The sequence below is a fragment of the Acinetobacter sp. YH01025 genome (genome assembly GCF_013420185.1).
Taxonomy (GTDB): Bacteria; Pseudomonadota; Gammaproteobacteria; order Pseudomonadales; family Moraxellaceae; genus Acinetobacter; species Acinetobacter indicus.
This window is the reverse complement of record NZ_VOYR01000014.1, coordinates 1-51,251: the sequence shown is the minus strand read 5'-3', so window position 1 is coordinate 51,251 and position 51,251 is coordinate 1. Positions and strand designations below refer to the sequence as shown.

The following is a 51,251-nucleotide window of genomic DNA, read 5'->3' as shown; positions in this document are numbered from 1 at the left end:
ATTACTCACCCGTCCGCCGCTAAGCTAAGGTGCAAGCACCCTCGCTCCGCTCGACTTGCATGTGTTAAGCCTGCCGCCAGCGTTCAATCTGAGCCATGATCAAACTCTTCAGTTAAAATCATTTCGAGTTTTATAAGTAAAACTCTTAAACTTGGCTCATCAATTTTCTGACTTAAATTTCGCTCAAATAAACTTCGAGTAATTTAAACCAATCAATTAATGAAAATAATTTCGATTAATCAACCAGTAAAAATCCACACAAGTTGTTCTTCATAATCTCTTAATGATCTTTCCAACACCTCGTCAGTGCCAGAAGCTGGACTCAAAACACTTGACAACTCAGCGATCCGCTTCGTTCATCACCGTGTATCTCGTCGGTATGGGGTGCATTCTAGAGGATTTCAGAATCATTGCAAGCCCCAATTCACTTTATTTTTCACGTATGTATCTTTTTTCTACGAAACGGCTAAAAAAACCGGTTTTTCACTTATTTTTTGCACAATTCAATACGTTCATCTGGCAATTACCCTGAGACTCAGTGTTTTAATTGGAATTGTCTGATTGAGTCTGTGGCCTGAACATGTAAGGCAGATGAAAAAACGATCAAGATTTCATGACAATAGTTAAACCCGTTCGCGAATATGCTGCATGACCTCTAAGACCAGTGCCTGTTTACCACGATAATCTTCGGCCGCAAACAGTAGTCTGGCTTTGCGCGGCAGTTGCTCGTGAATCAGGGCAAATAGCTGATACATGGCCGACAGTTCCAATTGCTCAAACAGCGTCTTGACCGGTTGATAGGCAAACTGCTTTTCACTTTGCGGCTGATAATGAACTACTCGGAGCTAAAGCAACCGAGTTTCCGTAGTGCAACCTAAGTTGCACACATCTCTTTTGACGCTTCATTGGTACTGCGAAAAAGGGCTTTAACACCCTTAGTCGTCTTACGAATACCTCTGCGCCCACTAGATGACAAATGATTGTCATCCAACAGCGTTCCACTGTCTAAAATTAAATTAATCGCCCTGTTCTTAATAACAACTGATGCATTGTGATCTGCATTGTCAATGTGTCCACAACTCACGCATTTAAACTTGTCTTGGCTTTTGCGATTGTCGGGGTGAGTGTGACCGCATAAAGCGCACTCTTGACTTGTATAAGAAGCATTGATGGTAAATACCGCTTTACCTAGCTTAACTGCTTTGTAAGCTAGGAATGATGCAATTCTATGCCAACCCACGTTCAGGATAGATTTGTTTAAGCCTGCTTTGGCTTTAGCCTTATTAGGAATAAATCGACCTGATTCATCGATCTTTGGTAAAGGCTTTTTAGTCATGCTCTTGGTATTTAATTTTTCAAAGATAAATACCTTAGCTAAACCATTAACTAGGCTATGACTTGTCTTATGAGCAAAGTCCTTGCGAATATTGGCTTTCTTAGAGTGATGCACCGCAATTCGATGTTTAGTCTTAGCTCTTCGGTTTGAGCCTTTTACTTGTCGAGCGAGTTTTCTTTGCAGTCGCTTAATGTAGCGATCTGCTTTTGTTAAATGATTCTTTTGTTCTTTAGAGAAATCAAATTCTTCATAGCCTGCATGAACAGGAATGGTGACACCACGATCTATACCAACCACTATTTTTTGTAGTTGTTCTTCGTCCATGCCCTGCAAATGATCTAACTGTCTTTTGGCGTATTTTTTAGCATCGAATTTCTTACCGTCAAACTCTTGAATCTCAACACCATCTTCATAGCAGAAAGAAACGAAATATTGACCACGCTCTTTGCGAATATAAAGGGATTTCGGTTCTTTAAAGTTAGCATGAGCCTTAAAACTTAATGAGCCTATATTAAATTTTTTACCACCGATATATAGCTTGCGCTTATTTCTTTCCGTGCGAAACTCGAATAAATCAGAGGTTAAATGAATCGAACCTTTATCTGTCTTCTTTTTACGTTTTGGTCGCCCACATAAACCTTTAATAGATTTTTTGAGTGTGTTGTACCAATTAACGGTTGAGTTCTTTTGTATTGTACTAGGGCAGTTTGCAAGCCATGAACTAATCTCATCTGATTTAAAGTGAGCGTATTTTTGATCTTGGGTTTCATAATAGTGATCAAAAGTTGCAAACTTACGGGCAAATCCTCGAAAGTATTTATCCTCATCGCATTTGGCATTCCAAACGAAACGAGCACAACCCATCCACTGACTTAAAATCAGCTTTTGATGTTGTGTTGGGTATGCTCTTAATTGGATGCCTGTTAGCAATTGAAAAACCTCTAGGTGTTGAGGTTATTTTAGCTTAAAATAAGGTTAAAGTAAATCTAGTATGAGGATAAGATGTACGAGTGGAGAACAGGTAGATCATGTATTTATAAAAACATTGTTCATTTAGTATTTGTTACGAAATACAGAAGAGATGTATTAACAAAAGACATGCTTTCCTCCCTAAAAGAGATTATGGAAGAAACCTGTTTGCAAATGGATTGTGAGCTTATTGAGTTTAATGGTGAAGATGATCACATCCACCTGCTTGTAAGTGTTCATCCAAAGCACTCAGTTTCCAACCTAGTTGGAAAACTGAAAGGGAAAAGTTCTTATGTTTTAAGGCGTTCATTTTGGGATGAAGTTAAGGAAAAACTATGGGGCAATCACTTTTGGTCGCCTAGTTACTGCGCTGTATCCTGTGGTGGCGCAAGTTTGGATGTAGTGAAAAAATACATTGAAGAACAAAGAACACCAACGTCAGAAAAAAATGCTAAAAAGTCCATGTCATTAAAAAAGAGCTAACTCGCCCTTAAAAGAGCGAGAATGCGCTCTTAGTTTTGTTCAAACAGGAAACGTAAAATGGCATCCAGCTGCTGATCATGGGTATCGGTATTATAGGAATACATGCGCTCCCTCTGGCTCGAGTTTATTTTTTATATGGAAATGATGATCCGGATTTATTTATACGCCGGATTTTTGCAGCGGGCAACCATGGGGCAGATACTGCTCCAGCTGCTCAAAAAACCGCTTTTTTTCAGGTCAAAGGCTAAATTTTGGATAAAAAAAAGAAAGAGATCTCTCCCAAAATCTCTCCCTCGGAGTTGAATCTTTTACGGATCCATATGTTATTGTCATTATTATTTTCAGCTATTTCCGCGCTTCTTGGGGATGAAACGTCATCAAATAGCAATTTACCCTCTAGATATGTAGACACCACATATTTAGACGGATAAATCTTAAACATAAAATATGACAAAATCAAGACAATCGGAAAAATTTAATTCTTGTTTTTATAAGGTTTTTTTTAAATTTAAATATTTAAATATCTTATAAGCAATATCATAAAAAAAAGCAGACCGAAGCCTGCTTTTTAATTCAACTACTTAACTGCATTTTTAGTCGGTAAAGGTGACTTTGGCAATGGCTTTTTTACTGGCCTGCACAATCAAGGTCACGTTTTCTTTCACCGAGAATGAGGCATCGACTGGTTGCCAATCAACTTTCACTGCACCACGACCGACAGCATCTTTAGCTTGCGCTGCGTTTTTGGTTAAACCTGCTGCACGTAAAATAGAAGCAATGAAAATCTCGCCGCCATATTCGCCACGTGAAATGGTCACTTCTGGTGTACCTTCTGGCAATTCACCTTCGGTAATCAGGTTACCGGCACCTTTATGCGCATTGGCTGCAGCTTCTGCACCGTGGAAACGCTCGACCAGTTCCAGCGCCAGAATCTTTTTCACATCCTGCGGGTTACGGCCTTCAGCCACTTCTTTCAGTAACTGCTGGATTTCTGCCACAGACTTGAAGCTGAGCAGGTCAAAATAACGCTCAATCAGTGAGTCCGGCATAGACAGCACTTTCTGGTACATCGCGCCTGGGGCATCAAATACACCAATATAGTTGCCCAATGATTTCGACATCTTGTTGACGCCATCTAAACCTTCCAGAATTGGCACGGTAATACACACCTGTGCTTCCTGGTTATAACGGCCCTGTAAGGTACGGCCCATTAGCAGGTTAAAGGTCTGGTCGGTGCCACCCAACTCTACGTCAGCTTCTAAAGCCACCGAGTCATAGCCTTGTACCAGCGGATACAGGAATTCGTGAATCGCAATTGGTTGCTGGTTGTTATAACGCTTGGTGAAGTCATCACGCTCCAGCATACGCGCCACGGTTTGCTGTGAGGCCAATTGAATTAAATCGGCCGCAGTTTTGCTGGCAAACCATTCCGAGTTAAACACCACTTTGGTTTTGTTTGGATCGAGAATCTTGAACACCTGTTCCTGATAGGTTTTGGCATTTTCCAGTACCTGCTCGCGTGACAACGGCGGACGGGTCGCGCTCTTACCGGTCGGGTCACCAATCATGGCAGTATAGTCACCAATCAGGAAGAAGACCTCGTGCCCCAAATCCTGGAACACTTTCAGCTTGTTAATTAAAACCGTATGACCCAAATGCAGGTCAGGTGCAGTCGGGTCAAAGCCCGCTTTAATTTTTAAAGGACGGTTCTCTTTTAATTTCTTTAGAAGATCTTCTTCAGAAATAATTTCATGCGTACCTCGTTGGATGAGGGCAAGTTGTTCTTCAGCTGGCAAGAAATTTGACATCACAAAACCCAAACACATCAGTTATTCAATTTGTGCGATATACTAACACTTTTTCAGCACATTGCAGGCTTAAGAATAACCATGACAGCGATCTATATTGGGGTAATGACCGGCACAAGTATGGATGGTGTCGATATTGTTGCTGCTTCTTTTGATCCTTTACAGCTTCATGCCACCCTGACCCTGAGCTTCGATCCCGATTTACGCGATGAACTGATGGCCCTGACCCTGCCGGATGACAATGAAATTGACCGGATGGGCAAGGCCGATGTGGCGCTGGCGCAAATGATTGGACATGGCATTAACCGCCTGATTGAAGAACACCAGCTTGATCGCAGCCAGATTCGTGCCATTGGTTCACATGGCCAGACCATCCGCCACCGGCCTGAACATGGCTTTACCCTGCAAATTGGTGACCCGAATATTATTACTGAAATAACCCAGCTGCCGGTGGTCTCGGATTTCCGCCGGCGTGATATGGCTGCCGGTGGACAAGGTGCCCCTTTGGTACCAGCTTTTCATCAGGATGTGTTCCAGCATGACAGCATCCACCGGGTGATTCTGAATTTGGGCGGGATTGCCAATGTCAGCATGTTGCCTGCCGGACAGCCGGAAAAAGTCTATGGTTTTGATACCGGCCCGGCCAATATCCTGATGGATGCCTGGTGTGAACGCTACACCGGCCAGCCTTATGATGAAAACGGCAATTGGGCGGCTTATGGCCAACCAATTCGCAGCCTGCTGGACCGGCTGCAGGCACATGAATATTTTTCCAAAGAGCCGCCAAAAAGTACCGGCCGTGAAGATTTCAACCTGGAATGGCTGGATGAGCAGATTGCCGACTGGCGCAATGACCTGGCCTATCAGGAACTGGAAGATACCCCGGAAAATGTACAGGCCACCTTGTTAAAACTGACCACCCGCGCGATTAAAAAAGCCATTTACCGCTCCGGCATGGACACCGGTGAAGTCTATGTCTGTGGTGGCGGTGCCTATAATTCCTATTTACTGGAACAGCTGCGCTGGCGCTTACGCAAACATGAGTGGAGTGTACAGACCACGGCGGATTTAGGCATTAACCCGACCTGGGTGGAAGCCACTGCTTTTGCCTGGCTGGCGATGCGTTTTCTCAACCAGCAAAGTGGCAATTTCCCGGCTGTGACCGGGGCCAAAGGCTACCGGATTTTAGGAACATTGACCGCAGTCTAGGCCAATCTCTTTGTATTAAAAAAGATATTAAAAAAGCCCTCAAAATAGAGGGCTGAGTATTTTAAAATTCTGCTTAAATCGAGAAAGAAGAACCACAGCCACACGTAGTCGTGGCATTCGGATTTTGAACCACAAAACGTGAACCTTCCAGACCTTCTAAATAGTCCACCACTGAACCGACCAGATATTGATAGCTAAGTGAATCGACCAGCATTTTTACGTCACCATTCACGAATTCAGCATCATCTTCATTCATGCTTTCAGCAAAGTTAAAGCCGTAAGAGAAGCCCGAACAACCACCACCGGTCACATAAACGCGTAACATTAAATCTTGGTTGCCTTCACTGTCACGCAATTGGCGTACTTTGTTCGCAGCATTGTCAGTCAGCACAAGGGCTTGGGCATTCATGTCGGATTCCTCGTTCGATTCAAATGTCTTTTAACAGAAAAGACCACATATCAAGTATAACATACCCAATATATGGTCAGTCATGTTCAATTCAAAGTCAATTCAGACTAATTTTATCAGGATTATTTGTAATTCTCATCCTGCAGGCCGCATTCGAAGTTTTTCGGATCCTGCTTACAGCGGAATTGCCACAGCAGCTTCATCATGCGTTTGTCATAAATGCCACGTTTGGTCAGGTCAATCCGCGCCTCACGCATCATCTTCTGATAGCCCGGTTTGTCGGCTGCCGGAATATTCATCCAGTATTTTTGCGGAATATCGGCTTTCATTTTACCCAAGATGTTAAAGGCACGCGGTAATTGACCTTTGACCCATTCCCGTGATTTCTGGCCAAAACCGGCCGGGAACTTGTTCGGGCGAATAATAATATTGCCAGTCACCTGTAAAATCGGATAATTCACAATCGCGCCTTTACTGCCCAAGCCCTTATGCAGCTCCAGTGGCTTAAACACGGCGGCCGGCGCACCAATAATATCGACCTGACCGTTATTGAATTTACTGCCGAAGTTGGTGACATCTGAACTGACTGCCTGCGCGCCAATCTGCTGCACCATAATTTTTTGTGCCTGGTCATAATCCAGGACCGCAATTTTTTTACCGGCAGCTTTGGCCACAGTATTAATACTGCGGTCATTGACCATTAAAAAGGCATCACCGACAGGCACTACACCAGCCACTTCATACTGGCCTTGAGTCATAAAGCGGGAAAATTTCGGACTGGCCAGTCCCTGCATGACTTTGACCGCCAGATTTAAATCGGGAATTGCACCAATCGCATCCAGAGAACCGGTAAAGCTGTTAAATTGACGCCCGCGCATACCGGTGACACTAATCCCGTCACATTTACCGGCTTTAAAATCTTCGGCAATTACCGCTTCATTCTGCCCGACGCGCAGTTCAATATCGGCGCCCCAGGCTTTGGCCGCCAGCTGATAGTCCAGCATCAGCGCATACACATCACCACTTTTTCCCACCAAATCAAAGACACACACTGTCTGCTTGGCCTGTGCTGCAGTCGCACCGAGTCCCATCACTGCAGCCAGTGCGATGCCTTGAGCATAATATTTCATTGATCTTTCCTTTATCGCTGTTCTTGTTGTTTTCAGTTGTACTGAAGTGTTTAATATTTTAAAAAGCTGTTTTTGCCTATCCATCCTTGTTCTTTTTACCTTTGGAGATCACCCTCTCCTGCTCCTCCTGTCTGTATGCCTTGGATGAAACAACTCATCTCTATTTTTTAGGCTTGAGCAAAGATGAAACTATTATTTTTGATTAGCTTACGTGATTTGACCTGAACTGCAATGGCCCAAGTGACAAGGTTCCAGATGCAACAACCCGGCACAGATGCCGGGTTGTTTTTCCTTAAAAATGAAGCTTATTCACCGCCCAGTGAACACTCGAAGTTGGCTTTATCGACAGAGCAGCGGGCACGTTTGAGTACGCTCATCATCGACGCATCATAAATACCGCGCTTGGTCATATCCATCCGCCCCTCACGTAACAGCTTCTGGTATTTGGTTTTCTCTTCCGCGCTCAGGTTCATTTTGTATTTGGCCGGGATGCCTGCTTCCAGACGTTTAATCATACCCAAACTTTTTGGCAGGTTTTTCGAGAACCAGTCACGCGATTTCTGGCCAAAACCGGCCGGGAATTTCTCCGGACTAATCACTAAATCAGCCGTCACATGCAGCACCGGGAAATTAAACATGGCGCCTTTGCTGCCCAAGCCTTTATAGATTTCCAGCGGCTTATAGGCATAGGCTGGCGCACCAACCATATCGACCTGGCCATTATTAAATTTCGCCACAAAGTTAGACACATCGGAGATTACCGCTTGAGCACCGACACGTTGCACCATAATTTTTTGTGCATCGTCATAGCCCAGTACCGCAAATTTCTTGCCGGCAGCTTTTTCAATCGAATCAATATTCTTGTCACGGACAAAAATAAAGGCCGAACCTAAAGGTGCAATTCCCGCCACCTCATATTTTTTCCCCCCCAGATTGGTGACCATTTTGCCGGCATTACGTTTGTCCAGGGCAAAGGTAATCGCACGTTGGGCAATGGCATTGCTGGGCACACCGCCCAGCGCATCAATTGAACCGGCAAATTTATTGTACTGACGGGCACGCATCGCAGTCAGGAAAACCGCATCACATTTGCCGGCTTTAAAGTCATTATCGGCCACGGCTTCATCCTGACGGGGAATCAGGTTAATGTCTGCGCCCCAGCCTTTTGCAGCCAGCGCCCATTCCTGGGCCATTTGATAAGATTCACCAGATTTGCCGAGTAAATCGAAGATACATACATCGACTTTGGCTGCCTGAGCATTGCTGGCCATACCCAAAGTAGCCAGCGCAGAAAGCGCGAGAATTGTTTTTTTCATTGTATTTGTCCTTACAGAATCGTCTTTCATCAAGAGTGTCCATACACTTGCTGAATATTAAGCAACTTGTTTTTAAAAAAATAGAGCTTTTACTCCAAATATTTTTAAATCGTGACCAATTCAATTTATACAGCTGCTGATCTCAAACCCACAAATTGCAGAGATCAGCAGCATTTTCAATGGCTTAAAAATTTCAGATAGCGCGGCGAAAATTTACACATCGTGGCCACTTTTTTACAAACTTATAACCATTTTCTCTATTCACCGCCAAGTGAACATTCAAAATTGGTGCGTTCTACCGTACAACGTGCCCGTTTCAGGACCCGCATCATCGAGCCATCATAAATGCCTTTTTCAGTCAGTTCGATGCGGCCATCACGTAGCAGTTTCTGGTATTTGTCCTGATCTTCCTTGCTGAGTCGGGTGCGGTATTTATTTGGAATTTCCGCTTCCAGACGTTTCACCATGGCAAAGTTTTTCGGAATCTGCTGGACAAACCAGCGCCGGGACTGCACTGCAAAACCATCTGCGAATTTTTCTGGCCGGATAATCAGGTCCGCCGTGACATTGACCACCGGAAAATCAATCATGGCACCGCGTGTGCCCAAACCTTTTTCAATTTCCAGCGGTTTAAAGGCATAGGCCGGTGCGGCCACAATATCAACCTCGCCCTGATTAAACTTGCGTACAAAATTGGAAATATCGGAATCGACTGCAATACCACCGACCCGCTCCACCATCATTTTTTGTGCCGGATCATAATGCAGAATCGCAAATTTCCGGTTTTTGATGTGCTCAACCGAGTTCATGGCCCGATCTTTAACAAAAATATAGGCCGAGCCAATCTGGCCGATGCCAGCCACTTCAAAGGTTTCCTGGCCAATCCGGGTCACCAGACGGCGGTTATTGCGCCGGTCCAGCACATAACTAATGGCTTTCTGGGCAATGCTATTACTTGGCACACCGCCCAGTGCATCAATCGAACCGGCAAATTTATTGTATTGCCGCGCCCGCATTGAGGTCATATAGGCACCATCACACTTGCCCGCCTTAAAATCGCGCTCGACCTGGGCTTCATCCTGATAGGCTTTCAGACTGACATTGCTGCCCCAGCGCTTGCTGGCCAAGGCCCATTCTTCCAGCAATTTATAGGATTCTCCGGCCCGTCCCAACAGATCAAAAACACAGACCTGCGGATTGGCCTGAGCCAGGCCACTGACGCCACACAAGGCCAGTGTCGACAACAACAAAACTCCGTTTTTCATTTTTGTCACCGTACATTTGTTTTTGTTTTTTATCAGAAATTTTAATATATCGGGCTTGGTTTTATAAAAAAACCCTGCATAGCCGCTTTCCGATAGATGACACGGCGCCCGCTTTTTCATTATTTTTTTCGATGTGTTGCTGTAGCACCTGAAATAAACTGCGCCAGCTTTTTGTTTTCCAGAGCGCATCCTTTAGAATAGGCGCATTCTGTTCCTGAGTTTAGTGAGTCCAATGATTCAATTTGACCAAGTCTCTTTACGCCGTGGTGGTCGTGTCTTATTTCAAAAAGCGTCCATGCAGATCCATCCGGGTTGGAAAGTTGGCCTCACCGGAGTCAATGGCGCCGGCAAATCGACCTTATTTGCCGCCTTATTGGGAGAACTGGGGGCAGATGAAGGCAGCCTGACCCGTCCGTCGGGCTGGACCGTTGCGCACATGGCCCAGGAAGTCAAAGCCCTGGATATGCCGGCGCTGGATTTTGTGTTATCGGGCGATGAAGAATACTGGCAGATTCAGAAACAGCTGGCACAACCTGAACAGCTCAGTGACAGCGAACTGGCACAATTACATGGCCGTTTTGATGAAATTCATGGCTATTCTGCCCCATCCAAAGCCGCCCAGCTGATGGCCGGTTTAGGTTTTATGGAACATCAGCTACGTCTGGATGTTTCCAGTTTTTCTGGTGGATGGCGGATGCGTTTAAATCTGGCGCGCACCCTGATGAGCCGCTCCGATTTACTGCTTCTGGATGAGCCAACCAACCACTTGGATCTGGATGCCATTTTATGGCTTGAAGACTGGCTCAATGCCTATGAAGGCACTTTAATCCTGATTTCACATGACCGCGATTTTCTCGATGCAGTGACCGATCATATCCTGCATATCGAAAATCAGGAACTGACCTTATATACCGGCAATTACTCGACCTTTGAAGTGACCCGCAGCGAACGTCTGGCCCAGCAGCAACAGGCCTTTGAAAAGCAGGTTGAAGCCCGCGCACATCTGCAAAAATTTATTGACCGTTTTAAAGCCAAAGCTACCAAGGCGCGTCAGGCGCAAAGCCGGATTAAACAGCTGGAAAAAATGCAGTTGCTGGCGCCGGCGCATGTCGATACCCCGTTTACTTTCAGTTTCCGTGAACCCACCAAAATGAGTTCACCCTTACTGACTCTGGATCAGGCCGAAATTGGCTATCCGGGCAAAAGTATTGCCAGCAAAATCAGTCTGCAGATTACTCCAAGCTCGCGTATTGGCCTGCTTGGCATGAACGGCGCCGGTAAATCCACCCTGATTAAATCGTTGGTTGGTGATTTAGCGCTTTTAAATGGCCAGCGCAAAGCCTCTGAACTGCTAAATATTGGTTACTTTGCCCAGCATCAGATGGATGCACTGGATGCGCAGGCCAGCCCGATGCTGCAATTGTCACGTCTGGCCGACAAACAGATCAGTGAAGCCACCCTACGTTCGTTCCTCGGCAGTTTTGGTTTTAGCGGCGAACGTATGGATACGCCGTGCGAAAGCTTCTCCGGCGGTGAACGCGCCCGTCTGGCCTTGGCCCTGATTGTCTGGCAGCGCCCGAATGTACTGATTCTGGATGAACCGACCAACCATCTGGATTTAGACATGCGTCATGCCCTGAGCATGGCCTTACAGGACTTTGAAGGCGCAGTGGTACTGGTATCGCACGAACGTCAGCTAATCGCCAGTGTCTGTGATGACCTGCTGTTGGTGCATGCCGGACGCTGTACTGAATTTTCCGGTGATTTGCAGGATTATGCCAAATGGTTACGTGAGGCCCGTCAGCAGCAGATCAATGCCCAAACCGCATTGGCACAGGCCAGCGCAAGTACCAACAAGACTGCCACACCGGCCAAAGTTGATAAAGAAGCACAGCGCAAACTGGCGGCGCAGCGCCGTGAAGAAACCCGTCCGCTGCGGAAAAAAATTGAACAATGTGAAAGCCAGATTGAAAAAATCCAGCCCCGTCTGGCCAGTATTGAAGAACAGCTGGCTGACAGCAGCCTGTATGAAGCTTCGCGTAAAGAAGATCTGCTCAAGCTGATGAATGAACAGACCAGCTTAAAAGCCACGCTGGAACAGGCCGAAGAAACCATGCTGGAACTGATGATGGAACTGGAAACCCTGGAACAATCATTCCAGAACAGTTAATCCCGTTTCTTCCCAAGCCATCCCCTCAAGATAGCCCCAGTGGCTATCTTTTTTATTTCCACTTTATGATCACTCCTCTTTTTAGCCCGTCTGTTTTCTTTAAAAAGATCAAGGAGGATGCTCACCAATAGCTGTTTTCCTCTCCGTTTTAGCTCTGATTGCACTTACTGAACTGCAATATAAAGCCCTCTTGCACACAGCTTGGCCGGTTTTTTTATACATAAATTTACAGCCGCGCATCTCATCATGAAGAAATGTGGCCGGCTCAATGCGCGGGTCTGGCCTTCTGCTAGCCAAGAGAGGAAATTCTATGCGTGCCTTAACCTATCATGGAGCCCGAGATGTAAGAGTTGAATCGGTGCCTGACCCAATTATTCAGGAACCGGATGATGTCATCCTTCGCGTCACCGCCACTGCCATTTGTGGCTCAGATCTGCATTTATATCGCGGTAAAATTCCGGCCACAGAACACGGCGATATTTTTGGCCATGAGTTTATGGGCGTGGTCGAAGAAGTCGGCCCCGAGGTCACGGCAGTAAAAAAAGGCGACCGGGTAATTATTCCCTTTGTGATTGCTTGCGGTCACTGCTTTTTCTGTGAACATGAGCTGACTGCCTCCTGTGAAAATACCAATACGGGCCGCGGCGCCATTCTGAATAAAAAACAGATTCCACCGGGTGCAGCGCTGTTTGGCTACAGTCATCTTTATGGCGGCGTGCCGGGTGGACAGGCCGATTATGTGCGAATCCCCAAAGGCAATATCGGTCCTTTTAAAGTTCCCGGTTCACTGCCAGATGAAAAAGTGCTATTCCTGACCGATATTCTGCCAACCGCATGGCAGGCGGTGACCAATGCACAAATTGGCAAAGGCTCCAGTGTAGCCATTTATGGTGCCGGACCCGTGGGATTACTGTCAGCGGCCTGTGCACGGATGCTTGGCGCTGAACAGATTTTTATGGTCGATCATCACCATTACCGGCTGCAGTTTGCCCATGAAACCTATGGCGCGATTCCAGTCAATTTTGATGAAATGGATGCGGCCGAGTTTATTATTGACAATACTCCCGGCCATCGGGGTGTCGATGCGGTCATTGATGCAATTGGTTTTGAAGCCAAAGGCAGCATGATTGAAACCGTGATGACCAACCTGAAACTGGAAGGCTCCAGCGGCTTTGCCCTGCGCCAGTGTATTGCCGCAGTGCGCCGGGCGTCTATGCCGGTCCAATTCACGGTTTCCTGTTCGGTGATGCCTTTGATAAAGGCCTGACCTTCAAGATGGGCCAGACCCATGTGCATCGGTACCTGCCCGAATTACTGGAACGGATTGAAAATGGCGACCTGTCCCCCGAAGTGATTATTACCCACCGTATGAAACTGGCCGATGCTGCCGAGGGCTATCGTATTTTTGATCAACGCGAACAGGATTGCCGCAAAATTATTCTCACGCCCTAATCCATCGCGCCAACAAAAAAGCGCCCGCAGGCGCTTTTTTTAAATCATGCCCTTAGGCATCAATATCGGCATTCAGGGCGTTCTCTTCAATAAAAGCACGACGTGGTTCCACATCATCGCCCATTAAACATGAGAACATCCGATCTGCTTCAATCGCATCTTCAATGGTCACCTGCAGCATATGACGGTTTTCCGGGTCCATGGTGGTTTCCCAAAGCTGCTCGGCATTCATTTCACCCAGACCTTTATAACGCTGGATCATCATGCCGCGGCGTGAGTCCTGCAGAATATGCTGCCAGACCTGATGGAAGCTGTTGACCTGAATCTTGCGCTCGCCTTTTTGCAAGTACGCGCCTTCTTCAATCAGGCTAAACCAGCTCTTCGAGTTCTTCAGCAAACGTGCGTACTCACCCGAACCGAGTAAACCGGCATCCAGCAAATAGGCATGTGGCAGGTTATGCACATAAATGGTAATACGTGGCCAGTAAATCGCAGACTTCTGTCCTTCCGCATCTTCTTTGTCAAAGGTTTCGATGCTGAGTTCAGGACGTAAACTGCTTTGAGTGGCCGCGATATAGGCACACAGCTGCTCACCCCAAGCCTGTACATAATCCAGATCATGCGCCTGATCCAGCTTGAACGCCTCTTGCGCCAGCAAACCATCTAACAGGCTGGCTGGATAACGCAAGGTTAAACGGCTCAGGCTCTTTTGCGAGGTCTGATAATCGGCAATCACCGAAGCCAGTGCTTCACCACGAATCGCCGGTGCATCTGCGCTGACATGCAGGGCCAGTTCATCAATGGCATTGGAAATCAGATAGGTTTCCAGTGCTTCATTGTCTTTAATGTACTGTTCCTGCTTACCTTTTTTCAGCTTGTACAGCGGTGGCTGGGCAATATAGATATGACCACGTTCCACCAGCTCCGGCATTTGACGAAAGAAGAACGTCAGCAGCAAGGTACGGATGTGCGAACCATCGACGTCGGCATCGGTCATGATAATGATTTTGTGATAACGCAGCTTGTCCGGGTTATATTCTTCACGGCCAATGCCGCAGCCCAGTGCAGTAATCAAGGTGCCGACTTCTGCCGATGAAATCATCTTGTCAAAACGGGCACGTTCCACGTTCAGGATTTTACCTTTTAGCGGTAAAATCGCCTGCATTTTACGGTTACGGCCTTGCTTGGCTGAACCACCCGCAGAGTCACCCTCGACCAGATACAGTTCAGATAAAGCTGGATCTTTTTCCTGACAATCGGCCAGTTTACCCGGTAAACCGGCAATATCCAGCGCGCTCTTACGACGGGTCATTTCACGGGCTTTACGCGCTGCATCACGGGCACGCGCTGCATCAATAATCTTGCCGGCAATCGATTTGGCCGCTTGCGGGTTTTCCAGTAAATATTCCGAGAAGGATTTATTCATGGCCTGCTCGACCGCAGGTTTTACCTCACTCGACACCAGTTTTTCTTTGGTCTGTGAAGAGAATTTTGGATCAGGCACTTTCACCGAAATAATTGCGGTCAAACCTTCACGTGCGTCATCCCCGGAAACCACCACTTTCTCTTTTTTGAGCAGGTTTTCGTTTTCCATGTAGCTGTTTAAACCACGGGTCAACGCGGCACGGAAACCGGCTAAATGGGTACCGCCATCTTTTTGCGGAATATTGTTGGTAAAGCAGCGGACATTTTCCTGATAAGAATCATTCCATTGCAACGCAACTTCAACCCCAATGCCATTTTCTGCCTGCACGGTAAAATGGAAAATATCATTCAGATGGTTTTTGCCTTCGTTAATATATTTCACGAACTCAGACAGACCACCTTCATAGTCATAGATATGTTCCAGGTTAATACGCTCATCTTTCAGGACAATACGTACACCGGCATTCAGGAACGACAGCTCACGTAAACGGCGTGCCAAAATATCCACATTAAAAATGGTTTGGCTAAAGGTTTCAGCACTTGGCCAGAAACGAACCATGGTTCCGGTCTCTTCTGTTTCACCAACCACAGTTAATGGATATTGCGGATCACCATGACGGTATTCCTGCTGATGAATCTGACCGGCACGTTTAATGGTCAGTTCCAGTTTGCTCGACAGGGCGTTTACCACCGATACCCCGACCCCGTGCAGACCGCCCGACACTTTATAACTGTTGTCGTCGAACTTACCGCCGGCGTGCAGGATGGTCAGAATCACCTCGGCAGCCGATACGCCTTCTTCCGGGTGAATGTCGGTTGGAATGCCGCGACCGTTATCGGCCACAGATACCGATTCATCTTCATGAATAGTGACTAGAATCTCGTCACAATGGCCGGCAAGCGCTTCGTCAATCGCGTTATCGACCACCTCGAACACCATGTGGTGCAAACCGGTACCATCATCTGTATCACCGATATACATGCCCGGGCGTTTACGAACAGCATCTAGGCCACGTAATACTTTGATACTAGAGGAATCATAAGCCTTTTCATTGGTTTGTTCTGTTTGAGTGGCAGATTGATCTTCTGAACTCATGGTTTCTCCCTAGTAAAAACTGGTCTATCCAAAGATAAAAAACTATTGCACAACAACTTGAACAGTACCGTTTTCAACATTGAATAATTGATAGGAAATAGACAAATCATGTAAGTGATTCTGCACTGATTCATGGTCTAAGGTGGTAATAAAAACTTGACTACCAAGTTGGCTCAATCGCTCAATTAAACGTCGTTGTGCGGTTAAATCTAATTCTGCTGTCAGATCATCTAATAATACCACAGTTTCCTTATTGCACGCATGTAGCATTGCAATCTGTGACAGTTTTAAAGCCATGATCAATAACTTTTTTTGTCCGCGTGACAGCACCACATCGGCATCGCCCGTCGCTGTTTTTAAACGTAAATCTGCGCGATGCGGTCCATATTCGGTATAGCGGCGTTCCACATCTTTCTGATGATGATTGACCAAATCGCTCATCAAGCCCGGTTCCGGATGAAATCCGGGATGGTATTCCAGCCGAATGTTTAAATCGGGCAACAGCTGCTGTAAATCCTGCTGAAAATAGTGCTGCCACTGCTCAATAATACTGTAGCGTTGCAGATGCAACATTTCACCATACTGGCTCAGCATCTGGTTCCACGGTTCCAGTTCGGCCAGACTTAAATGACGCCGGGTTTTTAGTAAGCTGTTACGCTGTTTTAAGGCCCGCGAATAGTATTGCCAGGCATGATAAAACTCTGGTTCCACGTGGAACATCATCCAGTCCAGCAGCTGGCGGCGCGGTTTGGCGCCGTGGTCGATAATATCGGTACTTTGCGGATCAATCAGCTGTAGCGGCAGCAGTTTGGCCAGCTGCCCCTGGGTAGCAATATGATCACCATTGACCTTAATCAGCTGTTCACCAGATAACAGTTTTTGCATGCCGATTTTTTCGGTGGGTGATTGGGCAAACACAATCGCATCCTGGGCATCATGCTGAATATAGTTTTTGGGAATATGGGTACGGAAGGAGCGACCGGTGGCCAGTAAATGAATGGCTTCCAGAATCGAGGTTTTACCGGAGCCATTGGCACCATAAAAGACATTAAACGGCTGCAACCCAACGAGTGCAACCGCTTTTAAGTTTCGAACACGTTCTATATTTAAACGCGTAATATGCATAATTGTGTCAGATCACATACAAGCTTAGACACGCATCGGCATCACAACATAGGTTTGATCTTGCTGCGCCGGGTCCTGTACCAGTACCGACTGGTTGGCTTCGGTCATGGTCATTGTCACATCATCACCATCCAGTGCACCTAATACATCCAATAGATACTGGGCATTGAACGACATTTCCAGCGGTGCATTATTGTATTGCACGGCCAGGTCTTCAATCGCTTCATCCTGTTCCGGGTTGTTGGCGCGTAATTGTAGTGAATCTGCATTAAAGTTCAGGAATACGCCGCGTAATTTTTCATTACTTAAAATCGCCACACGCTGTAACGACTGCTTGAACACGTCATGTGCAATCATCACCACTTTATCACCACCACGTGGAATCACACGGCGGTAATCGGGGAATTTACCATCAATTAACTTGGTGGTGAAACGTACGGTAATATCGCCCTGCTCTTTGTCACGGCTCGGCACGGAAATGGTTACATTTAACAGTTCACGACCAATTAACAGGGATAGTTGCTCATCTTCAATACTGAGCAAACGCTGTAATTCACCCACGGCTTTACGTGGCACAATCGCCTGAATTGGCTGCGTCGCATTTGAAGAGGCACCAGTTTCACATAATGCCAAACGGTGGCCATCGGTAGTCACAGCGCGCAGCTGGTTTTCATCAATTTCCAGCAAGGTGCCGGTCAAATAGAAACGTACATCCTGCACCGCCATGGCAAAGGCGGTTTTTTCAAATAAACGTTTTAATTCACGCTGAGTCACCGCTACCTGTGTGCCTTGAGTATTTTCAGTGGCCAATAACGGATAATCTTCGGCTGGTAAAGTGCCCAACACGAAACGGCTGTTGCCTGATTTTAAAATACAGCGCTGATCTTCAGTAATCTGCAGGTCAATTAAAGCCGCAGTCGGCAAAGATTTACAGATATCCATCAGTTTACGTGCCGGCACTGTGGTCTCACCCGCCTGTAAACATGCACCTTCAGCCAGAACCGTACTGGCCACCAGCTCAACTTCCAGATCGGAACCGGTAATGGTCAGCGCCTGTTCGGTCACCTGAACTTTCACGTTAGATAAAATGTTTAACGTATGGCGACGTTCAACCGCTCCTACAACATGTGATAGAACATTGAGTAAGCTTTCTTTGGCGATTTTTAAACGCACGGTACATTCCTCTAACAACTGAAGATGATGAAGATAAAAATTAATTTTTTAGCAGTGTACTATGCGGCAGAATATGCCGCATTGCAAGAACAGAATTTGACCAAACCGGCCTAACTTTGCAACAGGCGTTGCAGGTTTTTATAGTCCTCGTTGAAGATTGGATCTTCTTCGCGCAGGCTTTGTACTTTCTCGCAGGCATGCATCACGGTACTGTGGTCACGACCACCAAAAGCCATGCCAATTTCAGGGAAACTGTCACCGGTCAGTTCACGGGCCAGCCCCATTGCCAGCTGCCGCGGACGGGCATAAATCCGGGTACGTTTTGGCCCGACCAATTCTTTCAGTGGAATACGGAAATATTCACTGACCACACGCTGGATATTTTCGGTACTGATGGTACGCGCACGAATCGCCAGCACATCTTTTAGAGATTCACGCACCACATCCAGATCAATCGCGGTGCCTTTAAAACGGGAAATTGCGACTACCTTGTTTAAGGCGCCTTCCAGTTCACGCACGTTGGCGACCACCTGCTGGGCAATAAACAAGGCACAGTTGCGCGGTAAATCGACGCCACTGCTTTCGGCTTTCTTTAATAGAATTTCAATCCGGGTTTCAATATCGGGCGGTTCTACCCCAACTGACAAGCCCCAGGAAAAACGTGACACCAGACGCGGGTCCAGTTCGGTCAGTTCTTTTGGATAACGGTCCGACGTCAGAATAATCTGCTTGGATTCATCCAATAAGGCATTAAAGGTATAGAAAAACTCCACCAGACTGGCTTCTTTACCGGCCAGCAAATGAATGTCATCCACCAAGAGCAGATCAAGTGAACGGCAATTTTTCTTGAATTCTTCAACCTTGCCCTGCTGTAGCGAGCTGACAAAGTCATGTACAAAGCTTTCAGCAGTCATATACATGACCCGGGCATTCGGCTTGGCCTGCAACAAGGCATTCCCCACTGCCTGCATCAAGTGGGTTTTACCCAGACCGGTCGGGCCATATAAAAATAGCGGGTTATGTTGTGAAGCGCCCAGATGGGTCAATACTTTACGGCAGGTTTCTGCCGCCATCTGGTTAGAACGACCTTCTACAAATAAAGAAAAGGTAAATAAAGGGTTTAACTGACGCTTGCGGCTGTTTTTGCTGCCACTCTCTTCTTTGTCCTTTTTTGGACGGCTGACCGGTGCCGGTGCTGACTCTAAAGCAGCGGTGGTGGTCGCTGGCTGTTCACTGGCCGATAAAATGGCGCCCGGACGGGAATCGACCAGGATTTCAACTTTACGTACCCGTCCTTCAGACAGTTGTTCGGCCAGAATCGTGATCAGCTCAAGATGATGTTCCTGAATATAGCGGGTCCAATACGGGTTCGGTGCATATAAACGTAAAGTATCTTCTGATTCTTCTGCAACTAATGGGCGAATCCACATCGTAAAGACATTCCCAGAGAGCTCTTGTCGCAAGCGATTTAAGCAGTCCGTCCAAAGCATGTGAAAACCCCTATTTATTCCATTTTAAATTTAAAACGCATTCGTCCGCTGCAAGCGGGTCGCCATTCTAACCAAGTTATCCACATCTGTCATGAGAAATTGAGCGAATTTAGCCAAAAAACAAACATCAAGATCTAAATTTAAATTTAAAAGCTGGTGTGGATAAGTTTATCCGCAAGCTGTGGATAAAATATAGCATAAAGTTATCCACAATGTATTAAAAATATAAAAACACAGTTATCCACATGCAAAGCCTATGTTTTTTAAATTTAAAAATTGCTTTTCCACATAAAAAAGCCACCTTAATAAGAATAAATTTAAATTTATAAATTTGAATTTATATATTAGAGCGTGCTCGGATGTGGATAAACTGAAAATAAATTTAAATTCGAATTTAAACCTGCAGAGAATAAATTTATTCACATGGTCTTGTGGATAATTATGTGAATAATATTGTTTATAACTTATTTTATATGTTTTAACAATAGGATAGCTTGTGAATAAGCCAGAATATGTACAATTGCCTATTCTTGGACAAACTTAAGGCCTTTTATAAAAATTAGGTTTATTTAAAGGAAAACCGTGTTTTTGATTGACAGCTCAAGCAATGAGCACTAAAATCGCGGACCTTTATAGAAAGATCATTTTTGGAGTTTCGACATGAAACGTACATTCCAACCATCTGAATTAAAGCGTAAACGCGTTCATGGTTTCCGTGCTCGTATGGCTACTAAAGCTGGTCGTCAAGTATTAGCTCGCCGTCGTGCAAAAGGTCGTCACAGCTTAACTGTTTAATCAGTCACGCTGCATCGACTTGGGTGTTATGACATCACTTTATGGCTTCAGCACAGAGCTTCGTATACGCTGTGCTGCCGATTATAAAGATGTGTTTGATGGTGCGCTTTTTAAAGTGCATCAACCCCATTTCTTATTTCTGGCAAAACCGTCCGAACTGCTGAACAGCCGTTTGGGTATTGTTGTTGCCAAGAAAAAAGTGCGTCGTGCACACGAAAGAAATCGAGTAAAACGACTTGCTCGCGAAAGTTTTCGCCTGCATCAACAGCAATTGGCTGTACTGGATATTGTGGTGATGCCCAAAATGGGGATTGAAACAGTGCCAAATGCAGAGTTACATCAGCAATTACAATTTGCTTGGCAGAAATTGCACCGCCTTGCCAAAAAGCATTCTAAAATAGCTCCCTCCCCACATCAGTAGAGATGACCAATGGTACGTTTACTGCATTGGTTGATTCGTTTCTATCAGATTGCGATTAGTCCGCTTCTTGGACCACGTTGTCGCTATATTCCAACCTGTTCTCAATATGCCCTGGAAGCAGTTCAGATCCATGGGGCCGGACGTGGTGTGTGGCTGGCGACCAGACGTATCTGTCGTTGTCATCCGTGGGGTGGTTCGGGCTATGACCCTGTACCGGCCAAAGCAATTCGTTTTATTTCATTTCAGCAAATAGATTCTCAAACGGGTCACATTGCTGTACCCTTTCGTGAACGTTTATTGAACCAAAATCACTCTAACCACTTGGGGTAATAGATATGCAACAATGGGCCAGGATTGCAATTCTCGGGGCCATGTTTGTTGTCGCTTATTTGCTCATTTTGGCTTGGCAAAAAGATTATGGAAATGCTGAAACCCAACCACAGCAACAGGCTGCGGTGGTTTCACATGAAGTGTCTGCAGATTTGCCAAATGGCCAAACCGCTACAGCAGCTTCTGATGTACCGCAGGCAAATATTTCAGCGCAGCAGACTCAAACCACAGATGCCACTGCACCTGTAAGTCAGCAGCTTATTTCAGTACAAACTGACCTTTATCATCTTTGGATCAATCCAAAAGGTGGTGATATTGTTCGTGTTGAATTACTCAATCATGACAAAAATAAAGACAGTGATGCACCGTTTGTAATGCTTGAAAGCGATGACAAACGTACCTATGTCGCTCAGTCAGGCCTGATTGGTCTGAATGGACCAGACAGCAGCCGTAATGGTCGTCCAAACTATGAAGTTGAAAAATTAAGCTATAGCCTGGAAGATGCCAAAGCCGTTCAGAATCAGGACGGTGAAGCGGTGAAAGTGTTAAATGTACCAATGGTGTACAAAACTGCTGACGGTGTAGAAATTATCAAGACCTTCAGCTTCAAGCAAGGCGAATATCCGATTGTGGTCAACCACAAAGTGGTAAACCGCAGTGGCCAGAACTGGCAAGGTCAAATGTTTGGTCAGATCAAACGTGATAACTCGGATGATCCGGGTAAATCGGACCAGGGCATTTTCACTTTGGGTACCTTCCTGGGCGGCGCCTGGGGGACACCGGATGAACACTACAACAAGCTGAAATTCGACAACTTCACTGAAGAAAAACTGAATGTTGAAGCGACTGGCGGCTGGGTTGCGGTGGTACAGCACTACTTCGTGAGTGCATGGGTGCCGGGTAACCTGAAACTGACCCAGGCCGATGGCCAACCGTATAGCGCCAAGCTGGAATCGCGTAAATCAGGCGATAATATGAATATTATCGGCTTTACTTCGCCAACCATTAATGTACCGGCAGGTACAGTGGCAGAAGTCGATGCGACCTTCTATAGCGGTCCAAAAATCCAGTCAGAGCTGAAAGATCTGGCCACTGGTCTGAATCAGACTGTGGATTATGGCTGGTTATGGCCAATTGCCAAACTGCTGTTTGTAGGCTTGGAATTCTTCCACGGCTTAGTGGGGAACTGGGGCTGGGCAATTATTCTGTTGACCATTCTGGTGAAGCTGATTCTGTGGCCATTATCGTCGAAGAGCTACCGTTCTATGGCGAAAATGCGTGTGATTGCACCTGAAATGCAGCGCATGAAAGAAGAGTTCGGTGAAGACCGGATGCGCTTCTCGCAAGAGATGATGGCGCTGTACAAACGTGAACAGGTCAATCCGCTGGCCGGCTGTTTACCGCTGTTACTGCAAATGCCAATCTTCCTGGCCCTGTACTGGGTACTGATGGAATCTGTAGAGCTGCGTCATGCGCCATGGTTACTCTGGATTCAGGATTTATCGGCAATGGACCCTTGGTTTATCTTGCCGCTGATCATGGGTGCGACCATGTATATCCAGCAAATGCTGAACCCGCAGCCGACCGATCCTATGCAGGCTAAAGTCTTCCGCATTATGCCGGTCATCTTTACCGTATTCCTGCTGTTCTTCCCGGCGGGTCTGGTGTTGTACTGGATTGTCAACAACCTGATCACCATCTTGCAGCAAGGCCTGATCAACAAATCTGTTGAGAAAGACCGTGCCAAACGTGATGAAGCGACCCCAGTCAACTAAGTTGTACTGACGAGCTGAATAAATCCGCTTAAGATGATACTCTTAGGCGGATTTTTTTTGGCCCGACTTTAAGCATTGCGACAGGTGAATTTATGCTGACCCAAACCACAACAATTGCTGCGATTGCCACTCCACCCGGGCGTGGCGGTGTGGGGGTGATTCGCCTGTCTGGTCCCAAATCCTATGCCATTGCTGAAGCCATGACCCAAAAGCAGCTGCCAAAAGCCCGTTTTGCCGGCTTCCGCCAGTTTTATGAGGCTAGCGGTGAGGTGATGGATGAAGGTTTGGTGATTTGTTTCCCCAATCCAAACTCCTTTACCGGTGAAGATGTGGTGGAACTGCAAGGTCATGGTGGCCCGGTCATTCAAAATGCCCTGCTGGCACGTTTACTGGAACTCGGTGCGACCGCGGCCAAAGCTGGCGAGTTTTCCATGCGCGCCTTTGAAAATGGCAAGCTTGATCTGGTACAGGCCGAAGCGATTGCCGACCTGATTGACGCGACCTCGCAGGCTGCAGCACGTTCAGCGGTACGCTCCCTGCAAGGCGCATTTTCAACCAAGGTCAATACGGTTTTAGAAAAACTGATTCATCTGCGTTTGCATGTGGAAGCAGCGATTGATTTTCCGGAAGAAGAAATTGATTTTCTGGCCGATGGTAAAATTCTGGCCCTGCTGGATGATGTTGCCAGCTCAGTCACCGCGGTACAGCAATCGGCACGTCAGGGACAATTATTACGTGAAGGCTTGCAGGTGGTGATTGCCGGTAAACCGAATGCCGGAAAATCATCTTTACTGAATGCTTTAGCCGGGATTGAACGGGCGATTGTGACCGATATTGCCGGTACCACCCGTGATGTGCTGCATGAAAAAATCACCTTAAATGGCTTGCCGATTACCCTGACCGATACCGCCGGTTTACGGGAAACCGGTGATGTGGTGGAAAAAGAAGGTATCCGCCGCGCGATTAAAGAAATTGAACAGGCCGATTTATTGCTGCTGGTGTATGACTTAAGTCAGGGTGAAGATCCGCTGCAATTGGCCCAGGAATATTTTGCCGATCATCTGGAACCCAAACGTCTGATGCTGATTGCTAATAAAGCAGATTTGACTGGTGCTGAAGCCGTTATTGGTGATTATCAGGGTTTTCGTCATATTACCGTGTCGGCCAAGCAGGAAACCGGTGTTCAATCGCTCATAGATGCGATTACAGCCCATGCAGGCTTCCAGCCGGAAGAAGATACCTTCATTGCCCGAACTCGTCATTTAGACGCAATGAAGCGCACCCAGTACTATCTGGCCGAAGCGCGCGAGCAGCTGGTAGATTATCATGCCGGTGAGCTGGTGGCTGAATCCCTGCGTCTGGCGCAAAATGCCCTAGGTGAAATTACCGGAGATTTTAGTGCCGATGATCTGTTGGGTAAAATTTTCGGTTCTTTCTGTATTGGAAAATAAGCGTAGTACGCTCTGAGCTTGCTATGCATTTAAAAGCATCAGGTGTTAGCCACCTGGTGCTTTTTTATTGCTTTTTATCAGGCAATCTCGTCATTTCAGCCTAAAGGGTTTCGTATACTCTAAGGGAACAGCCTGTCACATTGTATGGGCTAGCCTATATCCCACCATCCGCCCTTCTATTGCCCGATATTCAGGCTATGATGAGTGAATAACCTACAAGTTGTTCCAATAAAATCCTGAATGCAGTTCAACAAAAACACTGCCGGAGGTGTGGCATGCTGGAGGTGGTTGATTTACGTGAGTCACTGGTTGCTTTAGTGAGTGTGCTGCAGCTGTTGCTCGAGTTTATCTCGGTGGTCTGTGTGGTGATTGGTCTGGTCAAAACCTTAATGGTGCTGGTTCAGCTAAAATCCGGCCGCAGTGCGCGCTATTGTTTTGGCAATTGGCTGGCCACTGCGCTGGAGTTTCAGCTGGCCGCGGATATTCTGGCCACCACGGTCGATCCGGATATGGACAGCCTGATCAAACTGGCGATTATTGCGGTCATTCGGACCTTTTTAAACTACTTTTTAATGAAAGAGCTGGAACATCAACCCGGTACAGAGAAATAAAACTATTCAATCATCTGGTGGATGTTGATATGGTCAGCATCTGATTGGCAGCGCAGTCTGTCCGCACCCAGGATCAGGCCGAGGGTGCCTGATCATCCCCGACTCAACAGCATTAATTTAAAAGGTTAGCACTTTACGCTGCTGCCAGATCAGGCTGAGGCAAAGCAGCCCAATCAGCATGCAGAAGCTGATAATACCCACACTTAAGCCAAAATGGTCTGATAAATAGCCCACCGCAATAATCGGTACAATGGTGCCCAGATAGGCAATAAACAGATAACTGGACATAATTGCAGCGCGGTTGTGCGGCTGACTCATCTGGTGAATCAGGCCAAAGGCGCCCAATAAGCTCAAGCCATGCCCAATTCCGACCAGCACATCACTGACAAAGAACAGCGGGCTCCATTGCAGCGACATACACAGTCCCAGCAGAAGCAGGCTGCCGAGCAGCGCATAGAGACCCCAGCGCAAGGCCGTGGCAGGCAGTACACTACGGGCAAAAAACTGGACGATGGCTGAAATAATTAAAATCGCAGAAATTGCTACACCACTGACCAGTGGTCCATGCCAAGGCAAAATATCCTGCACAAACGACGGCGACAGCGAAGCAAACAGACTAAAGCCGGCAAAGGCACAAAACGCAGCGAAACTGACCAGAAAAAAAGCAGCCTGATACGGCGCATCCGGGGTTTGTAATTTGGGATAAACCGAAAAGGGCTGCTGTTCAAAGGCAGGCTGTTTTAGCTTGAACAGGCCCAGCCCACAGAAAATGGCACTGACAATCACCGGAAGATAAGGCGTGACCAGCGGTTGCTCGGCAAACTGGGCAATCACACCGCCCAGAAATGGCCCTAAACCAAAGCCAATTGCGGTAATAATCGAGCTGAGCTGCGGCGCCAGCAGCTTATGGCTATCGGGCACTACATTCATCAGCCCCAGCATGGCAGAAGTGGTAATCAGTCCGGAGGCAATCCCAATAATAAAGCGGCCGAGGCCCAAATACAGTGCTGTCGGCGCCCAGGCTGACAGTATCAGTCCAATCGTGACCAGGGCAATACCGACCTGCAAGCTGCGAACAAAACCAAAGCGGTTACTGGTTCGCCCCAGAAACAGTAAAGTGGCCAGACAACCGAACATATAGGCTACAAACAGATAGGTAATATGACTCGGCAGCAGCTGCCACAGCTCCTGATACAGGGGATATAAAGGGCTGGCCAGTGCGGTTCCAACGGTACCAATACACAGCGCCAGGCTGACCATTAAAAACGGCTGCCACGATTGAGCGTTTGACATGAGAGAATAAAAAAATACCTCAGCTTTTTGGCTCAGGTATCATGATATGAGAAAAGATCGTTTCAGTGTAAAGGCAGGAATTTTGTGGGTCAATCGAAAGATGGGCTTAGGTATAGCGTTTTAACAATTTTAAAAATTCATCCAGTTCGACTTCATTGACCTCGACCTCATCGCCAATGACATGATGGCGCAAATGCGATTCAATCAGCTCATTCATCAGCCCGTTAACCGCGCCTTTAATCGCAGCCACCTGCTGTAATACTTCGATACAGCTTTTTTCCGGATCATGGATGGACTGTTCCACCGCACTGATCTGACCTTGTAAACGCTTGATGCGATTTAAAACTTTTTTATCTGTATGTAAATGGCCCACACTTCACCTTAATTTCAAATATACTATGGGGGAGTATATTGGACGATTCTCCCCATGCAAAATCATGTTTCTCACCGTACCCATCACCATCAGTTTGATGAAGGCAATCCACTGGCCCAGAAGCGTATATTATATGCTGCGATATTAACCGGTGTCATGATGCTTTTAGAGATTATTGGCGGCTGGATTTTTAACTCGATGGCACTTCTGGCCGATGGCTGGCATATGAGCTCGCATATGCTGGCTTTGGGGCTGGCCTATGTGGCTTATCGGGCGGCGCGTCATTATGCCCAGGATGCCCGTTTTAGCTTTGGTACCTGGAAAATTGAGATTCTGGCCGGTTATAGTAGTGCGATTTTATTGCTGGTAGTGGCCGGTTTTATGGCGCTTCATTCGGTAGAACGCTTATTTTTCCCGGTTAATATTCATTATAACGAAGCCATTCCCATTGCGATTTTAGGCCTATTGGTCAACTTGATTTGTGCCTGGTTACTGCATGATGATGGTCACCACCATCACCATCACCATCACCATCACCATCACCATGAGTCGGGGCATGGACATGCGCATGTACATACAGCTGGAGCACATGATTTAAACCAGAAAGCTGCGTTTATGCATGTGGTGGCCGATGCTGTGACCTCCATTTTTGCGATTGTAGCCTTAATTGCCGGCAAGTTCTGGGGCTGGGATTTTCTTGATGCGGTACTGGGTATTGTGGGTTCGATTCTGGTGGCGCGCTGGGCCTGGGGCCTGATTCAGGAAACTGGACGCACCTTGCTGGATGCCGAAATGGATCATCCGGTGGTGGAAGAAATTCGCGAGGTGATTGCCGAGCTGCCAGGAATGGTCAATATCACCGATCTGCATGTCTGGAAAGTCGGTCGTGACAAGTTTTCCTGTATTCTGGCCGTAGAAACTGAAGATGAATTAAATGCCGATCAAATCCGCACGGCCCTGTCAGTGCATGAGGAAATTGTGCATGTCTCAATTGAAATTAACTCGATTCATCCGGTTTATGTTCCACGTGAAACGCCATTGTCGATGCTGTAGTGATTCGGTAAATTTCTCTGATGAAAGTTAAATCTTTGCCCCGATTTAAGATTAGAATCGGGCAAGGATTGATAAAGACAAGATTTCACTATGTTCAAACATGCATTCTTGCTGGCAGCGCTCGCGATGAGCTCAACGCTGGCACTGGCCAATGTCGACACGGTCAAAGCCAATTTAAAGCAGCAACATCCAAAACTGGACATCCAGAATATTCAGGCCACCGAAATGCGCGGGATTTATAGTGGTTCAATGCAGGGTCAGGTGGTCTATCTGAATGAAGATGCCAAGCATATTTTGGCCGGTTCCATGATCCGTTTAAGCGACCAGCAGAATTTGACCAAAGCGCTGCTGGTGCAACAAAACAGCATCGACTGGAAAAAACTGCCGCTGCAAGATGCCTTAAAAACGGTTCGAGGGACGGGTAAACGTCAGCTGGCCATCTTTTCTGACCCAAATTGCCCGTATTGCAAACAGCTGGAAGTAGAGCTGAAAAAACTCAATGATGTCACCATTTACACCTTTATTTTACCGTTAAAGGCACAATCGGTACGCCCTTCGCAGCAGGTGTATTGTGAAGCCAATCCGGCCCAGGCCTGGGAAGACCTGATTGCCAAAGGTCTTAGCCCGCGCACGAGCCAGTCCTGTGCCAATCCGATTCAGCGTAATCTGAAACTGGCGCAAAGCCTGGGATTAAACGGCACACCGGCCATTATTTTCTCGAATGGTTTTAAGGTGATGGGCGCCTACCCTGCTGCGCAGATCGAGCAGATTTTCAAGGAATTTGGACTCTAAGCTCAGATTGTTAAAAGTCAGATTTTAGACCATAAAAAAGCACCGGCGAATGAACGGTGCTTTTTTATTGATTTAAACGCGATGTGAGCGTTTGGAAATCATGTTATAGATAAACAGAATAATCAGCGCACCAATCACCGAGGCAATAAAGCCGGCAGCTGAGTTTTCATCATACAGACCGAGGAAGCGACCGCCGTAAGTGGCCAACAGTGAACCGGCGATCCCGAGTAAGGTGGTCATAATAAAGCCTGCTTTATCATCACCTGGATGGATGGCACGGGCAATAAGACCTGCAATAAAACCAATCACGATAGCCACAATAAGTGTCCACATCTCCTGTCTCCTTCTTGTTATGGTTTATCAAGTTGAGTTGTTGCTATTTGATTTATTTTTCAGGATTTTTGAGAGGACAAACAGTAGAGTCCTGCTACAGATTGTAGTTTTTTTGTCCGCTTTGTCGTAAAAAAAGTGGCTGAACGCCACTTTCTTTTGCGGTTGCTTACAGACCGATTTCACCAATAAACGGGATATGGCGATATTTCTGGTCATAGTCGAGGCCATAACCGACAATAAATTTGTCTTCTACTTCAAAGCCCAGGAATTTAACTTCCAGTTCAATTTCACGGCGTGACGGTTTGCTGACCAAGGTACACAGCTCAATCGAATTTGGTTCACGGGTTTGTAGAATTTCCAGTACTTTGCTCAGGGTATTGCCAGAGTCGATAATATCTTCTACCACCAGCACATCTTTGCCACGAATTTCGCCGTCGAGGTCTTTCAGGATTTTTACATCACGCGAAGACACAGTACTGCCGCCATAACTTGAAACGGTCATAAAGTCCAGTTCATGCGGTTTTTCAATGGTCCGGCATAAATCGGCCATAAACAGCACAGAACCGCGCAGTAAACCGATTAACACCAGCTCCTTGTCGCTATTGGCATAATGCGCATTAATCTGTTTACCAAGTTCTTGAACTTTCGCATGAATTTCTTCAGCAGAAATCAATACTTTCATATCAACGGTCATGGGTAGATCCCTAAAAGAGCAAAAAATAAAAAAGGTGTTGACCTGCAACACCCCAAAATATGCCTTAATTTTAATACATCTTGCGGTCAGATGCATCCTCTTTGCTGTCTAAAAAAACAGCATTTTTGACCGGGTGGTCTCTTTTCAGCAATAAGGCCAGACCAATCAGCGTGAGCGCCACCCGCCATTTCGGTTGCGCCCGGCGTATAGGTTTAGTCGCGGACATAGGCACATTGTCCATAAATATAGGTGGCCTGAATATTCCGTTCATCGCCCATGGTCATGAGCGCAAACAGGCTGTCTTCCAGGCCTTTGCTGTGCTGCTGGCGCAGGGTCTGCAAGGCGGTGGCGTTTAAATCCAGCACAATAAAGTCCGCTTCTTTACCGATATTGAAATTGCCGAGCTTTTCATCCAGATCCAGTGCTTTGGCACCGCCTAAAGTGGCATGATACAGCGCTTCATAGGCCGACAGGTTTTGCTCAAGTAGCTGCTGGACTTTATAGGCTTCGCTAATGGTGCGCAGCTGGCTAAACGAGGTCCCTGCCCCGATGTCGGTGCCCAGGCCCATTTTGACCTGTTTCTGCCAGGTCTGATGAATCGGGAACAGGCCACTGCCCAGGAACAGGTTGGAGGTCGGACAAAAGGCAATCGCGGAATCGGTCTGGTGCATACAGTCCCACTCCTGCTCTTCCAGATGCACACAATGTGCAAATACCGAACGTGAACCGGTCAACCCATAATGATGATAGACATCTAAATAGCCTTTTTGCTCCGGGAACAGGCTTTTGACCCAGGCAATTTCATTTTTGTTTTCACTTAAATGGGTATGTAAATACACATCCGGATATTCAGCTTTCAGCTGCTGCGCTTTTTCCAGTTGTGCCGGCGTTGAGGTCGGTGCAAAACGCGGGGTAATCGCATATAAATTACGGCCTTTTCCATGCCACTTTTCAATCAGTGCTTTAGATTCCTGATAGGCGCGTTCTGGCGTGTCACAGAGTTCCTCGGGTGCATGACGGTCCATCAGCACTTTACCAGCAATCAGGCGCATCTGGTGCTGTTCTGCGGCTTCAAAAAGGGCATCGACAGATTCAGGATGCACGGTACAGAACACCAGTGCCGTGGTGGTGCCATTTTTCAGCAGTTCCTGCACAAAAAATGCAGCAATCTTGTCAGCATAGCTTTTATCAGCAAACTGCATTTCGGTTGGAAAGGTATAGGTATTTAGCCATTCCAGCAGCTGGGTGCCATAGGCGCCAACCATTTCGGTTTGCGGGAAATGAATATGGGTATCAATGAAGCCGGGTATAATCAGCTGATCGGGATAATGCTGCACCGAAACACCGGCCGGAATATGCACCTGCCCCTCTTCCCAGGGACCAAACCAGTGAATTTTCCCGTGTTGGGTAATTAATAAACCATCTTCTACATAGCGCACTTGGTCGTGAATATCACGCGCTTGGGCAACTGTATTCTGAATATCGAGGAAGCGGCCGCGAATTGCCGTCGTTGCAATGACAGAAGACATGAAAAACCTGCACTTGTTTAATTTTTTCGGTTGATTGTAGCTGAAAAGCGCTGCCCTGTATGGAAAATCCAACATTCAGTCACAGACATTGGGTGTCATGCAAAACTGTTGCCAGTTTGGGTGAAATACAAGATGTCCACTGGGTCAACTCTAAAATATTCAGTTAAATCTAGTACTTATACACTGATATTTAAGAGTAATCCCTGAATATGGAAAATAAAAAAAGCCCGTATGCAACGGGCTTTTTGATCAATCAGGCCACTTTAGAGCGTGGTTTCATGATGCTTGCGACTGTGGCGAATCGACAGCCAGGCAGTAATTGCCAGCACAATCACAATAAAGCTTAGGGAAATCCAGATTGGCATATGGAACACATCCAGCATCAGCATCTTGAAGCCAATGAACACCAGAATAATTCCCAGCCCATACGGCAGATAATGCATTTTGGTGGCTGCACCGGCCAGCAGGAAGAACATGGCGCGTAAGCCTAAAATCGCCATCAGGTTGGCGGTCAAGACAATAAAGGGATCACTGGTCACAGCAAAAATCGCAGGAATTGAATCCACCGCAAAAATCACATCGGAGGCTTCAACCAGAATCAGCACTAGAAAGAGTGGCGTGGCCCAGAGTAAGCCCTCTTTACGTACAAAGAAGCGGCTGCCTTCCAGCTGCGGGGTAATCCGCATATGTTTGCGTAACCATTTCAGGATCGCCATATCTTCGATATTGCTGTCTTCATCGTCCTGTCCACGCAGGAATTTAAAGCCGGTATAGACCAGGAAGGCACCGAACAGATACAGAATCCAGGAGAATTCCTGCACAAACCAGGCGCCAATAAAAATAAAGATGGTACGCAGCACAATAGCGCCCAAAACGCCATACAGCAGGATTTTACGTTGTAACGCTGGTGGAATGGCAAAGGCAGCAAAAATCATCAGCCAGACAAAGACGTTATCAATGGCCAGTGATTTTTCCAGTAAATAACCGGCCAGATATTCCATCACCTTGGTATTGGCGACATCCAGTCCGGCGGTCTGTTTCAGATACAGCCATAGGCCACCACCAAACAGCATGGCCACGCTGACCCAGGCGATACTCCAGTAAGCGGCGGTACGCACCTGAACGGTCTGGCCTTCTTTTTGTTTAAAGCCCAGAAAGTCGATGGCGAGCATGACCATAACAATCGCAAAAAAGGCCAGATACAGCCAGATATTGCCGATAGATTCCATACAATCTCCACATCCGACAATTGGCCATAAAAAAACCTTGACCCGTTGCCAGATGAAATAAAAACATCCATAACAACGTGATCAAGGTCTTGCCTACATTGCCCTGCCTGATGCAGATTCAATGCTCAGATACCGACTTTTTGCAAAGTGTAATGACGATAGTCTGACACGTTAAAACCAGTGAGTTTCATCTGGGTTTTAACGCTTGGAGGAGGCTACTCCCCTTGTTCAACAATTCTGTGTTGGGGGAATGCCCCAAAGTCGACAGAGAATTGCATATTTTTAAGTAAAGTGCAAATGGCCGAATGTAAATGAGCGCGTGCTACAGTGTATTCCTCGTCAAGAAAAAAGCGACTGTATGCAATTGTTTCAACATGCAGTGAAAATGTTAGATTACAGATCAGATGCTATATTTTTTTCTGCAGAAAGCAGATACTCAAAATTCAGATGGGAGGATATGATAAAAATGATGGTGCAACACGAAAACAATGACAGCAAAGGGGCCTTTTTTGTTGAAGCCAATGGCGAGCGTCTGGCTGAGATGACCTATTCACGTGCTGGCGAAGATAAAATCATTATTGACCATACCACGGTCAGTGAACAGTTACGTGGTCAGGGTGTGGGACGTCACTTAGTTGAAGCTGCGGTCAATTATGCCCGCGAACAGCAGATCAAGATTATACCGCTCTGCCCTTATGCCAAAGCGGCTTTTGAAAAAGACCCGTCGATTCAGGATGTACTTCAACCCTAATTCATCCGGTGACACATAAACTTTAAGGCAGGACAGCAATGGATATTCAACATCAAGAGGCAAAACGTGGCGGCGCATTTTTTATTGAACGGGATGGACAGCGGATTGCTGAAATTACCTATCAATGGCAAGACACGCATAAAATTGTCGCCGACCATACCTGGGTAGATGATTCATTGCGTGGCCAAGGCATTGCCCGCCAATTACTGGATGTGCTGGTCGAGTTTGCCCGGGAAAAACAGCTCAAGATTGTACCGGTCTGTTCTTATGTTGAAGTCATGTTTCGACGCGAGCCCAGCCTGGCTGATGTCGCCGCTTAAATCTGGCACTTGAACCCGCCGCCGACTTTGGAGGGGCAGCCAATATATAAAAACCACGAGCATGAACTCGTGGTTTTTGATTGCCGATAAAGACCTTAGCTGTAATCAATGATCACTTTCAGGGCTTTTTCATCTGAGGCGTGTTTAAATACCTCATAAGCCTTTTCAAACTGGTCAAATTTAAAATGATGGGTGGCCAGACGTTCCATCGGCAGCTTGCCGGCACAGCAGCTTTTGAGCAGCATGCCGGTGGTATTGGCATTGACCAGACCGGTGGTAATGGTCAGGTTTTTAATCCAGAGTTTATTTAACTCGAAATTCACCGATTTGCCGTGTACTCCGACGTTGGCCAGATGACCACCCTCTTTGACGACATGCTGGCAAATATTCCAGGTGGCTTCTACCCCCACGGCTTCCATGGCGCAATCGACCCCGCGGCCATCGGTAATTTCCAGAATACGCTGAATGGCATCTTCTTTGGCCGAGTTAATGGTGTGGGTCGCGCCAAGTTCTTTGGCCATGGCTAGCCGGTTATCATCCATGTCCACCGCAATAATCTGTGCCGGTGAATAGAATTGTGCAGTCAGCAGACAGCCCATCCCAATCGGGCCGGTACCAATAATGGCAATGGTATCGCCGGGTTTGACATTGCCATATTGCACGCCAATTTCATGCGAAGTCGGCAACACATCTGATAAAAATACCGCGACCTCTTCATTCAGTCCTTCTGGCAGCGGATACAGCGAGGTATCAGCAAATGGGGTGCGTACATATTCGGCATGGGTGCCGTCAATCATATAACCCATGATCCAGCCGCCTTCATTGCGGCAGTGTGCATAGAGCTGTTTCTGGCAGTTTTCACAGGTACCGCAGCGGCTGACGCAGGAAATAATCACCCGGTCGCCCGGTTTGAAATTTTTGACTGCCGTACCGACCTCTTCAACAATCCCGATGCCTTCATGGCCGAGAATACGGCCATCAAACTGGCCGGTTTTTTCGATTGCGGTGCTTTCAATTTCCGGGTTTTTGCCTTTCCAGATGCCAAGGTCGGTACCGCAAATCGTTGACTTGGTCACGCGGATGATGGCATCAGTGGGTTGCAGAATCTGGGGACGTGGACGCTGTTCAAAACGGATATCATTGGCGCCATGATAAACCATGGCTTGCATTGTCTGGGACATGGTGGTCATCCTCTTGTTGTGCTTATTGTGGGACAGCCTGCGCCTTTTCACCTCATCAGGAACCGTTATAGCACAGGATGTGATCGTTCTAACTTAACAGGAGTTGATGACAAGTTCATCTCTAAAAAACCGTTTTTATTCAGATATTTGTATATTTATTTTAATCTATTGAATTGTATGACAATAAAACAGGGCTGCAGTATTCTAACTACAGCCCCGTTGAATGATGTTTCAGGTCAATAAACGTGCTTAAGCCGATTTTAATGCGCTTAATAATTTCTGGTGCAGACCACCAAAACCGCCATTAGACATGATCACCACCGCATCGCCCTCGCCTGCTTCCTGGCTGACGGTATGAATAATGTCATCCAGCGTCCGGGCAATTTTGGCCTTGTTTGGTGCCGCAGCCACCACCGGTTGTAAATCCCAGTCCAGTCCTTCCGGTTGATACCAGATTACTTCATCGGCCAGACGCGCTGAATGTGCCAGTCCATCTTTATGGCTGCCCATACGCATGGTATTGGAACGAGGCTCAATAATCGCCCACAGTTTACGTTCACCTAAACGTTTGCGCGCGCCTTCCAGGGTGGTGTCAATTGCCGTCGGATGATGGGCAAAGTCATCATAGACCTCAATGCCGCGTACGGTATCGAGCAGTTCCATACGGCGTTTTACCCCGCCGAAATTGGACAAGGCCGCACAGGCCGTTTCAATCGATACACCAACATGCGCCGCCGCGGCAATGGTTGCCAGGGCATTGGCCACTGAATGCTGGCCGGTCATGTTCCAGCAGACTTCGCCCTGAACCACACCATCTTGCAGCACTTTAAAGTGTGAGCCATCGGCCTGTAACTGCTCGGCAGATAGCGCGGCCTGGGCATGTGCAGTCAGTGAGGTGCGGACCACCGGTGTCCAGCAGCCCATTTCCAGCACTTCATCAATATGGGTTTCGGTAACCGGTGCAATAATGCAGCCTTCACTTGGAATGGTACGCACCAGATGATGGAACTGTTTTTGAATCGCCGCCAGATCATCAAAGATATCGGCATGGTCAAATTCAAGGTTATTTAAAATGGCAGTTTTCGGATGGTAATGCACGAACTTGGAGCGCTTGTCGAAGAAAGCAGAATCGTATTCATCGGCTTCAACACAGAAGTATTTGCCACCACCTAAACGCGCGCTTTCTTTAAAGCCAAGCGGAACACCGCCAATCAAAAAGCCCGGTTCCAGACCGGCCTGATCCAGCACCCAGGCCAGCATGGTGGTGGTGGTGGTTTTACCATGGGTGCCGGCCACGCCCAGAACATGCTTGCCTTGCAGCACATGATCGGCCAGGAATTGTGGACCTGAAACATAAGGCAGACCGGCATTGAGCATATATTCCACCGCATCAATACCACGTTTCATGGCATTACCGACAATTACTAAGTCCGGATGCGGCTGTAAATGGCTGCGGTCATAGCCCTGCATTAAGGTAATGCCTGCATTTTCCAGTTGGGTCGACATCGGCGGATAAACATTCTGGTCGGAACCGGTCACGGTATGTCCCAGATCACGCGCCAACAAGGCCAGAGAGCCCATAAAAGTGCCACAAATACCCAAAATATGCAGATGCATCCGCTGTTACTCCACTGCGTGTAGGACCGTACCATTCTTGTTGATGGCCTGGTCATGATGTATTGAATTGTCAGCAACGATAGCAAGGCTGTTTCGGAAAAGATAGTCATTCTTGTAGGGATTCGTTGACTGGAATCCGAAAAAATCAGGCATTTTCCAGGCGGATGCTGACCGTGAAAAAATCCGCACGGCTGCACTGCTTTTTTGGCCTGAAACCGTACAATAGGCTGACATTTTCTGGATACTGCCGCCTATGTCCTTCCCTTTACTGCTGTTAATTATTTCCAACTGTTTTATGACTTTGGCCTGGTATGGACATCTGAAATTTTTGCATGGCGCGCCGCTGTGGCAGGCCATTTTGTTTGGCTGGATGATTGCCCTGCTCGAATACGCCTTTATGATTCCGGCCACGCGCTTACTGGCCCAGCATGGCTGGTCACTTGGGCAAATGAAAATTACCCAGGAAGTGGTGACCCTGCTGGTCTTTGTGCCGTTTATGCTGTATCTGTTCAAGCAGCCGTTTAAACTGGATTATCTCTGGGCTGGTCTGTGCCTACTCGGTTGTGTTTACTTCGTTTTTCGCAGTAGCTAAAGTTATTCCGGTTGTGGCAGATGTGGAAAAAGTGCGGCGAAATCTGCTTGAATCAGCGCCCGTTCTGGTGCGAAATCAAAGTGATGTAAACAGCGTTGTAGCACCTGCATCGCCATCTGCGTGGCCGCCTGTCTGAGTTCCGGTTCCGGTACATTCTGCTCAATCATCGACAGGCATTTCAGCAGGCGCTGATTTAACTCCAGATTCTGGGCACAATCGCGGGCCAGCGGCATAAAGCTGCCATAAATCAGGTCTTGCAGATCAAAGCACTCAATACTGAGATGCGGATAATCACAGCGCGTCGCCTCCGGGTCCGGGCGACTGTCAATCAGAATCCGGGTCAGCGCATTCAGCGCGCTAATGCCGGACCCGACATCATTAATTGCACTCGACATGGCTTTTTGCCCGACCTCACTCATCACCAGCAGACAAAAACGCGGATCCTGTAGAAAACTGCGATTGGTTTCAATAATCAGATGCTGCAGAATCTGATTGCGGATCTGCTGTTGCTGTTCTTCGGACAGCGCCTGCGGGCTATAGACCTCGACCAGCGCAGTCATCGGATCTAAAAATTTGCCCGGCATAGATGGCAGATGTAAATGCAGTTGCTGCTGCGCGGCAATCTGCTCCAGTCCGGCCAGATCGACATGGTTAAAATAACCGGTTGTGCTGCTATAGACGCAAAAGCTGGGCGCAAAGGCAGGCTTATGCCCTGTTGCCCCCAAATCCGGTTGATGCCGGAACTGGCCCAAGGCCTTTTTGGCTGCAGTTTCAATCTTGTCGATGGTGGTGGTTAAATTGCCGAGTTTGGACAGGGTTTGTACCCAGTGAATCAGGGTATAAATCAGGTACATCAGCACCAGAATGGTACTGATAAACAGCACAAAACGTCCGGATGGACCGTAGTACTCCAGCCCCAGGGCAATTTTGGCAATCACTGCATAAATAAAAGCGGAAATAAAACTGGAAATGGCCAGCCGGGTGTTGTCATCGCTCATCATCAAGCTATAGGCACGTGGTGTGCCGCTGCTTGAAGCCGAAGCAAAAGCTGCCACCATAATCGACAATGAGAAGGTCGTCACTGCCAGCATGCTGGATGCAATAATATCCAGCAAGCTGCCCAAGGTGTCGATGCTGATATTCGGTACCGTACTGGCCGGAATAAAATACTGGCTGGCGATGGCAAATAATGAAAAAAATGTCGCAAAGATGGCACCCAGCGCCGGCATCAGCCATAAGTTTTCTGAAGGGTTTTGTAGCCAGATTTTAAGTTTGAACCACATGGAAACTGCCCTGAAAATATCTTTAATCTAATCTTAAGTTATTCATTACAAAAAGCTTTATCTTGATAGTTATAGCGTTTTTTTCACCGCTGTATGTCCTCTTTTTGTATTTTTGGCCTATTGCCATCATTGTATTTTCTTCAGTTTTACAAACAGATAATTTTAATCTTTATTCTTGCGCCGAACTTTAGCCAGCCGGTTTTTCAGTCTATAATACGGAGCTTATTCATTAAAGCTTGGCTCTCGTCGAGATTTATCTTTTTTCACTTAGTCTCTGGAACATTAGCAATGAATGCGGCCGCAGCACAAGACGCTCCTCTCGTTGGAATTATTATGGGTTCTCAATCTGATTGGGCAACTCTCGAACACACTGCCAATATGCTCAAGCAGCTTGGTGTCCCATTTGAAGCGGAAGTGGTTTCTGCGCACCGTACCCCAGACCGTTTATTCGAATATGCCGAAACTGCGCGTGATCGTGGTATTCAGGTGATTATTGCCGGTGCGGGTGGCGCTGCCCATTTACCGGGCATGTGCGCAGCCAAGACTGATCTTCCAGTGCTGGGTGTGCCGGTTAAATCTTCTATTTTAAATGGTGTCGATTCACTGCTGTCGATTGTACAAATGCCGGCCGGAATTGCGGTGGGTACCTTGGCAATTGGTCCGGCCGGTGCCACCAATGCTGCCATTATGGCTGCCCAGATTCTGGGTTTAACGCGTCCAGAGATTGCGAAAAATGTCGCTGATTTCCGTGCAGCGCAAACCGATAAAGTGGCCAGCAACAATATTCCGGGTCAGGCGTAATACGGGACATTCCTTATGAATAAAACCATTGGTATTTTTGGCGGTGGGCAGCTTGGCCGCATGATGGCGCAAGCCGCGTTACCACTCAATATTCAATGTACTTTCTTTGAAGCCAGTGCAGATTGCCCTTCTGCAGCTTTAGGTACGGTCTATTCAAGCGCAGCTGAACACGGTTTGCAGGATTTTATCCAGAGTGCAGATGTATTTAGCCTGGAATTTGAAAATACCCCGCTGGCCGATGTTGATGTCTTGACCCAAAGTAAAGCGTTGCATCCGCCGCGTCAGGCACTGGCGATTGCGCAAAACCGTCTGCAGGAAAAAGCTCTATTTGATGCGCTGCAGATTCCGGTGGCGCCGTATAAGGCGGTTGATTCGCTGGACAGTTTACAGGCGGCGGTGGCTGAATTAGGTCTGCCGATTGTACTGAAAACCGCGACTGGCGGTTATGATGGTAAAGGCCAGTTTGTGCTGCGTAGCGCCGATCAGATTGATCAGGCCTGGGCAGAACTTGGCCCTGCCGGCTCACTGATTGCAGAAAGTTTTGTCACCTTCTCGCGTGAAGTATCAATTATTGCAGTACGTGGCCAAAATGGCGATGTCAAAACCTGGCCATTGGCTGAAAACCACCACCATCATGGGATCTTGTCGCACTCGATTGTACCGGCACCGAACAGTGCTGATTTACAGCCAGTGGCGCAAGACTACATTACACGTCTGCTGAATCATCTCAACTATGTCGGTGTGTTGACACTGGAGCTGTTTGTGACTGAAAAAGGCCTGTATGCCAATGAAATGGCGCCACGCGTGCATAATTCAGGGCACTGGTCGATTGAAGGCGCAGTCTGTTCACAGTTTGAAAACCATGTCCGTGCAGTGGCTGGTTTGCCGCTCGGTTCGACTGAGGTGGTGCGCCCAACGGTGATGGTGAATATTATTGGTCAGCATCCAAAGTCGGAAGATGTGTTGGCGTTAAATGGTGCACATCTGCATTTGTACAATAAAACTGAACGCGAAGGCCGTAAAATCGGGCATATTACCCTAATGCCAAACGACAGTCGCGAACTGACGTCACTCTGCCGTCAGCTGGCGAAAATTTTGCCAAATCCGCTGGCCTTGAGTGAAGATATGAGCATTTAACTGCAGATTCGTTTATGAAAACAGCGGTCCCTCAGCGGGCCGCTTTTTTTATACCAGAAATTCGGGCAAGATTGCGCTCTTTTTCGCCAGCTGCCATTGGTCGGCTGGTTCAACAACAGGCTTGATTGCTTCAGTCCAGATCTTTTATAACTATAAATGGCTAAAAAACAAACATAAATACAGAGCATCTGAAAAAATTAAAAATGAATTCAAACACAGATTTTATTTTAAATTTAAATCTGAATATGCAGTTTGAATTTAAAATATCCGCTGAACTTTAAATTCAAAATTATGAATTCAAATCTGTTTGTAGTTTTAAATTTAAAATTTGAATTTAAAACCTGCGAAATAAATTCAAAAACTGCAATTTAAATTTAAAGAGTACAGATTTACGGTCCGGTGGATGGGTTTTGTGGATAAGTTTTCCTGAAATAAATTTAAAAATGATGATTTAAATTTAAAACCAGCGCTGTTTTGCAGGTGTGGATAACTTTATTGGTTAAAGTTCGAAAAAATGAATTTAAAACAACGAATTTAAATTTAAAAATAAGAAAACCGAGATTTGAATTTAAAAATACCTAAGATTAGACCTGTGGATAAAATTTTTTAAATTCAAAACTGAAATATGAATTTAAAATGAAGCAAAATAAATTTAAATTTACGTTTTTACCCTGTCATTTTATGGCCCAGCTGTTATGGTAAAACCAGTTTTAAATTCAAATGACATAAGGGATAGTATGCATCGCTTTGCTTTTGTTTTCGGATCTTTGGCATTGGCTGCATCTCAGCTACATGCAGAACTGATTATTAATGGTCAGCCGGTCACCACTACGGCGCCGGTGCCAAGTACCATCCAGCCTCAAAATAATTTCCAGGTCTGTCTGGCCAATTTACGCGGCCAGGCTATGGCCAAGGGCGTCAGTGGCAGTACTTATGACCGCTATACCCAAAATTTAACGCCAGATTATTCCGTGATTGAACGCCTGAATTATCAGCCAGAATTTTCGACGCCAATCTGGGATTATCTGTCTGGTCTGGTCGATGAAGAACGCGTACAACTGGGCCAGCAAAAACTGGCCGAGCACCGTGAGGTGCTGAACCGGGTTGCAGCAGCTTATGGTGTACCGCCAGAAACCGTGGTCGCGGTATGGGGTGTAGAAAGTAATTTTGGTGATATTTCTGGCCGTTATCCGTTATTGCAGGCCTTAGGTACTTTAAGCTGTGAAGGCCGTCGTCAGAGTTATTTCCGCGGCGAATTCTTTGCCGCCATGCGTATTTTACAACGCGGCGATGTGCGTGAAGATCAGCTCAGAGGCTCATGGGCCGGGGCATTTGGTCATACCCAGTTTATGCCATCGACCTATGAAGAACTGGCAGTGGATTTTGATGGTGATGGCCGCCGTGATCTGGTATCAAGCACCACCGATGCCTTGGCATCAACCGCCAATTTCCTGAAAAAACGTGGCTGGCAAAGCGGACAGCCGTGGGGCTTTGAAGTGAAATTGCCCGCAGGCATGTCAGTCAGTGGAGAAGGGCGCCGCAATAAAAAATCCTTAAGCAGCTGGGTCAATCGTGGGCTAGTACGAGCCGATGGCAGTGCCTTGATTCAGGGCAATCTTTCAGGCAGCAGTCAGGCCGGTTTGCTGACACCGGCAGGCGGCAATGGCCCGGCTTTCCTGGTGTTTAAAAACTTTGATGCCATTTACAGTTATAACGCCGCGGAAAGTTATGCCTTGGCCATTGCGCATTTATCCGACCGTTTACAGGGCAAAGGCCCGTTTGTGACGGCATGGCCTACCGATGATCCGGGCACTTCACGCGCAGAACGTCGTGAAATCCAGCAGTTTTTATTAAATCGCGGTCATGATATTGGTGCGGTAGATGGCCTGATTGGTGATAAAACCCGTCAGGCGATTCGTCAGGAACAGATCCGCCTGGGCTTAAGTCCCACCGGGCGTGCCGGACAGCAGGTGTTACGCGCTTTTCGTAATGAAAATGCCAAACTGATGATGCTGCAATAAATAAATATGCAATAAAAAGGGCGCCTTATGGCGCCCTGATGTTTATTCAATATCTGAGGTATCAATCTTCACGGCTTCTAAAATATCAAAAATCACCGTGGTTACATCCTGACTCAAATCACGGTTATTAAACACCTCATAGGCCGTAATGGTGACATCGGTGTCGCTTGGCAGCAGTTTTTGTTCTTCTTCAATCAGGTGATTGACCGGCAACAGGGTCTGTTTAATTTCTAAATGCAGGATATCTTCAAACTCGACATTTTCTTCTTCGAGTTCAATCATCTGCTCATTAAAATATGGCAATAGAATAGAGTAGAGATACGGCTGAATATCGACGATATCAAACAGTTCAATATCACGCGTTTGTTCAATCGTGCTGATGTGGTCATTTACTTCAATCAAAATATGGTAGTAACTCACATTAATCTCCACAAACATTCCTGTTGAAATTGCGGCTTTCACAATAACATGAAATAGCCAGAGAAGGCAGTGTTGTTGGCGATAAAGCCCCGGTTTTCTAGATTAACTTGTAATGAAAAGCATCAAATGTATTTAACGCTGCTGTAAAAGCGCCAAATCGGCGGCAGTTAGTTGAAAATGATCCAGATTTTGCTCTTGCATGAGAGGATGCATCAGGGCATGTGGATCATGGGTATGCCCCAATCCCAAGGCGTGACCGAATTCATGTGCCAAGGTTAAACGCAGGTCGGCGGCTGACTGAAACTCATAGATGAGAATAGTTTTGCCATCAAAACTGCCTTTATCAAATAAACGCGGCTGAAAGCGCTGGTTAAATTGCTGCACCGAAGCATCAATTGACTGATTTAGCTGGTTGAGGGCATCGATCTGTTGGTTCAAGCCTGCAATACGCACATTAAACTGTTGAATTTCAGCCTGTAAACTGGCGGTTTGCTGTTCGAGTTGCTGACGCTGCAGGTTTAAAGAGCTGCGCTGTATGGCTGATGCACCGCCTTGCTGGTTCAGCTGCTGCACCTGCTGGTTATAGGCATTCAGCTGTTGCTGTAACTGGGCATTTTTAAAAGCCAGCTGCTGGTTCAGTTGCTGAATCTGCTGTTTGACTGCCTGCACTTGGGCCTGCTGGCGTTCCCAGTGCTGCTGCTGTTGCTCAATCTGGCCCATCTGCAGGCGACGCTGTTCCGATTCATGTTGGCGTTCATCATAAATCAGGCGGATTGCCAGTCGCGCTTGTGAATCATAGACAAAATAGTCCTGACCAGTACCCTCTGTCCAGATTTGTGTGGCCTGTTGTGCCAGTTGCACTACCTCGGCATGACTTAAACCAAAGCGCGGGTCCACTTCGGCAATCCGGTAACGCAGCCGGGTATCCAAAGGTGCCTGAATCCGGGTCAGCAGGCTGTTGTGCTGCAGCTGCGGATGTTGCTGGTTCTGATACCACAGCATGGCGGCAAACAGCAGTAACACAATCAGGATTAAGGGACGCATCACGCAGATTGGGCTTCCTGTAGAGAGGGGATAATTAACTGCACATCCGCATCTGTGTGATCGATTTTCTTTCCTTTATATAGCAGGAGAAAAGGATCAAAAGCAGAGTAGGCCAGATGGGGTGTCTAACTAGCTTAAAAAAGCCGCAGAGATGAAACAAGTCTTTTTTGCTTTCAAGCAGATATAAAAAAAACCGCGCTTACGCGCGGTCTTTTTGTTTAAAGCGACAAATTATTTTTTGTCATCTTTCACTTCAGTGAACTCAGCATCTACAACGCCATCGTCCGCTTTTTGCTGTTGACCTGCATCGCCACCGAAGGCATTCGGGTCAAAACCTTGCGCAGCGCCTTGGCCTTGAGCTGCTTCATACGCACGCTGTGTAATTGGCATGATGATGTTTTGCAGCGCTTCAGTTTTCGCCTTGATCGCGTCAACATCATTTTCTTTGGTTGCTGCTTCAAGTTCTGAAACTGCTGTTTCTACCGCAGTTTTCTCATCAGCAGTCACTTGTTCGCCAAGATCTTTTACTGCTTTTTGAGCAGAAGAAACCAGGGCATCGGCTTCGTTACGTGCTTTTGCCAGTTCTTCAAACTTACGGTCTTCTTCAGCATTCGCTTCAGCGTCTTTGATCATCGCTTCGATTTCAGCATCAGACAAACCTGAGTTTGCTTTAATCTGGATCGATTGCTCTTTACCCGTGCTCTTGTCTTTAGCAGACACTTTCAAGATACCATCCGCGTTGATGTCGAACGATACTTCAATTTGTGGCACACCGCGTGGCGCAGGTGGGATGTCACCCAACTGGAAGTTACCCAACAATTTGTTTTGTTGAGCCATTTTACGCTCACCCTGGTACACCGAAATGTCTACTGCAGGCTGGTTGTCCGCAGCGGTAGAGAACACTTGCGATTTTTTCGCAGGAATCGTGGTGTTTTTCTCGATGATTGGCGTTAACACACCGCCCATGGTTTCAATACCCAGTGTCAGCGGTGTTACGTCAAGTAAAAGAACGTCGTTCTTGTCACCAGACAATACCGCACCTTGAATTGCCGCACCCATTGCCACAGCTTCGTCAGGGTTCACGTCTTTACGTGGCTCTTTACCGAAGAACTCTTGTACTTTTTGTTGTACAAGTGGCATACGAGACTGACCACCCACCAAAATCACGTCAGAGATGTCAGAAGTCGAAAGACCTGCATCTTTCAGTGCAATACGGCAAGGTTCGATGGTACGCGCAACTAGGTCAGCAACCAAACCTTCTAATTTCGCACGTGTTACGTTGATCACCAAATGTTTAGGACCAGTCGCATCAGCTGTGATGTATGGCAGGTTGATTTCAGTTGCATTTGAAGAAGAAAGCTCGATTTTTGCTTTTTCAGCCGCTTCTTTCAAACGTTGTAACGCAAGTGGATCGTTTTTCAGGTTGACGTTTTGTTCTTTCTTGAACTCTTCAACCAGGTAATCGATCAATGCGTTATCGAAGTCTTCACCACCCAGGAATGTATCACCGTTAGTCGACAATACTTCGATTTGCTGGTCGCCATCAAGATCCGCAATTTCAATGATGGATACGTCGAAAGTACCACCACCCAAGTCATAGACTGCAACTTTACGGTCGCCTTCTTTCTTGTCCATACCGAACGCTAACGCCGCAGCAGTAGGTTCGTTGATGATACGTTTAACGTCTAAACCAGCAATTTTACCGGCATCTTTAGTCGCTTGACGCTGTGCATCGTTGAAGTATGCAGGAACGGTTACAACGGCTTCAGTAACAGTTTCACCGAGGTAATCTTCCGCAGTTTTCTTCATTTTTTTCAGAACTTCTGCAGAGATTTGCTGTGGTGCTAATTTTTTGTCGTTAACTTCAACCCAAGCATCACCATTGTCTGCTTTGATGATTTTGTATGGCACCAGACCGATATCTTTTTGTACTGCTTGGTCTTCATAACGACGACCGATCAGACGTTTGATTGCGAACAATGTGTTTTTCGGGTTAGTTACTGCTTGACGTTTCGCAGACTGACCGACCAGGATTTCGCCATCTTTATACGCAATAATAGATGGAGTTGTACGCGCGCCTTCAGCGTTTTCAATTACTTTAACTTTATCGCCTTCAAGTACCGCAACACATGAGTTGGTTGTACCTAAGTCAATACCAATGATTTTAGCCATTTGGATGTTTCCTCAAAAATTTTATTGTGCTTTACACTTGTTATCCGATATGAGAGCCGTTCAATTTTTTTCAAGTTAAAAATATGAAAAAATTTCACCAACTCCCGAATTTATGAGGCTTAAGCGCCGACCATAACCATTGCAGGACGCAATAAACGGCCATTTAAGCTATAACCTTTTTGCAGTACGTTGCCAATTTCGTTGGCTTTGGCTGTCGGATCAATGCCCACCGCCTGATGTAAATCTGCATTGAAACCGTTCGCGGTATCTACCGCCACAATGCCGAATTTCTCTAAAGTCGTCAGCAGTGATTTCAGCGTCAGTTCCACCCCTTCAGACAGCGGGGTTTTTTCTTCGCCAGCTGCGGCAATAGCACGTTCCAGGTTATCTACGCTATCGAGCAGTTCTTTGGCAAATTTCTCCAGCACTGCTTCTTTATGCTTTTCAGATTCACGCTGAATACGCTCGACACTCTTTTGCGCTTCATACACTGCATTGGCGGTACGCGCTTTTTCAAGTTTTAAATCGCCTTCGAGCTGCGCAATCTGTTCTTGTAAAGACTCAACGGAAACGTCTGCCTGCTCGGTTTCAGCTTGAGTTTGGGTAGTATCTTGTTCTACTTGCTCTTGTTGCAGATCTTGAGCGTCTTGGTTGTGCTCGGTTGCCATTGATTTACTCCGTTTAAATGGGTTCTTAAACATGTACAGTCCTTCTGGCATCAGTATTGACTGGTTCATTCTGAACTGCCATGAGTGATGAATTTCGTAATTATTAAAGAAGTCGGGGCAGGGGATAAAAATTCAAGCGGTGCCAGTCATTAAATCTGCAGAAATTTGCTGAAAAAACATACATTCTTTTAATTTTTGATCTTTTTAGCCGGGAGGGTGCAGGAAGATACTACGAGGCTGAAACCCCAATTTATGGGAAAATGATTTTAATTTTAAGTCCGGATAAATTCTGTAGATGCTGTTGAGTTGTCTATACAAAATTTTTAAGTTGATTATTCTTTATACATAAAAACGATCAGAATGAGTGAAAAATACTATTTTACAGGGCAAGGTCAACTTTGTATGATTGCGCCCAGATTCTATCGCTGTAGTTTCTTTTGATATTTTCTTGAAATGTGTTTTCTGGCTTATCCGCCCTCTGGATAAGCCTTTTTTTTGCCCTAAAGATTTAAAAGTGCCGCATTTACACTGTTATCTTTTCGCAAAACTAGCCGTATGTTGTGTAGAGCACGCTGTTTTCTTCCTCTAAAATAATTCTGCACTTTCGTTCTTTTTTATTGCTGTAATCTATAACAAAAACAGCAGATTAATCCTGCTGATTCCTTCCATTGGCTGTAAAAATAGCTGCATCTTCATGTTTATAAAAAACTGCATAACTCGTACCGGTGGATATAAAAATTTAACTTTTTATCTGCCCAGCCAGTGCTGAAATTTTGAAAGTATAGCCAGCGCAAAGTTGGACTTTGTATTTTTCAATGAATGAGGATCGAATGATGAAAAAAATGGGTGTATTGGCTGTGGCCTTGTTTGCTGGACTGGCGGTGGTAGGTTGTAGCAGTCATGAAACGGCACAGGCACCAGAAGTGGCACAAAATCCGGAGCAACCTGAAACGGTACAGGTGACTACCATGCCGGTAGAAGCGGGGGCTGAAGTGGGCGTAGCCGCAGAAGTCACTGCCCCGGCCGCTGCTGCACCAGCAGGGTCGGAAGCACCGGCAGTCGAGGCACAGCCACAGCCCTAAATTCAACGCTGTCTATTTCAAATGAAACAGGACCATCATTTAAATCAGGGAGGAAGATTTAATTTCTCAACAGGGATATTCAACGAAAACCGGCCAGGGAAGGCCATGCTATTTTCACTAGTATTATGGAAGGCTGTTATTTTTCTATTCCAGTGCTTTTAAATAAATGCATACGGCAAAATAAAAACCCGAAAGCCAGGTTTTCGGGTTTTTAAACTGTGCATCGCACGCTGTCAAATACAGGATTAATCACGACGGTCACGTTGCCGTTTGCGATATTCTTCCATCCGTTTACGCTGTTCTTCGACCCGTTTTTTACGCTGCTCTTGCTGTTTGCGTTCGACTTGCTGGCGTTTACGGTTCAGTTCGGCGCGTCGTTCGCGTTCCCGTTGTAACTGCTGACGGCTTTGTTCGGCACGTTTACGTTCCAGTTCACGTTTTTGTCGATCCCACTGCGCTTCGCGTTGGCGTTGTTGCTGTAAGCGTTTTTGACGTTGTTCATATTCCCAACGCTGACGTTCTGTCATGCGGCGATAATCATAGTTACGGTCGTAATCCCGGTCATAACGGTGATCATAGCGGCCATTGTAGTGGCCATCTTCAGGGAACGCGACACAACCGACCGCTAAAAATACGGTCGCACAGGAAACCAAGAGGAGTTTTCTAGACATGGTGAGCGTCCTTTTTCTATCCGGATTAGCAAAATCAATCCCTCTGTATCATCAAAATTGTCAATGACACCTTATAGAAATAAGATTAGCGTATATAAATTCTGAATATGTATGTCGATGACTGGACTTCTATAACGAAATAGTCACTAAACTACTGATCATGTAGAAAATGTGAAGAATGAATAAAAAAGGAAGATGATAGATGAGTGCGTATCAACAGAAACTGCAAAAAATCATTGATAACATTCAGGGTACGGTGGTGCGAACACTCGATCATTTACCGTGTGTGGCGCAGGAATCACTGGCGCGCGCCTTGGGCTATCCTTATCAGTATCCGCAACTTGATCCCCTCATTAAATGCATGATGGCGGCCCAAATCAAGCAGGGGCGTATCGGTTTTATTGGCGAAAATCCGGCGCAATCGCGTCAGGCTTTTGATACTCAGATGAAGGCGATCCGTAAACAGCCGACCTATGTCAAACGGGTCGAAGATTTACGTTTAAGCCTGCAAAGTGGCACCATTTCAGCCCGTTATTATCATCCTGCACCGCATAAAAAACTGCCGTTGATTGTGTTTTATCATGGTGGTGGTTTTGTGGTGGGCAATCTTGATACCCATGATGAAGTTTGCCGGCTATTGGCGCATGCCGCTCAGGTGCAGGTGGTCAGTGTCGATTATCCACTGACCCCCGAGGTTTCACCGACACAGCTGATTCAGTGCTGTGAAGATGCTTTGGCTTGGGTGTATCAGCATCGCCGTCAATTTAATATTCTGAAAAACCGTATTGCCGTGGCGGGTGACAGTGCTGGTGCCAATATTGCTACCGTGGTGTCACAGCGTAGTAAAAATACCGCCTATGCACCGCATGCCCAGTTACTGATTTATCCAGTGGTGGATTTTAAAAGCCGTCATCCGTCGTTCTTTGCCTATAAAGATGGTCTGGTGCTGACTGAGCAGGATATTGATTTCGTCACCGAGTATTATGCGTTACAGCACAATATGGCACTGGATGATGCCCTGATTTCACCAACCTACGGCAATTTAAGAAAACTGCCGCCGACCTTTATTGTGACGGCCGGGCATGATGTGCTGCACGATGAAGCGGAAATTTATGCGCACAAGCTGCGTCAGCAAGGGGTCAAAGTCCAATATAAGGAATATACCGACCAGACCCATGGTTTTATTAATTTAACCCCGGTTTCGCGCCGTGCTAAAAAACTCACGCTCGAGCTGGGCAAGAATTTCAGAAAATTTTGGGATCGACCACGCTTCTTTTAAAAGGGGTAACTTAAAAAGGCCGACTCAGATTTTTTCTGGTTTCACGTGGAACAGCGGTTTTGGTTTTAATCTGCGCTTCGGGGAATAACAGATCAAACTCCGGCACATAAAAACTTTGTAATAGTCGGGCCTGGGAAAAATCAGGAAAAATATCCTGGGTATTTTGCCATTCCACCGTTTTGAGTTTAGATAAACGGCCGCGAAATTTCGGACTAAACTGGTAGCGCTGGCCTTGCCAGGCCTGCTGAATGGATAAGAATGAAGCCGGAATATGGTGACTATTGATATAAAACGAGGTGCTGTTTTTCGGCCGCTCCAGACAAATTGACATCTCTTGCTGCTGATGACGCACAATACAATAGGTGCGACCTTCTTTTTCCAGCCATTCAAATTCGGCCAGCTCTTTCGGAATGCCCCATAACTGCTGGCCATGCACTAAAGAGGCCTGAGTCGAGACATAAATCTTGGGGATGGTCGACAAGCGATGCTTATACAATAAAGGATGATCCATAATTAACAGTTCATCATACGGACCCACTGGCGAATCCTGATAACGGATCAGCATTACATTGACCATGCGTCCTAAAGGAGACGGAGCCAGCCGAAAACGTTTGGCTGTTTTCAGGAAAAAAGGATTCAGCCAATAATTCAAAATAAAAGCATCGCCGTGTAAGCGCCAAGGCGGATGCGCAAAAATCTGGTTCTGGATATTGTTATTCATCTTATTCTCAGGATTTGAAAGGAACAGCTAATGTTTTCTTCATACTGAACAATTAATATAAGTGAAGCAAAACATCAAACCACGGATTCGTAAAGAAATGTTAAAACGTAGCGTTCTTATGGCCGCCAGCCTTGCCTTTAGTGCCTCTGCATGGGCTGCCAATTCAATGATTGAAATGAAAACTTCCATGGGCAATATTGAAATTGAACTGTTTAACGACAAAGCGCCGTTGTCAGCAGCCAATTTTGAAAAATATGTCAGCAGCAGTTTTTATACCGGTACTATTTTCCATCGCGTCATTCCGGGCTTTATGATTCAGGGCGGCGGTATGGATGCAGCCATGGTGGAACGTCCAAATACCCGTCCACCGGTCAGAAATGAATCCTATAATGGCCTGAGCAATCAGCGTGGTACTTTGGCGATGGCACGAACCAATCATCCTGATTCAGCCAAAAGCCAGTTTTTTATTAATCTGGTCGATAACGACTTCCTGAATAAAAGTCCACGTAATGCTGGCTATGCTGTGTTTGGCCGTGTTACCAAGGGGATGGATGTGGTCGATAAAATTGCCAAAGTACCGACCCGCAATGTTGGTGTGCACCAGAATGTTCCGGCTCAACCGGTGAAAATCCTGAGTGTGAAGATAAAACCGGCAACGGCAAAAAATTAACGAAAATAAAAAGCAGAAATATAAATTAAATATTTCTGCTTTAAAATTAGAAGTTTATTTCAAAGATCGGGTAAAAATGCTCCATATTGGTGCATAAAAAAGAAACACTCGATAAAACAAGATGCTAAAAGCACTTGCGTGTGTAAGAAATTGTCCTATAATGCACCCCATACCGACGAGATAGACGGAAACGAACGAAGCACGAAGTGCTGAGTTGTTAAGTTTATTAAGTCCAGCTTCTGGCACTGACGAGGTGTTGGAAAGATCATTAAGAGATTATGAAGAA

General features: G+C 46.5%; 48 protein-coding genes, 1 rRNA gene and 1 pseudogene. 22 read left to right on the top strand and 28 right to left on the bottom strand.

The genetic code is table 11. From position 1 onward, the window contains the following. From FTT89_RS13055 to FTT89_RS13045, 3 genes are all read right to left on the bottom strand, one after another. Nucleotides 1-115: ribosomal RNA gene (locus FTT89_RS13055) — 16S ribosomal RNA — on the bottom strand; the annotation flags it as partial. Between the two features lie 508 nt (nt 116-623). Then, the gene (locus FTT89_RS14580) at nt 624-755 is read right to left on the bottom strand and encodes a hypothetical protein (RefSeq protein ID WP_257220596.1); all 132 of its coding nucleotides are present in this window, start codon (nt 753-755) and stop codon (nt 624-626) included. A gap of 119 nt (nt 756-874) precedes the next feature. Further along, nucleotides 875-2,266 carry an RNA-guided endonuclease TnpB family protein gene (locus FTT89_RS13045; RefSeq protein ID WP_160242768.1) on the bottom strand — a complete coding sequence of 464 codons (1,392 nt, stop codon included), beginning with the start codon at nt 2,264-2,266 and terminating at the stop codon, nt 875-877. A gap of 72 nt (nt 2,267-2,338) precedes the next feature. Between FTT89_RS13045 and tnpA the strand changes: the two genes are divergently transcribed. Continuing rightward, a complete protein-coding gene (gene tnpA / locus FTT89_RS13040) occupies nt 2,339-2,788 on the top strand; it encodes an IS200/IS605 family transposase (RefSeq protein WP_023274418.1) in 450 nt (149 codons plus the stop codon). A 77-nt stretch (nt 2,789-2,865) separates the two neighbouring features. Next, on the top strand, nt 2,866-3,036 hold the full coding sequence (locus FTT89_RS13035; RefSeq protein ID WP_180172873.1) for a hypothetical protein: 171 nt from the start codon (nt 2,866-2,868) through the stop codon (nt 3,034-3,036). Between the two features lie 345 nt (nt 3,037-3,381). Here FTT89_RS13035 and tyrS read toward each other — a convergent pair whose 3' ends face one another. Further along, on the bottom strand, nt 3,382-4,614 hold the full coding sequence (gene tyrS, locus FTT89_RS13030) for a tyrosine--tRNA ligase (RefSeq protein WP_005181149.1): 1,233 nt from the start codon (nt 4,612-4,614) through the stop codon (nt 3,382-3,384). Between the two features lie 63 nt (nt 4,615-4,677). Between tyrS and FTT89_RS13025 the strand changes: the two genes are divergently transcribed. Then, nucleotides 4,678-5,805, top strand: coding sequence for an anhydro-N-acetylmuramic acid kinase (locus FTT89_RS13025; protein WP_005181147.1), 1,128 nt, complete (start codon nt 4,678-4,680; stop codon nt 5,803-5,805). A 73-nt stretch (nt 5,806-5,878) separates the two neighbouring features. On the opposite strand, the gene erpA is transcribed toward FTT89_RS13025, so the two are convergent. From erpA to FTT89_RS13005, 4 genes are all read right to left on the bottom strand, one after another. Then, nucleotides 5,879-6,214, bottom strand: coding sequence for an iron-sulfur cluster insertion protein ErpA (gene erpA, locus FTT89_RS13020; RefSeq protein WP_005181144.1), 336 nt, complete (start codon nt 6,212-6,214; stop codon nt 5,879-5,881). Between the two features lie 122 nt (nt 6,215-6,336). Beyond that, entirely contained in the window at nt 6,337-7,305 is a 969-nt protein-coding gene (locus tag FTT89_RS13015) for a putative solute-binding protein (protein ID WP_171065126.1), read from the bottom strand. A gap of 344 nt (nt 7,306-7,649) precedes the next feature. Then, entirely contained in the window at nt 7,650-8,660 is a 1,011-nt protein-coding gene (locus FTT89_RS13010) for a putative solute-binding protein (RefSeq protein ID WP_016659761.1), read from the bottom strand. A gap of 257 nt (nt 8,661-8,917) precedes the next feature. Next, nucleotides 8,918-9,925 (bottom strand): putative solute-binding protein, encoded by a 1,008-nt coding sequence (locus FTT89_RS13005; protein WP_034598267.1) that lies wholly within the window; start codon nt 9,923-9,925, stop codon nt 8,918-8,920. A 232-nt stretch (nt 9,926-10,157) separates the two neighbouring features. On the opposite strand from FTT89_RS13005, the gene FTT89_RS13000 reads away from it, so the two are divergent. Both FTT89_RS13000 and FTT89_RS12995 read left to right on the top strand, forming a co-directional pair. After that, nucleotides 10,158-12,095 carry an ATP-binding cassette domain-containing protein gene (locus tag FTT89_RS13000; protein WP_180006977.1) on the top strand — a complete coding sequence of 646 codons (1,938 nt, stop codon included), beginning with the start codon at nt 10,158-10,160 and terminating at the stop codon, nt 12,093-12,095. A gap of 310 nt (nt 12,096-12,405) precedes the next feature. Continuing rightward, nucleotides 12,406-13,547 (top strand): annotated as a pseudogene (locus FTT89_RS12995) (zinc-dependent alcohol dehydrogenase). 52 nt (nt 13,548-13,599) lie between these two features. Here the strand turns inward: FTT89_RS12995 and gyrB are convergent. The 4 genes from gyrB to dnaA form a co-directional block, all read right to left on the bottom strand. After that, on the bottom strand, nt 13,600-16,068 hold the full coding sequence (gene gyrB / locus FTT89_RS12990) for a DNA topoisomerase (ATP-hydrolyzing) subunit B (RefSeq protein WP_104470783.1): 2,469 nt from the start codon (nt 16,066-16,068) through the stop codon (nt 13,600-13,602). Between the two features lie 42 nt (nt 16,069-16,110). Then, nucleotides 16,111-17,193, bottom strand: coding sequence for a DNA replication/repair protein RecF (recF, locus tag FTT89_RS12985; RefSeq protein WP_005181126.1), 1,083 nt, complete (start codon nt 17,191-17,193; stop codon nt 16,111-16,113). A gap of 24 nt (nt 17,194-17,217) precedes the next feature. Further along, the gene (dnaN, locus tag FTT89_RS12980) at nt 17,218-18,366 is read right to left on the bottom strand and encodes a DNA polymerase III subunit beta (RefSeq protein WP_180006978.1); all 1,149 of its coding nucleotides are present in this window, start codon (nt 18,364-18,366) and stop codon (nt 17,218-17,220) included. A gap of 110 nt (nt 18,367-18,476) precedes the next feature. Further along, nucleotides 18,477-19,856 (bottom strand): chromosomal replication initiator protein DnaA, encoded by a 1,380-nt coding sequence (gene dnaA, locus FTT89_RS12975; protein ID WP_005181121.1) that lies wholly within the window; start codon nt 19,854-19,856, stop codon nt 18,477-18,479. A 660-nt stretch (nt 19,857-20,516) separates the two neighbouring features. Between dnaA and rpmH the strand changes: the two genes are divergently transcribed. The 6 genes from rpmH (at nt 20,517) to FTT89_RS12945 (ending at nt 25,239) form a co-directional block, all read left to right on the top strand. Beyond that, nucleotides 20,517-20,651, top strand: a complete 135-nt coding sequence (gene rpmH / locus FTT89_RS12970) for a 50S ribosomal protein L34 (protein ID WP_000831329.1) — start codon at nt 20,517-20,519, stop codon at nt 20,649-20,651. A gap of 28 nt (nt 20,652-20,679) precedes the next feature. Further along, nucleotides 20,680-21,072, top strand: coding sequence for a ribonuclease P protein component (gene rnpA, locus FTT89_RS12965; RefSeq protein WP_005181120.1), 393 nt, complete (start codon nt 20,680-20,682; stop codon nt 21,070-21,072). 9 nt (nt 21,073-21,081) lie between these two features. Continuing rightward, nucleotides 21,082-21,402: a membrane protein insertion efficiency factor YidD gene (gene yidD, locus FTT89_RS12960; RefSeq protein WP_045795963.1), complete on the top strand. Its 321-nt coding sequence runs from the start codon at nt 21,082-21,084 to the stop codon at nt 21,400-21,402. A gap of 5 nt (nt 21,403-21,407) precedes the next feature. After that, nucleotides 21,408-23,177, top strand: a complete 1,770-nt coding sequence (gene yidC / locus FTT89_RS12955) for a membrane protein insertase YidC (protein ID WP_075168111.1) — start codon at nt 21,408-21,410, stop codon at nt 23,175-23,177. 95 nt (nt 23,178-23,272) lie between these two features. After that, entirely contained in the window at nt 23,273-24,628 is a 1,356-nt protein-coding gene (mnmE, locus tag FTT89_RS12950) for a tRNA uridine-5-carboxymethylaminomethyl(34) synthesis GTPase MnmE (RefSeq protein WP_180134353.1), read from the top strand. Between the two features lie 275 nt (nt 24,629-24,903). Then, entirely contained in the window at nt 24,904-25,239 is a 336-nt protein-coding gene (locus FTT89_RS12945; protein WP_005181102.1) for a DUF1622 domain-containing protein, read from the top strand. A 117-nt stretch (nt 25,240-25,356) separates the two neighbouring features. On the opposite strand, the gene FTT89_RS12940 is transcribed toward FTT89_RS12945, so the two are convergent. Both FTT89_RS12940 and FTT89_RS12935 read right to left on the bottom strand, forming a co-directional pair. Further along, nucleotides 25,357-26,499, bottom strand: coding sequence for an MFS transporter (locus tag FTT89_RS12940; RefSeq protein WP_005181100.1), 1,143 nt, complete (start codon nt 26,497-26,499; stop codon nt 25,357-25,359). Nucleotides 26,500-26,638: 139 nt separating this feature from the next. Further along, nucleotides 26,639-26,905: a metal/formaldehyde-sensitive transcriptional repressor gene (locus FTT89_RS12935; RefSeq protein WP_005181098.1), complete on the bottom strand. Its 267-nt coding sequence runs from the start codon at nt 26,903-26,905 to the stop codon at nt 26,639-26,641. A gap of 54 nt (nt 26,906-26,959) precedes the next feature. Here FTT89_RS12935 and dmeF point away from each other — a divergent pair, with 54 nt between their 5' ends. Both dmeF and FTT89_RS12925 read left to right on the top strand, forming a co-directional pair. Continuing rightward, entirely contained in the window at nt 26,960-27,958 is a 999-nt protein-coding gene (gene dmeF, locus FTT89_RS12930) for a CDF family Co(II)/Ni(II) efflux transporter DmeF (RefSeq protein ID WP_180134350.1), read from the top strand. Nucleotides 27,959-28,048: 90 nt separating this feature from the next. Next, nucleotides 28,049-28,750, top strand: a complete 702-nt coding sequence (locus FTT89_RS12925) for a DsbC family protein (protein WP_180134349.1) — start codon at nt 28,049-28,051, stop codon at nt 28,748-28,750. Nucleotides 28,751-28,822: 72 nt separating this feature from the next. Here the strand turns inward: FTT89_RS12925 and FTT89_RS12920 are convergent, their stop codons facing one another. The 5 genes from FTT89_RS12920 to FTT89_RS12900 all read right to left on the bottom strand — a co-directional run bounded on the left by FTT89_RS12920 (nt 28,823) and on the right by FTT89_RS12900 (nt 32,535). Further along, on the bottom strand, nt 28,823-29,083 hold the full coding sequence (locus tag FTT89_RS12920; RefSeq protein ID WP_005181091.1) for a GlsB/YeaQ/YmgE family stress response membrane protein: 261 nt from the start codon (nt 29,081-29,083) through the stop codon (nt 28,823-28,825). A 166-nt stretch (nt 29,084-29,249) separates the two neighbouring features. After that, nucleotides 29,250-29,777 (bottom strand): hypoxanthine phosphoribosyltransferase, encoded by a 528-nt coding sequence (hpt, locus tag FTT89_RS12915; RefSeq protein ID WP_005181088.1) that lies wholly within the window; start codon nt 29,775-29,777, stop codon nt 29,250-29,252. 70 nt (nt 29,778-29,847) lie between these two features. Then, complete coding sequence (locus tag FTT89_RS12910) at nt 29,848-30,003, bottom strand: hypothetical protein (RefSeq protein ID WP_005181085.1); 156 nt, start codon at nt 30,001-30,003, stop codon at nt 29,848-29,850. Continuing rightward, nucleotides 29,990-31,306 (bottom strand): guanine deaminase, encoded by a 1,317-nt coding sequence (gene guaD / locus FTT89_RS12905; protein WP_180063716.1) that lies wholly within the window; start codon nt 31,304-31,306, stop codon nt 29,990-29,992. Before guaD ends, FTT89_RS12910 begins: the two co-directional genes overlap by 14 nt. A gap of 263 nt (nt 31,307-31,569) precedes the next feature. Continuing rightward, nucleotides 31,570-32,535 carry a TerC family protein gene (locus FTT89_RS12900; RefSeq protein ID WP_075168119.1) on the bottom strand — a complete coding sequence of 322 codons (966 nt, stop codon included), beginning with the start codon at nt 32,533-32,535 and terminating at the stop codon, nt 31,570-31,572. Nucleotides 32,536-32,893: 358 nt separating this feature from the next. On the opposite strand from FTT89_RS12900, the gene FTT89_RS12895 reads away from it, so the two are divergent. Together FTT89_RS12895 and FTT89_RS12890 are read left to right on the top strand one after the other, a co-directional pair. Continuing rightward, nucleotides 32,894-33,286: a GNAT family N-acetyltransferase gene (locus FTT89_RS12895; RefSeq protein ID WP_306670037.1), complete on the top strand. Its 393-nt coding sequence runs from the start codon at nt 32,894-32,896 to the stop codon at nt 33,284-33,286. A 38-nt stretch (nt 33,287-33,324) separates the two neighbouring features. Further along, nucleotides 33,325-33,606 carry a GNAT family N-acetyltransferase gene (locus FTT89_RS12890; protein WP_016659776.1) on the top strand — a complete coding sequence of 94 codons (282 nt, stop codon included), beginning with the start codon at nt 33,325-33,327 and terminating at the stop codon, nt 33,604-33,606. Between the two features lie 95 nt (nt 33,607-33,701). Here FTT89_RS12890 and FTT89_RS12885 read toward each other — a convergent pair whose 3' ends face one another. Further along, nucleotides 33,702-34,787: a zinc-dependent alcohol dehydrogenase family protein gene (locus FTT89_RS12885; RefSeq protein WP_104470788.1), complete on the bottom strand. Its 1,086-nt coding sequence runs from the start codon at nt 34,785-34,787 to the stop codon at nt 33,702-33,704. A gap of 249 nt (nt 34,788-35,036) precedes the next feature. Next, nucleotides 35,037-36,404: a UDP-N-acetylmuramate:L-alanyl-gamma-D-glutamyl-meso-diaminopimelate ligase gene (gene mpl / locus FTT89_RS12880; RefSeq protein ID WP_005181071.1), complete on the bottom strand. Its 1,368-nt coding sequence runs from the start codon at nt 36,402-36,404 to the stop codon at nt 35,037-35,039. A gap of 253 nt (nt 36,405-36,657) precedes the next feature. On the opposite strand from mpl, the gene FTT89_RS12875 reads away from it, so the two are divergent. After that, the gene (locus FTT89_RS12875; RefSeq protein WP_005181069.1) at nt 36,658-36,996 is read left to right on the top strand and encodes a DMT family protein; all 339 of its coding nucleotides are present in this window, start codon (nt 36,658-36,660) and stop codon (nt 36,994-36,996) included. A gap of 2 nt (nt 36,997-36,998) precedes the next feature. Here FTT89_RS12875 and FTT89_RS12870 read toward each other — a convergent pair whose 3' ends face one another. After that, on the bottom strand, nt 36,999-38,279 hold the full coding sequence (locus FTT89_RS12870) for a DUF2254 domain-containing protein (protein WP_180063722.1): 1,281 nt from the start codon (nt 38,277-38,279) through the stop codon (nt 36,999-37,001). A gap of 288 nt (nt 38,280-38,567) precedes the next feature. On the opposite strand from FTT89_RS12870, the gene purE reads away from it, so the two are divergent. The 3 genes from purE to FTT89_RS12855 all read left to right on the top strand — a co-directional run bounded on the left by purE (nt 38,568) and on the right by FTT89_RS12855 (nt 42,238). Next, nucleotides 38,568-39,080, top strand: coding sequence for a 5-(carboxyamino)imidazole ribonucleotide mutase (purE, locus tag FTT89_RS12865; RefSeq protein WP_005181065.1), 513 nt, complete (start codon nt 38,568-38,570; stop codon nt 39,078-39,080). Nucleotides 39,081-39,095: 15 nt separating this feature from the next. Beyond that, nucleotides 39,096-40,217: a 5-(carboxyamino)imidazole ribonucleotide synthase gene (locus FTT89_RS12860; protein ID WP_075175485.1), complete on the top strand. Its 1,122-nt coding sequence runs from the start codon at nt 39,096-39,098 to the stop codon at nt 40,215-40,217. A gap of 737 nt (nt 40,218-40,954) precedes the next feature. After that, nucleotides 40,955-42,238 (top strand): lytic murein transglycosylase, encoded by a 1,284-nt coding sequence (locus tag FTT89_RS12855; protein ID WP_075168300.1) that lies wholly within the window; start codon nt 40,955-40,957, stop codon nt 42,236-42,238. A gap of 42 nt (nt 42,239-42,280) precedes the next feature. On the opposite strand, the gene FTT89_RS12850 is transcribed toward FTT89_RS12855, so the two are convergent. From FTT89_RS12850 to grpE, 4 genes are all read right to left on the bottom strand, one after another. Continuing rightward, nucleotides 42,281-42,670, bottom strand: coding sequence for a hypothetical protein (locus FTT89_RS12850; protein ID WP_162182855.1), 390 nt, complete (start codon nt 42,668-42,670; stop codon nt 42,281-42,283). A gap of 120 nt (nt 42,671-42,790) precedes the next feature. Beyond that, nucleotides 42,791-43,702, bottom strand: coding sequence for a matrixin family metalloprotease (locus tag FTT89_RS12845; RefSeq protein ID WP_160232204.1), 912 nt, complete (start codon nt 43,700-43,702; stop codon nt 42,791-42,793). A 231-nt stretch (nt 43,703-43,933) separates the two neighbouring features. Beyond that, the gene (gene dnaK / locus FTT89_RS12840) at nt 43,934-45,874 is read right to left on the bottom strand and encodes a molecular chaperone DnaK (protein WP_168369891.1); all 1,941 of its coding nucleotides are present in this window, start codon (nt 45,872-45,874) and stop codon (nt 43,934-43,936) included. Nucleotides 45,875-45,993: 119 nt separating this feature from the next. Then, the gene (grpE, locus tag FTT89_RS12835) at nt 45,994-46,542 is read right to left on the bottom strand and encodes a nucleotide exchange factor GrpE (protein ID WP_005181051.1); all 549 of its coding nucleotides are present in this window, start codon (nt 46,540-46,542) and stop codon (nt 45,994-45,996) included. An 833-nt stretch (nt 46,543-47,375) separates the two neighbouring features. Here grpE and FTT89_RS12830 point away from each other — a divergent pair. Continuing rightward, the gene (locus FTT89_RS12830) at nt 47,376-47,624 is read left to right on the top strand and encodes a hypothetical protein (RefSeq protein WP_180090486.1); all 249 of its coding nucleotides are present in this window, start codon (nt 47,376-47,378) and stop codon (nt 47,622-47,624) included. A gap of 245 nt (nt 47,625-47,869) precedes the next feature. On the opposite strand, the gene FTT89_RS12825 is transcribed toward FTT89_RS12830, so the two are convergent. Continuing rightward, nucleotides 47,870-48,295: a hypothetical protein gene (locus tag FTT89_RS12825; RefSeq protein ID WP_005181048.1), complete on the bottom strand. Its 426-nt coding sequence runs from the start codon at nt 48,293-48,295 to the stop codon at nt 47,870-47,872. Nucleotides 48,296-48,497: 202 nt separating this feature from the next. On the opposite strand from FTT89_RS12825, the gene FTT89_RS12820 reads away from it, so the two are divergent. Continuing rightward, a complete protein-coding gene (locus FTT89_RS12820; protein ID WP_180172872.1) occupies nt 48,498-49,574 on the top strand; it encodes an alpha/beta hydrolase in 1,077 nt (358 codons plus the stop codon). 10 nt (nt 49,575-49,584) lie between these two features. Here FTT89_RS12820 and FTT89_RS12815 read toward each other — a convergent pair whose 3' ends face one another. Continuing rightward, the gene (locus FTT89_RS12815) at nt 49,585-50,295 is read right to left on the bottom strand and encodes an acetoacetate decarboxylase family protein (protein ID WP_160255809.1); all 711 of its coding nucleotides are present in this window, start codon (nt 50,293-50,295) and stop codon (nt 49,585-49,587) included. Between the two features lie 97 nt (nt 50,296-50,392). Here FTT89_RS12815 and FTT89_RS12810 point away from each other — a divergent pair, with 97 nt between their 5' ends. Further along, complete coding sequence (locus tag FTT89_RS12810) at nt 50,393-50,965, top strand: peptidylprolyl isomerase (RefSeq protein WP_005181044.1); 573 nt, start codon at nt 50,393-50,395, stop codon at nt 50,963-50,965. Nucleotides 50,966-51,251 lie beyond the last annotated feature (286 nt).

Coding starts and splice junctions, on each gene's coding strand:
- FTT89_RS14580 (WP_257220596.1), bottom strand. CDS start 755: ATGTATCAGCTATTTGCCCTGATTCACGAGCAACTGCCGCGCAAAGCC.
- tnpA (WP_023274418.1), top strand. CDS start 2,339: ATGTACGAGTGGAGAACAGGTAGATCATGTATTTATAAAAACATTGTT.
- FTT89_RS13035 (WP_180172873.1), top strand. CDS start 2,866: ATGGGTATCGGTATTATAGGAATACATGCGCTCCCTCTGGCTCGAGTT.
- tyrS (WP_005181149.1), bottom strand. CDS start 4,614: ATGTGTTTGGGTTTTGTGATGTCAAATTTCTTGCCAGCTGAAGAACAA.
- FTT89_RS13025 (WP_005181147.1), top strand. CDS start 4,678: ATGACAGCGATCTATATTGGGGTAATGACCGGCACAAGTATGGATGGT.
- erpA (WP_005181144.1), bottom strand. CDS start 6,214: ATGAATGCCCAAGCCCTTGTGCTGACTGACAATGCTGCGAACAAAGTA.
- FTT89_RS13015 (WP_171065126.1), bottom strand. CDS start 7,305: ATGGGACTCGGTGCGACTGCAGCACAGGCCAAGCAGACAGTGTGTGTC.
- FTT89_RS13010 (WP_016659761.1), bottom strand. CDS start 8,660: ATGAAAAAAACAATTCTCGCGCTTTCTGCGCTGGCTACTTTGGGTATG.
- FTT89_RS13005 (WP_034598267.1), bottom strand. CDS start 9,925: ATGAAAAACGGAGTTTTGTTGTTGTCGACACTGGCCTTGTGTGGCGTC.
- FTT89_RS13000 (WP_180006977.1), top strand. CDS start 10,158: ATGATTCAATTTGACCAAGTCTCTTTACGCCGTGGTGGTCGTGTCTTA.
- gyrB (WP_104470783.1), bottom strand. CDS start 16,068: ATGAGTTCAGAAGATCAATCTGCCACTCAAACAGAACAAACCAATGAA.
- recF (WP_005181126.1), bottom strand. CDS start 17,193: ATGCATATTACGCGTTTAAATATAGAACGTGTTCGAAACTTAAAAGCG.
- dnaA (WP_005181121.1), bottom strand. CDS start 19,856: ATGCTTTGGACGGACTGCTTAAATCGCTTGCGACAAGAGCTCTCTGGG.
- rpmH (WP_000831329.1), top strand. CDS start 20,517: ATGAAACGTACATTCCAACCATCTGAATTAAAGCGTAAACGCGTTCAT.
- rnpA (WP_005181120.1), top strand. CDS start 20,680: ATGACATCACTTTATGGCTTCAGCACAGAGCTTCGTATACGCTGTGCT.
- yidD (WP_045795963.1), top strand. CDS start 21,082: ATGGTACGTTTACTGCATTGGTTGATTCGTTTCTATCAGATTGCGATT.
- yidC (WP_075168111.1), top strand. CDS start 21,408: ATGCAACAATGGGCCAGGATTGCAATTCTCGGGGCCATGTTTGTTGTC.
- FTT89_RS12945 (WP_005181102.1), top strand. CDS start 24,904: ATGCTGGAGGTGGTTGATTTACGTGAGTCACTGGTTGCTTTAGTGAGT.
- FTT89_RS12940 (WP_005181100.1), bottom strand. CDS start 26,499: ATGGTCAGCCTGGCGCTGTGTATTGGTACCGTTGGAACCGCACTGGCC.
- dmeF (WP_180134350.1), top strand. CDS start 26,960: ATGCAAAATCATGTTTCTCACCGTACCCATCACCATCAGTTTGATGAA.
- FTT89_RS12925 (WP_180134349.1), top strand. CDS start 28,049: ATGTTCAAACATGCATTCTTGCTGGCAGCGCTCGCGATGAGCTCAACG.
- FTT89_RS12920 (WP_005181091.1), bottom strand. CDS start 29,083: ATGTGGACACTTATTGTGGCTATCGTGATTGGTTTTATTGCAGGTCTT.
- hpt (WP_005181088.1), bottom strand. CDS start 29,777: ATGACCGTTGATATGAAAGTATTGATTTCTGCTGAAGAAATTCATGCG.
- FTT89_RS12910 (WP_005181085.1), bottom strand. CDS start 30,003: ATGTCCGCGACTAAACCTATACGCCGGGCGCAACCGAAATGGCGGGTG.
- guaD (WP_180063716.1), bottom strand. CDS start 31,306: ATGTCTTCTGTCATTGCAACGACGGCAATTCGCGGCCGCTTCCTCGAT.
- FTT89_RS12900 (WP_075168119.1), bottom strand. CDS start 32,535: ATGGAATCTATCGGCAATATCTGGCTGTATCTGGCCTTTTTTGCGATT.
- FTT89_RS12895 (WP_306670037.1), top strand. CDS start 32,894: ATGCAATTGTTTCAACATGCAGTGAAAATGTTAGATTACAGATCAGAT.
- FTT89_RS12890 (WP_016659776.1), top strand. CDS start 33,325: ATGGATATTCAACATCAAGAGGCAAAACGTGGCGGCGCATTTTTTATT.
- FTT89_RS12885 (WP_104470788.1), bottom strand. CDS start 34,787: ATGTCCCAGACAATGCAAGCCATGGTTTATCATGGCGCCAATGATATC.
- mpl (WP_005181071.1), bottom strand. CDS start 36,404: ATGCATCTGCATATTTTGGGTATTTGTGGCACTTTTATGGGCTCTCTG.
- FTT89_RS12875 (WP_005181069.1), top strand. CDS start 36,658: ATGTCCTTCCCTTTACTGCTGTTAATTATTTCCAACTGTTTTATGACT.
- FTT89_RS12870 (WP_180063722.1), bottom strand. CDS start 38,279: ATGTGGTTCAAACTTAAAATCTGGCTACAAAACCCTTCAGAAAACTTA.
- purE (WP_005181065.1), top strand. CDS start 38,568: ATGAATGCGGCCGCAGCACAAGACGCTCCTCTCGTTGGAATTATTATG.
- FTT89_RS12860 (WP_075175485.1), top strand. CDS start 39,096: ATGAATAAAACCATTGGTATTTTTGGCGGTGGGCAGCTTGGCCGCATG.
- FTT89_RS12855 (WP_075168300.1), top strand. CDS start 40,955: ATGCATCGCTTTGCTTTTGTTTTCGGATCTTTGGCATTGGCTGCATCT.
- FTT89_RS12845 (WP_160232204.1), bottom strand. CDS start 43,702: ATGCGTCCCTTAATCCTGATTGTGTTACTGCTGTTTGCCGCCATGCTG.
- dnaK (WP_168369891.1), bottom strand. CDS start 45,874: ATGGCTAAAATCATTGGTATTGACTTAGGTACAACCAACTCATGTGTT.
- grpE (WP_005181051.1), bottom strand. CDS start 46,542: ATGGCAACCGAGCACAACCAAGACGCTCAAGATCTGCAACAAGAGCAA.
- FTT89_RS12830 (WP_180090486.1), top strand. CDS start 47,376: ATGAAAAAAATGGGTGTATTGGCTGTGGCCTTGTTTGCTGGACTGGCG.
- FTT89_RS12825 (WP_005181048.1), bottom strand. CDS start 48,295: ATGTCTAGAAAACTCCTCTTGGTTTCCTGTGCGACCGTATTTTTAGCG.
- FTT89_RS12820 (WP_180172872.1), top strand. CDS start 48,498: ATGAGTGCGTATCAACAGAAACTGCAAAAAATCATTGATAACATTCAG.
- FTT89_RS12815 (WP_160255809.1), bottom strand. CDS start 50,295: ATGAATAACAATATCCAGAACCAGATTTTTGCGCATCCGCCTTGGCGC.
- FTT89_RS12810 (WP_005181044.1), top strand. CDS start 50,393: ATGTTAAAACGTAGCGTTCTTATGGCCGCCAGCCTTGCCTTTAGTGCC.